Genomic DNA, 52,788 nt, shown 5'->3' with positions numbered 1-52,788 from the left:
CGCGCTCCAGCAGGTGGCCCGCGACCGCGCGGCCGGTCGACCCCTGCGGCCCGCCGGCCGCGCCCGTGACGAGGATCATCGCGGCGTCCCCTCCGGGAGTCTGACGGTGAAGAGCCCAAGCCGTTCCAGCTCGCGCAGGTACGGCTCGGCGGGGAAGGCCTCGGCCGGGCTGAGGACGCCGCCGCTCGCGGGGCCCCGGCCGTCGGCCAGGCGGACGGCGGCCTCCACGGACGCGACGGCGCTGGCCCGCCAGAGATCGTGCCCGCTGACCTGCCCGGCGCGGTTGCCGTCCGCGGTGATGGCCTGGACGGCGACGGTGAAGTCGGACCCGGCCCGGATGCCGGCGTCGACGTGCTCGCTGGTGAACGCCTGCTCCTCCTCGAAGGTGCGCGAGGTGAGCTGGGCCTCCACCTCGCGGGCGGCCACGTGCCGGGGGATGGTCACGACGTCGGAGGAGGGCAGGGGGGCGATCATCGTGCGCGGGCCGAGGGGCGGCGGGAAGGGGAAGACGACGTTGCGCGGCTCGACGTAACCGACCTGGAAGCCGCCCTGGGTGTAGGAGATCCGGCGGGTGTCGGCGAACAGCAGCTCCGCGGTCTTCCTGGCGCCGGTGGTCAGCCGCCACCCGGTCACCGCGTAGGCGACGACCAGCCGGTCGACGCCGGTCAGGCCGCCGGCCACGGCGGAGGCGAGCAGATCGCCCAGCCCGCCGTAGAAGCTCATCGCCGTGATCATGGTGATGCCCGCGCTCTCGGCCGGCTCCCGCATGGCGTCGAACATCCAGGCTGTGTGGTGCTGCTCCAGGCCGTGGTCGACGTAGTGGCAGCCGGCCTCGGCGGCGGCGCGGGCGACGGGCCGGCCGGTCTCGGTGAAGGGGCCGGCGCAGTGGACCAGCACGGCCGCCCGCGCCGCCAGGGCCCGCAGCGCCTCCGGGTCGTCCAGGGCGGCCTGGTGGGCCGGGACCCCGCCGAGCTCGTCGGCCAGCGCCTTGAGCGCTCCGCCGTCCCGACCGGCCAGGATGACGTCCCGGCCGCGGGCCCGTAACTCGGCGGCGACCAGGCGTCCGGTGTGGCCGGTGGCCCCGTAGATGGCGATGGGTGGTGATGGCACGACTCACCTCAAGGTTTCATACTGATGGTATGTAACTTGTCTCCGAAGTTACATACCGCGAGTATGCAAGTCAATGGGGGATCGATGACCCGCCGCACCCAGGCCGAGCGCTCCGACACGACCACGGCCCAGCTGATCGCCACCGCGCAGCGGCTGTTCGGCGCCGACGGTTACGCCGCCACCTCGATCGACGCGGTCGCCGCGGCGGCCGGCGTGACCAAGGGAGCCGTCTACCACCACTTCGGCGGCAAGACGGCGCTGTTCCGGGCGGCCTTCGTCCGAGAACAGGAGGAGATCGCCGCCACCGTGGAACGGGTCGCCTTCCAGCAGAGCGACGCCTGGGCCGCCCTGCGCCACGGCTGCCGCACCTTCCTGGAGCACTGCCTGGACCCCGGCTTCCGGCAGATCGTGATCCTGGACGGGCCGTCCGTGCTGGGCTGGGAGACGGTCCGGGAGATCGAGTACGGCCACACGCTGCGGGTGCTGCTCGACGGCATGCGGCTGGCCCGGGCGGACGGCCTGATCGCGGACGGGAACCTGCCGGCCCGCGCCCAGCTCGTCTTCGGCGCCCTGTGCGAAGGGGGCATGCTCCTGGCTCGTGCCGACGACCCGGTGGCCGAGCTGCCCAGCCTCGCGGCGGAGGCGGACCGCCTGCTGGGGGCGTTGCGGATCTGAAAACCAGTTCTCCGGCCACGATCATTTCAGTACACTCGCCCCGAACCGGCGCGCCGCCCGCGCGCCATGACGAGCGAGGGGAGCGAGCCGTGCGTGACATCACCGCCGCCGTTCCCCGGTCACGCTTCGAGGTGATCCTGGTGTCTTCGCCGTCCCGGTGCCCGCTGCGCGGCCGGCACCGGACGTCCCCGGCGAACGCCTGACCCCTGCCCGCGGCATGCCCCACGCGGTCGTTTCCGCGTGGGCCGAACGGGCCGTCACATCCGGGAATCGCGCTGTCCTGACCTCAGCTCGTCCTTGAAAGGGCTCCGGGCCATGCGCACCAACCCGCACCATCACCTCACCGAACCGCTGACCGGCCTCCGCAACCTGGGCATCCTCGCCCACGTCGACGCCGGCAAGACCACCGTCACCGAACGGATCCTCTACCTCACCGGCGCCACCTACAAGCGCGGCGAGGTCCACGAGGGGACGACCGTCACCGACTTCGACTCCCAGGAGCGGGATCGCGGCATCACCATCTTCGCCGCGGTCGTCAGCTGCGCCTGGGACGGCCACCGGATCAACCTCATCGACACGCCCGGCCACGTCGACTTCTCCGACGAGGTCGAGCGCTCGCTGCGGGTGCTCGACGGCGCCGTCGCGGTGTTCGACGCCGTGGCGGGCGTCGAGCCGCAGAGTGAGTCGGTGTGGCGGCGGGCCGACCGGCACGGGGTGCCCCGGATCGCCTTCGTCAACAAGCTCGACCGCGCCGGCGCCGACCTCGACACGGCCGTGGAGTCCATCCGCGAGCGGCTGCACGTGACGCCGCTGGTGGTCCAGCTCCCGATCGGCCGGGAGGACGGCTTCACCGGCGTGGTGGACCTGCTGACCATGCGGTCGCTGGTCTGGGCCGGCGACTCCATGGCCGAGGGACCGGTGCCCGGCTCGCTGCTGGAGGAGGCACGGCGGCGCCGCCGGCTGCTGGAGGAGACGGTCGCCGAGCTGCACCCGACGGCACTGGAGGAGTTCTGCGCGGAGCCGGAGATCTCCGCGCCGACGCTCACCGCCGCGCTGCGCGACCTCACCCGCACGGGCGAGGGCGTGGTGGTGCTGTGCGGCTCCGCCTACCGCGACCGCGGCATCGAGCCGCTGCTCGACGCGATCGTGGCCTACCTGCCCTCACCGCTGGACGTGCCGCCGGTACGCGGTCTCCAGGACGGCGTGGAGGTGGCTCGGGCGGCCGATCCGGAGGCGCCGTTCGCCGCGCTGGTGGTCAAGGTCAACGCCACCGCGACCGGGCGGTTGACGTACCTGCGGGTGTATTCGGGAACGGCGCGGAAGGGAGACACGGTGCTGGACGCGGGCGCGGGGCGCACCGAGCGGATCGGCCGGATCCTGCGCGTGCGGGCGGAGCGGCACACCGAGGTCGAGCGGGCGGTGGCCGGTGACATCGTCGCCGTGGTCGGGCTGAAGGCCGCCCGGCCCGGCGCCACTCTGTGCGCGCCGGCGGCGCCGCTGCTCCTCGAACCGCCGGTCGTCGCCGACCCGGTGGTGTCCGTGGCGGTCGAGGCGCGCCGGAGCACCGACGCCGAGCGGCTGGCGACGGCGCTGGCGCGGCTGGTCGAGGAGGATCCGTCGCTCGCCGTCCGCACGGACTCCGAGACCGGACAGACGGTGCTGTCGGGGATGGGCGAGCTGCACCTGGAGGTGGCGGTGGAGAAGATCCGCCGCGACCGCGGACTCGACATCGGCGTGGGGCGGCCACAGGTCGCGCTGCGGGAGACCGTGGTCCGTGGGGTGAGCGGGCTGCTGTACCGGCACGTCAAGCAGGACGGCGGAGCCGGGCAGTACGCCCATGTCGTCCTCGACGTGCGGCCGCTGGACGGAGACGGCGCGACGGGCTTCGCGTTCGGCTCCACCGTCGTCGGCGGCCGGGTGCCCCGGGAGTACGTCCGGGCGGTGGAGGCCGGATGCCGGGACGCGCTGGCCGACGGCCCGCTCGGCGGCCACCCGGTGACGGGGCTGCGCGTCACGCTGACCGACGGGGCGACCCATGCCAAGGACTCCTCGGAGCTGGCGTTCCGGACGGCCGGCCGGTTCGCGCTGCGTGAGGCGCTGCGCGCCTGCGCGATGGTGCTGCTGGAACCGGTGGTCGAGGTCACGGCCACGGTGCCGGAGGACGCCGTCGGCGGGGTGCTGGGCGACCTGGCGGCGCGGCGTGGCCGGGTGTCGGGCTCGGCCGCGCGGACCGGGCCCGGCGGCATGGTGGTGATCACCGCCACCGTGCCGCTCGCGGAGCTGTTCGGCTACGCGACCCGCCTGCGCAGCCGCACTCAGGGCCGCGGGACATTCACCACCCGGCCCGCCGGGTACGCCCCGGCGCCGAGTGGGGCGGCCGGGTAAACGCGTCGTCACTCAGCGGAGGCGCCGTCCGCCGGGCGGAAGGCGCGGCGGTAGGTCTGCGGGCTGACGCCGGTGGTGCGTTTGAAGTGGTCGCGGAAGGTGGTGAGCGAACCGAAACCCACCTGGGCGCCGACGCGCTCGACGGAGTGCCGGGTGGTCTCCAGCAGGTGCTGCGCCTGGCGGACCCGGGCCAGGTGCAGCCAGCGCAGCGGCGTCGTGCCGGTCTGCTCACGGAAGCGGCGGATCAGGGTGCGGGTGCTCATGCCCGCGCGCGCGGCGAGATCGGCCAGGGTGAGGTCGCGGGCCAGGTTCTCCCGCATCCAGGTGAGCAGTGGTTCGAGGGTGGAGCCTCGGGGGGTGGGCGGATGCCGCTGGACGATGAACTGGGCCTGGCCGCCCTCGCGCTCCAGCGGCATGACCGACAGGCGGGCCGCGTCGGCGGCGACGGCCGAGCCGTAGTCGCGGCGGATCAGGTGCAGGCACAGGTCCAGCCCGGCCGCGGCGCCGGCGGAGGTGAGGAACTGCCCGTTGTCGACGTACAGCACGTCGGGGTCGACGTCGAGGTCGGGATGGGCGGCGGCGAGCCGGTCGGCGGCGGCCCAGTGGGTGGTGGCGCGCAGGCCGGTGAGCAGCCCGGTGGCCGCCAGGACGAACGTGCCCGTGCAGATCGAGGCGATCCTGGTGCCGTGCGCGGCCGCCGCCCTGAGCGCGTCGCCGACGGCGGGTGACAGAGGGGACGTCGGGCCGGCGGTCCCCGGCACGATGATCGTGTCGGCGTCCTTGAGGCCGTCCAGGTCCCACGGCGCGCGCAGGGCGAACGCGCCGGCGTCGACCTCCGGCCGCTCGGCGCAGACGCGGACCTGGTAGCCGGGGCGGCCGTCGGGGAGCCGGGTGCGGGTGAAGACCTCGATGGGCGTGGCCAGGTCGAAGGGGATCACCTGGTCCAGCGCCAGGACGGCGACGGTGTGCATGGCGGGAATCTACCGTGCCACCGGGATCACGCCACCGGGTGGTGGCCCTACGTCAAGGTCTTCCACCTGTTCAGAGGCTGTTGGCGAGATCCCGTGGGAAGTTGTCCATCCTGCCACTAGGAGCAAGGTGTGAGCGCTGGCTAGCCTCTAGGCGGCCTTCCGGACAGGCCGCCTTCCGCACGCTGTCACCCCACTCTGAGGACGTGTCCCGACGATGACCGTCATCGCGCCGATTCTGATCGGCATCGCCTACGTGTCACTGATGTCCCTCATCCGCGAGCCGCACCGGCGTCGACTCAACGCCATCATGGTGGCCGGAGCGGGGGCGGCCTACCTCAGCAGCGGGGGCCTCGGCCTCTGGGAGTTCGCCTTCACGGCCGTCGTCACCTACTGCGCCTATCGCGGCCTGGAGTCGTGGACGTTCATCGGGATCGGCTGGCTGCTGCACACCGGCTGGGACGTGCTGCACCACCTGAAGGGCAGCCCGATCATCCCGTTCGCGGAGCACTCCTCCTTCGGCTGCGCGATCTGTGATCCGGTGATCGCCCTCTGGTGTCTCACCGGCGGCGTCTCGGTCACCGGCTACCTCCGCGCGCGACTGGCCCGCGTGCGGCCGGATCGGGCCGCCTCGTAGGGCGTCCGTTGCAAGATACCCCCCATGGGTATATGTTCTGGCTATGTCCATGAGAGGAAGCGACATGTCCGAGCACCATGGTGGCCATGCCGAGCAGCACACCATCGGCAAGGCGACGTGGGGGATGGCCGCCTCGGCGACCCTGCACTGCCTCACCGGGTGCGCCATCGGCGAGGTCCTCGGCCTGGTGATCGCGACGGCCCTGGGCTGGTCCGTCGCCCCCTCCATCGCCCTGGCCGTCGTCCTGGCCTTCATGTTCGGCTATCTGCTCACGCTGATCCCGCTGCGCAGGGCCGGGGTCGGCTGGGGCTCGGCGGTCAAGCTGGCGTTGGCCGCCGACACAGTGTCGATCATCGTGATGGAGATCGTGGACAACGGCGTGATGCTGGTCATCCCCGGCGCGATGACGGCCGGGCTGACCTCGGCCCTGTTCTGGGGGGCGCTGGCCGTCGCCTTCGCGGTGGCGTTCGTGGTCACCACCCCGGTCAACAAGTGGATCATCGGCCGGGGCAAGGGCCACGCCGTCATCCACGCCTACCACCACTGAGACGGCGGCCTACCCGCCGACGAGCCGGCACCGGCCGGACCGGCAGTCCTCCAGGCTCTCCAGCGCGCCCCGGCGGGCGCCGGTCAACTCGGCGATCCTGGCGTCGAGCCGGTCCACCACCGCCTCCAGGCGCCACCGCTCGCTGTCACAGGTGGCGTCGCCGGCGTCGTGCGCTCGCAGGGCGTCGACGACCTCCTCCAAGGTGAAGCCGAGCTCCTGCATGGCCTTGGCGGAGCGGATCCGGTCCACGGCGGACCCGTCGAAGACGCGATAACCCGACGCCCTGCGCGGCGCGGCGGGCAGCACGCCGCGCCGCTCGTAGAAGCGCACCGTGTCAACGCTCACCCCGGCCGCCCTGGCCACCTGCCCGATCTTCACGCGCCACACTCCTCTGCTCCTGAACGGATCCAGACTCGCCATATCCCTTGACCCTGGACCTGAGTCCAGACTTTAGGGTCTGGGTGCAGGCACCACAAGACCGACCAGGAGGAGACCGGCCGTGGACATCCCAGCGTCATCCACCCCCATCGCGTGCGACCTGAGCAGCGCCCTCGACACCATGCCGGAGCGACTGGCCGAGTACCGGCGGCTCTTCGACACCGCCTACGTCGGCCGGGAGCGGACCGCGCACGGCATCCGGTTCCGGCTGCGCGCCGACGAGGGCGTCGAGGCGTGGGTCCGCGACCTGACCGTCCGGGAGAAGGCCTGCTGCGCGTTCTTCGCCTTCGCCGTCACGACCGACGGCGACGAGGTGCTCTGGGACGCCGCCGTGGCCGACGACGACCTCGCCCGTGCCGTCCTGGAGGAGCTCTACCGCCTGCCCGGCGACACCACGGCGGCTCCCGAGGAGCTGGCCGAGCGCCTGACCGGCACAGGGCTGCCCGTCACGCACGGCCGGGCGGGCTGACCGGCGCTGGGTTACTGGCAGGCTGGTGGGCATGGAGTTCGGGGTTCGCCAGTTCGAGCTGGCCTTGATGCATCGGATGCGCGACCTCAACGCCGAGAGGGTGGCGGCCGGCATCGAGGCCATGGGCGCCTCGCGGGCCGAGCTGCGCGCCGCGCACACCCAGTGGACCAGGATGATCCACGTCCGCAAGGGCGCGGCCCCGCTGCGGGCCGCCCTCGGCCCGCCGGCCCACCGGGGGCCGCAGCCGTTCGGCAGCCTGACCTGCGAGGTGCTTCGCTGGGCGCTGCCGTCCTGGCCGGGGCTGGAGTACGAAGCCCTGCTCGGCCCCGATGGCGGGCTGTGGAACCAGTGGTTCGTCCGCCCCGGCGCCCCGGCCGCCGTGACCTTCGAGGAGCTGACCGCCTGGCGGTGCGTCGTCGCCGACGTCCAGGCGAGTTTCCCCGGAGCCGCCCACCGCGAAGGCCAGGCCCCGCACCACTGGGCGGTCGACTTCACGCACGAGGGCGCCGCCTACCGCGCCCGTTTCGTGTACGGCCTGTACCAGCGGCTCGACCGGGTGGGCGGCTGACGGGCTCAGACGGTCACGAAGTCCGCGATGATCACCGTGGCGTCGTCCTTCGGCTCGACGGCCGCCATCTCGTCGTACAACCTGTCCAGGCAGACGGCGGGGGAGGCCCCCGCGGCGACCAGCGCCGTCAGCCGCGGGACGCCGAGGGCCCGGATCACCCCGTCGGTGACGATCACGACGCGGTCACCCGGGCGCAGCGGCACGGTGCCGACCTGGGGCACAGCGACCTGGGGCACGGCGACCTGGGGACCGGTGCGGGCCTGGCGGCGGGTGCCGTCCTGGGGGGCGGGGCCGGACGCCGGGCCGGCCGCGTGCGGCGGCGAGCCGTCGCCGGCCCGGTGCGCCGTGGTGAGCAGCCGGGGCTCCGCGCCCTTGGCGCAGTGCCAGATGGCGCCGTCGCCGACGTGCGCGTAGCGCAGGCACGGGCGCTCGCCCGGATCGAGGATGATCAGGTCCAGGGTGCTGGCCAGGCCGGACATGGCCGGCGTGCTCATGGCGGCGGTGCGCACGGCCTGGTGCGCCGCCTCGGCGCAGTCGGTCAGGTCCTCCTCCCGCCTGCCCGGGTGCTGCGGCCGGGCGGCGACCACGGCGCCCAGCGCCAGGGCGGCGGCGCTCTGGGAGAGCTCCGCGCCGCCGACGCCGGCGGCCGCCGCGATCAGCCGCTCCTGGATGACGTACGCGTCGGAAGGGTGGCCGTGCGAGCCCTCGTACGTGCCGCCCACCGCCACCAGCCGGGGCCGCGTGGCCGGCAGGCCGGGAGGCCAGCTCCTGCGCCGGCCGTGCACCGCCATCGCGGACAGGCAGCTGGCCAGGATCGTGACCACGATGAAGGTCATGAGGTCCCCTTTCGTCGCGTCGTCACGACACTGGGCCCGTATCGCGTCGTCGCGACACGGGCCCATTGAACGCTTCCCCGGGGTGATGCGACTGACGGCCGATCGACCGTCATGCCGGGCGGCCGTCGAGGCGGCCAGGGTGTGAAATGCGGCGAATGCCGTACGAAAGACGGCCCGAGGGATACGCCATGCGCCCCATGACCCCATCCGCCGACTTGCCCGGAGCTTTCTGCCGGCTCACCCTCACCCGGTGCGCTATCGTGAGGCCCTTCCTGTGCTCTCATCACGGGCGGGCGGCACGTGACGCACCTCGGATCCACCCGATACGACTCGGCGGCCAGGCAGGTGGAGTCGGCCGTCACGCGCACCGCCACGGGCGTGCGCGGTGTGACGGGTCTGGTGGTGGCCGTCGCCGCGATCCTCGGCGCCGCCGCGCCGGTCTCCTTCCTGTGGCTGGCGCCCCTGCTGACGCTCGAACTCGGGTGGACCGCCCTGTTCCTGCGCCTGGCCTGGCGGCGGCGGCCGCTGCGCGGATGGCAGGTGGCCGGTGATGTGGTCACCACCGTCGCGCTCTGCCTCGCGCAGCGCCACCTGGTGGCGGCGGAGGCGCTCGAAGGCGGGGCGAGCTGGATCGCGGGGCTGGTCACGATGAGCATCATCCTGGCCGTGGTCGCCTGGCCGCCCAGGGTGGCGATCCCCGCCGCGCTGGCCGTCGCGGGGGCGTACCTGGTGGGGATGCGGCTCGCCTCGCCCGCGCAGGACGTCTACGGCACCCTGATGATCCATCTCGTGCAGATCGTCTCGATCGTGCTGCTGATGACGCTCCTGCGCCGCTCGGCCGCGTCCGCCGACGCCTTCCTCCACGGCAGCGCGCGCGCCCAGATCGCGCTCATGGTCGAACGGCTGCGCCGCGAGGACGAGCTGAGGCAGGTCAGCAGCGTCCATGAGACCTCGCTGCACACGCTGACGATGGTCGGCCTCGGCACCTACGACGGGCCCTCGGCGACCCTGCGCGCCCAGGCGGTCACGGACCTGTCGGCGCTGGAGCGGCTGCGCGACAGGCCGCGCGCCGACTCCGCCCCCATCGCCCTGGACGCCCTGCTGGAGGAGGTGGCCGGCCGCGCGACGGGCCTGGAGGTCCACCGGAGCCTGATCCCGGCGACGGTGCCCGGCGACGTGGCCGAGCGGTTCGCCCGCGCCGTCACCGAGGCGCTGGCGAACATCGCCCGGCACGCCGGGGTGCGCGAGGCCGAGCTGGTCTCGTGCCACCGCGCCGGCGAGATCCGCGTGGAGGTCGCCGACGAGGGCGGCGGGTTCGACCAGGACCGGTTACCGCCCGACAGGTTCGGCGTACGCGGCTCCATCCTCGGCACGATGCGCTCCCTGCCCAACGGCGGCGCGGAGATCTCCTCCGGCTGCCAGGGCACGAAAGTGAGCCTGTGGTGGCGGCCATGACCGACGACATCGAGCAGGTGGCGCGGCGCTACATCCGCTACACCGCCATCGGCGCCCTGGTGATCACCATGGCCTGGCACCTCGGCTACGACCTCACCATGACGATCACCGGCTGGCAGGACTACCGCCTGCCGGAGCTGGCGGCGCTCGCCTGGATCGTCCACACCGCGATCGCGGTGATCGCCGCGCTCTCGCTGACGCGCTCCTCCCGCGGCCCGGCGAGAGCACGCGAGCTCGTCGTCGCCGCCCTGGCCGTGGACGTCGCGGTGATCCTGGCCTGCCGTCCCGGGGATCTGCTCGGCCCGATCGACTGGGGCTGGGGATCGGTGGGCTGGCTCGGCGTCGTGCTGCTGTGGAACCGGCCGCGCTGGCGGGCCGAGGTGATCGCGTTCCTGTGCGCGAACGCGGGCATCATGCTGGCGGCGATGGCCGTGACCGGGACGCTCGACCGGGTCTCGATCGCCAAGTACCTGGTGGTGATGGCCGGCAGTGCCACCCTGCAGCTCGGCTACATGGCGGGCAGCCACACCCTGCGCTCCCGCGCGGAGGACGCCGTGCTGCTGGCCCGCAGGCTCGCCGCCGACGACGCCTGGCGCACCTCGGCGCGGACCATCCACGCCGACCGGCTGCGCCGGTACGCCGCGATCCGCGAGGTCGCGGAGTCGCTGCTGGAGCAGCTCGCCGACGGCGCCGATCCGGGCGATCCCCGCGTACGCGAGGACTGCACGGCCGGGGCCATGCGGCTGCGCCGCCTCATCACCGAGCGGGAGGACCTGCCCGACGAGCTGGTGTCGACGCTGCGCCGGCGGATCGACGCGGCCGAGCGGCGCAAGGTCCTGGTGACGGCGCCGCCGTTCGGCGCGGCCCTGCCGGCCCTGCCGGCGGGCGTGCGGGAGGATCTGCTCAGAGCGCCGATCCAGGCACTGGACGGCGCCAGGTCACGGGCCCGGGTCACCGTGTCCGCGATGTCCGCCATGGTGAGCGTGGCCGTCGTGGCCGACAGCGACGACCTGCCCATCAGCGCGGGCCCCGTGCACGAGTCCAGCGGGGTCGTCGTCACCTACCAGCGGCAGGAAGGGGAGGTATGGGTCAACAGCATCTGGCAGGGCGGGTGACGGTAGCCCTGGTGGAGGACCACCAGGTGGTGGTGGACGGGGTCAGGTCGTGGTTCCGGCAGCCGGGGCCGGTGGAGCTGGTCGCCCAGGGGCCCACCATCGAGTCCGTCCAGGGCACGGACGCCGACGTGCTGCTGCTCGACCTGAACCTGAACGGCACCATGGTCATCGACCGGATCGCCGAGCTGTGCGGGGGCGGGCAGCGGGTGGTCGTCTTCTCCGAGCACGAGGAGCCGGAGACGGTGCGCGTGGTGCTGGACGCGGGGGCCTCGGCGTTCATCGGCAAGGGGCGGGCCACGCGGGAGTCCTGCCTGGAGACGCTCCTGGAGGTGGCGGCCGACAGGCCGAGCGTGACGCCGCCGATGGCGCAGGCGATCGCGACGGACGAGAGCCCGCATCGGCCGCAGCTGTCGGACAAGGAGCGGGCCGCGCTGCTGTTCTGGTTCCAGTCGATGTCGAAGGCGTCGGTGGCGGCCCGGATGGGGATCAAGGAGCGCACGGTCCGGCAGTACATCGACCGGGCCCGGATCAAGTACGCGGCGGCGGGCCGGCCCGCGCCCACCAAGGAGAAGCTGCTCGTCTGCGCCATCCAGGACGGTCTCATCAGCCCCGACGAGGTGACCGTCTACACCTCTCTGGCCGCGGAGGTCAGGGACGAGGCCACATCGCGTTGAACCGGTCCGTCGTGGCCCGGTAGGCCCGCTCCTCCACGGGGGTGAGCACGACGTCGGCGCCCAGGCCGGCGGCGGCCAGGCGCTCGCGCAGCAGGATGGTGTCGCCGGTGTCGGCCAGGTCCAGCAGGCCGCTGATGCCGGCGGCCACGGCGACGAGCTCGGCGCCGTCCGGCTCCAGGGCCTCGCGCACCGCGCCCCCGTCGATCGGGCCCCCGTTGATCGGGCCCCTGTCGATGGGGCCCCTGTCGATCGGGCTCCCGTCGGTCCGGCCCTCGTCGGGCAGGCATCCGGCGATCAGACTTCTGCCGAGCACGGCCGCGGCGGCCGACAGCGTCGCCACGTCGATGGGGTCGATGTCGACCAGGCGTAGCGGGACGAGCTCGTCCCTGCCGGGGGAGTAGAGCCGCCCCGCGTGCCAGGCGGCCGCCGCGCGCCGGCCCTGGGTGGGAGCCAGCGCCTGCCACAGCCGCCGCAGCGCGCCCAAGGCCGCGCCGCCGGACAGGGGACCGGGCAGCACCGCCCCGTCCTCCTCGGCGGCCCGCAGGATCAGCAGCGACTCCTCCAGCCGCGCCATGGCGCGGGCCAGGTCCTCGCCCAGGTCGGGCACCAGGACGACGCGGGGGCCTGGGTCGATCATGCGCCGCTTCCGTCGCCGCGCACAGGTGAGGGCGTCACATGCGCGACCATACGCCGCACCCGGCCGCTCCTCCAGCGCTTCGGCGGCACCGCCTCCGCGCTGCCTAGCTCTGCCTAGCTCTGCGCGGGCAGGTGCTCCTCGGCCCAGGCCGAGAGCTGGTGCAGCGCCGGAATGAGGGCCCGGCCCGCCTCGGTCAGCTCGTAGGAGACCGACACCGGAGGTCCTTCGTCCACGGTCCGTGCGATCAGGCCCGCTCTGGTCAGCTCAGACAGGCGGTCCGACAGCACCGAGTCGCTCACCCCGTCGACCGCCCGGGACAGCTCGCGGAAGCCGGCGGGTCCGGGCCCGAGGGTGCCGAGCACGACGCCGCTCCAGCGCTTGCCGAGCAGGGAGAAAGCGCGCGTCAGCCCTTCCTCGGCGCGTATGCAGGCGCCTGTCTCGATCTGCGTGGCCATGGCTCTATGCTAGCCGCAGCGCTGCCACTTTGTTTTTCCTAGTAAGTAGGATTAGCCTAGCTGCGCGTTCATTACTAGCGAGGAGAAACTGATGGCGAAGCATGCTGGACACCGCCCGAGCGTCGTGGTGCTGGGCGGCGGCTACGGCGGGTTCAAGCTGGCCAAGGGGCTCGACGACGTCGCCGACGTGACGCTCGTCGACCCCTCCGAGGCCTTCATGCACAACGTCGCGGCGCTGCGTGCCCTGGTGGAGCCCGAGTGGCTCGATCGAATCTTCATGCCCTACGACCGGCTCCTGACCGAAGGGCGCTTCCTGCGCGATCGGGCCGTGGCGGTCGACGGGCTGAAGGTCACCCTGGCCTCGGGCCGCGAGCTGGAGCCCGACTACCTGATCCTGGCCACCGGGTCGTTCTATCCCTTCCCCGCCAAGACCGACGACCCGGACACCGGGACGGCCCAGGCCAAGTTCCGGGACGCACACCAGAGCATCGTGGACGCTCAGCGGGTGCTGCTGATCGGCGCCGGCCCGGTCGGGCTCGAACTCGCCGGTGAGATCAAGGCGTCCTTCCCCGGCAAGCACGTCACCATCGCCGACAGGGCGTCCGACATCCTGCCCGGCCCGTACGACCAGGCCCTGCGGGACGAGCTCCGCCGCCAGCTCGACGAGCTCGGCGTCGAGCTCAAGCTCGGCAGCGCGCTGCGCGAGCTGCCGAGCGCTCCGCCGGCCACCGCCGCTGCGATCGCGATCGCCACCGAGGGAGGCGACAAGCTGACCGCCGACGTCTGGTTCCGCTGCTTCGGCGTCAAGCCCCACACCGACTACCTGCGCGGCTCGCTCGCCGAGGCCCGCGACCCGCAGGGCTACGTCCAGGTCGACGAGCACCTGCGCGTCAAGGGCCAGGAGCGTGTGTACGCCATCGGCGACATCGCCGACGCCGACCGCAACATGGCGGCCTTCGCCGGCGCGCAGGCCGAGCTCCTCGCCGCGAACCTGCGTGCGCTGATCACCGGCGAGGGTGAGCCCACCACCTACGAGCGGTGGCCCACCCTGATCGTCGTCCCGCTCGGCCCTGAGGGCGGCGCCGGCCAGCTCCCCGGCCAGGACGCCATCGTCGGACCCGACGTCGCCGCCGAGGTCAAGGGCCGCGCCATGCTGGTCGAGGCCAGCGCCGCGCTGTTCGACGCCCCCGCGCCCGCCGGAAGGAGCTGACACCCACCACCGTCCGATCGGCCAGAGGCGGCTAGAGGAGCTGGTCGATCGTGATGGGCAGCGAGCGGATCCGCCTGCCCGTGGCGTGATGGACCGCGTTGGCGATGGCCGCCGCCATGCCGACGAGGCCGATCTCGCCGACGCCCTTCACCCCGATCGGGTTGAACCGGTCAGGCTCGCCGACGAACACCACCTCCATGTCGGGGATGTCGGCGTTCACGGGGATCAGATAGTCGCCGAACGTGGCGTTGGCGATCCGCCCGGTGTCCGCGTCGGTGACCGTCTCCTCGAACATGGCCATCCCGATGCCGCCGACCGTGCCGCCGACGATCTGGCTGGTGGCGGTCTTCTCGTTCAGGATCCGGCCCGCGTCGATCACCGACACCACTCTGGCCACCCGCAGCAGGCCGAGGTCGGGATCGACGCGGACCTCCACGAACCTGGCGCCGAACGGGCCCGCGGGCGCCAGGCCGAGCTCCTGCGGGTCGGCCGGGGTGCTGGCGCCGTCGGCGGTCAGCTCCGTCAGCCCGTGCGCGGCGAGGATGTCGGCGTAGGATTCGCCGCGCCCGGGCGTCCCGATCCGGTGGATACGGCCGCCGGAGACGGTGACCTCGTCGATGCCGCACCCCGCGAGGGGTGAGGTGGGGTCGTGGGCGACCGTTTCCAGAACCGCCCGCAGGAGGTTGCGGCAGGCCGCGTGCACGGCGCTGCCCAGCGCCGCGGTGAGGCCGGATCCGCCCGCCTGAGCCCCCGGCGGCAGGTCGGTGTCACCGAGGTCGAAGGTGACGCGTTCCAGGTCCAGGCCGAGCAGTTCGGCCGACAGCTGGGTCATCACGGTGTAGGTGCCCGTGCCGATGTCGGTCACGGCGCTGCGCACCCACGCCGTCCCGTCCTTCCGTACGGTCGCCCGCGCCTGGCAGGGCGCTTGGTACCAGAAGTAGGAGATGCCGGCGAGGCCGTAGCCGACCAGCCAGTCGCCGTCGCGCGTCGTACCCGGCCGGGGCGAGCGGCGCGACCAGCCGAACAGCTCGGCGCCCACCTCGAAGCACTCGCGCAGCGCCTTGCTCGACCACGGCAGGCCGAGCCCCGGGTGGTTCTCGGCGTAGTTGCGCAGCCGCAGGTCGAGTGGGTCGACACCGAGAGCGTAGGACAGCTCGTCCATGGCCGACTCCAGCGCGAAGTTCCCCTGCGCCTCGCCGGGCGCGCGCATCGAGTTGACCCACGGGATGTTCAGCCGCACCTGCCGGTCGCGGGTGGAGACGTGCGGGCACGCGTACGCCGTCGCTGTGCCGGCGGCGCACATTTCGAGGTTGTCGCCCTCCATCTGCAGCGTGGAGACGCTGTCGTGGTCGATCGCGACCAGCCGGCCGTCCCGGGTGGCCCCGATCGCGACGTGCTGCACTGTGGACGGACGGTGGCCGATGCCGGTGAACATCTCCGGGCGGGTCAGCACCAGCTTCACCGGCCGGTGCACCATGCGCGCGGCCAGCGCCGCCAGCATGACGTGCGGCCAGGGGCGCAGCCCGGCGCCGAAGCCGCCGCCTACGTACGGCGCGAGTACGCGTACCGCTCCCTCCGGGATCCGGAAGACCCGGGACAGGGCCGTGCGGAGCGAGGTGGGCCACTGGGTGGCGTCGTGCACGGTGAGGGTGTCGCCGTCCCAGGCGGCCACCGTGGCGAAAAGGCCCAGCGGGTTGTTGGTGTTCTCCGCCGTGGTGTAGGTCGCCTCGAAGGTGACGTCGGCGGTGGCCAGCGCGGCCCGCGCGTCGCCACGCCGGGTGTCGGCGCCCCACGGGTCGTCGATCCACTCCGCCCGGGGGTCCTCCATGTCGGTCACCGGCTCGTCCCGTTCGTACTCCGCCGAGATCAGCCCGGCCGCGGCCGTCGCCTGCTCGGCGGTGTCGGCCACCACGACCGCGAGGTACTGGCCGTAGTGCAGGATCCTGTCCCCCTGCAGGGGCGGCGGCGGCGCGGACAGGAAGGTGTCCTGGGCCGGATCGAGCGACGGCGCGTTCTCGTGCGTGATGACGGTCAGCACGCCGGGCGCGGACAAGGCCGCGCCGGTGTCCAGCCGGCGGACCCGCCCCGCGGAGATGGTGCTGCGTACGAGCGCGGCGTGCGCCAGGTTCGGGAAACCCACGTCGTTCGGATAGTGCGCGGCGCCGGTGACCTTCATCGGGCCGTCCACCCGGTTCACTCCCGCGCCGACCAGTCTGGCCCGCCCGACCATTGTCATGACGTTCCTCCTGCCGCGTCGCGCAGTGCGCGCACCAGGGTGCGCTTGGCCAGTTCGACCTTGAAGACGGTGCCGGGCACCGTGAACGGATCCCGCACCGTGGCCTCGGCCGCCGCCGCGAAGGCGTCCGGGCCGGCCGGCGCGCCGCGCAGGACCTCCTCGGCATCGAGGGCTCGCCACGGGACCGTCCCGACGCCGCCGAGCGCGACGCGTGCCTCCTGGATCACCGCGCCCTCCAGCCGCAGGGCCACCCCCGCCGACACGAGGGCGAACTCGTAGGAGGCCCGATCGCGGACCTTGAGGTAGGTGGAGCGGGTGCCGGGCGGGAGCAGCGGGATCTCCACGGCGGTGATCAGCTCGCCGTGCGCGAGCACGTTCTCCACGTCCGGGGTGTCGCCGGGCGTACGGTAGAACTCCCGCAGCGGGACGGCGCGCTCGCCCGACCGGCCGCGCAGGTGCACGACCGCGTCCAGCGCGACCAGCGGCACGGCCATGTCGGAGGCGTGCGTGGCGATGCAGTGCTCGCTCGCGCCCAGGATCGCGTGCATGCGCGCGGCCCCTGTCACCGCGGCGCAGCCGGTGCCCGGACGGCGTTTGTTGCACGCCGGGACCGTCGGGTCGCGGAAGTAGCGGCAGCGGGTGCGCTGGAGCAGGTTGCCGCCGATGGTCGCCATGTTCCGCAACTGCACGGAGGCGCCCAGCAGCAGCGCCTCACGAAGGAAGGGCAGGCGCTCCGCCACCGTCCGGTCGGCGGCCAGCTCCTCCATCGTGGTCAGCGCGCCCACCCGGAGCGTGCCGTCGGCCGCGCTGATGCCGCCCAGCGGCAGCCGGGTGATGTCGATCAGCTGGTCGGGCGCCAGCACGCCGTCCTTCATGAGATCCAGCTGGGTGGTGCCGCCCGCGAGATAGGCCGCGGCGGGATCGGCGGTCATCACCGCCACCGCCTGCCCCACCTCGTCGGCCCGGACGTAGGCGAACTCACGCATCGCCGCCACCCGCCCTCGCCGCCCCCTCGCGGATCGCCGCGCCCTGCGCCACCTCGCGGATCGCCGCGACGATGTGCGGATAGGCGCCGCACCGGCACAGGTTGCCGCTCATGAACTCGCGGATGTCGGCGTCCGACCCCGCCCGCCCCTCGGCCTGCAGGCACACCGCCGACATGATCTGCCCGGAGGTGCAGTAACCGCACTGAAAGGCGTCGTGGCGGAGGAACGCCTCCTGCATCGGATGCGGGCCGTCGCCGGTGGAGAGACCCTCGATGGTGGTGATCGAGCGGCCCGCGCACTGTGCGGCCAGGGTCAGGCACGACAAGATCCGCTTGCCGTCCGACAGCACCGTGCAGGCGCCGCAGGCGCCCTGGTCACAGCCTTTCTTGGTGCCCGTGAGAGCCAGCGTGTCGCGTAGCGCGTCCAGCAGGGTCACCCGTGAGTCGACATCGATCACATGGTCGACGCCGTTGACGGTCAACGCCACCGTGACCCGCGGTACGGAGGCCGCCCGCTCCTGATGAGCCGCCTGTCGTGAGTCAGCCATTTACCCCTCGTCTCCGGTCGCGACGCGGGGCCGCGGCCTGTCTCGGCTAACCCACGTACCCTGAAAAACCGAAGAGGAAGGCGAGGGTCAGAAAATTTCGTTCATTTCCTGACATATAGCCCTCGCCCTCCTGGCCGCCGTCACAGATCGGTGGCGATGATCTCCTCGATGTTGCGTTCGGCGAGCGCCGTGATGGTGACGAACGGGTTGACCGTGGTGTTGCCGGGGATCAGGGAGCCGTCGATGACGTACAGGCCGGGATAGCCGGCCAGCCGGCCGTAGTTGTCGGTGGCCTTGTTCAGCACCGCGCCGCCGAGCGGGTGATAGGTGAGGTGGTCGCCCCAGATCTTGTAGACGCCGAACAGGTCCGTCCGGTAGATCGTCCACTCCTTGACGTTGATCTTGTCGAAGATCGTCTTGGCCATGTCGATCGACGGCTGCTTCCAGGAGGTCTGCCAGTCCAGCTCGACCTTCCCGGTCCCGGCGTTGTAGGAGAACTGGGCCCGGTGGGGGTTGTTGGTGATCGACAGGTAGAACGAGGCGAAGGTCTCGATGCCGGTGGGCAGCGGCGCGACCTCGGCGAACGCGCCACCGGCCGCCCAGTTGTCGATGCCTGAGCAGGGAATGGCCGACTGGAGGCTGCCGGTCGGGTCCCACAGGTGGTTGGCCCGGCCGCACATGACGTTGCCGTTGTCGCCCCAGCCCTTGCCGACCTCGTTGTTCAGGCCCGGCAGCGCGCCGGTGGCCCGCAGCTTGACCAGCAGCTTGCTGGTCCCGACGCTGCCGGCGGCGAAGAACACCCGGTCCGCGGTCACGGTCTTGGTGGCCGTGGTGTCGCCGGTGGTGTTCAGCTGGCCGATGACGACCGTGTAGCCGCCGCCACTCGCCGGGGCGACCGAGGTCACCTGGTGCAGGGCCGAGATGGCCACCCTGCCGGTGGCCCTGGCCTGGGCGAGGTAGGTCCTCTGCAGGGACTTCTTGCCGTGGTTGTTGCCGTAGAGGATCTCGCCGGCCAGGGCCGACCGGGTGACGGTCCCGGCCGCCTCCTGCTCCATGTAGTCCCAGTCGTACACGTCGGGCACGAAGACGAACGGGAAGCCCGAACGCTCCGCGTGCTTACGCCCGACCCGTGAGTACTGGTAGCACTCGGTGGAGTCGAACCACGCCGGGTCGATGCCGCCGACCCCCAGCCCGGCGTTGGCGCGCGGGTAGTAGACGCGGTACATCTCCTCGGCGTCGACCGACGGCAGGACGGAGGCGAAGTTCTCCCGCTTGGGCGTGACCGCCATGCCGCCGTTGACCAGCGAGCCGCCGCCGACGCCCCGGCCCTGGTAGACCGTGATGCCGCTGAAGTCCTCGGCGTCCAGGATGCCGGTGTAGCGCGGGATGTCCCTGTCGATCGGGAAACCGAGGAAGTAGTTGAGCGGCGCCTTGGTCCTGGTGCGCAGCCAGTAGGACCGGTAGTCCGGCTCGCGCGTGTTGCAGAAGATCTTGCCGTCGGAGCCGGGCGTGTCCCAGGCCATGCCCATCTCGATCATGTGCACGTCCACGCCCGCCTGGGCGAGACGCAGGGCGGCGACGGAGCCGCCGTAACCGGTGCCGATCACCAGCGCGGCGACGTGCGCCCCGTTGGCGATCGGCGGGGCCGCGGCGGCCCTCCTGACCTGGGCGGCGGCGGGCCCCGCGAGGGCCGCCAGGCCCAGGACGGAGCCGGTTCCGGCGATGAACCCACGGCGCGAGACGGCTCTGGAGACGGGGGGCTGGTCCCTCATGGTGTTCCTCACTCTCGGCGAAGGAGAACGGGTCGTGCCTGGTGCTCGCGCCTTGGTTCACTGGTGAAGTGTCGATCGCCCGCCCCCGCCGCGGGCGCGTGCTATCGATTGACGCCGCTGGGCAGCCTGCACACCGTGTCGAGGCCCAGTACATGGTTGAGCCGGCCGAAGGCCAGCCAGGAGCCGAGGCTCATGCTCAGCTCCACGATCTCCCGCTGGGTGTAGTGCGCGGTCATCCGCGTCCAGAACTCGTCGTCGAGGCCGTGGTGGTCGAGGGCGTACCGCTCGGCGTACTCGGCGGCCAGCCGGGTGCGCTCGTCGAAGGCGTCGGTGGTGCGCCAGTGCGTCACCGCGTCGGCGAACCCCTCCTCGACCTTCCGCCCGTCCCGCTCGGTCCGCCAGTCGAGGCAGAACTCGCACCCGTTGATCTGCGCGATCCGCAGCCGCGCCGCCTCGAACTCGCGCAGCCCGAGGGTCGTGTGGGCGTACACCGACAGGGAGAACTTCGAGGCGGCGATCCCGATGCCGGGGATCATCTCGCCCCACACGTACTCGATCGCGTCCTTGCCCTCGGGGATGTCGATGTTCACGCCGGTCTCCTTCCGAGCCTGCCGGGACGCAGGGGGACGTCGAGCGCGTCGTAGAGCCCCGGTTCGGCGTCCACGAGCCAGTCGACGGCACTCACCAGCCGGGCGACCGCGGTCGCGTTCCCGCCCGCGGATCGGTTCCCGGCCTCGTCGACCGCCTCGACGGTGACCTCGATGCGCGGGTTGCCCTCGATGATCACCCGGTGCGCGCCCGCGCCGTCCGGCGGCGTCGGCCAGTCGGGGGCGCAGGAGGGGTGGATGCGAGTGACGTGCTCGATGACGATACGGGGCTCGCCCGCGACGATCCCCTGCACCTCGAACCGCACCGCGCCCTGGGTGCCCGCCTCGAACTCGCCCATCGCCGGCGTGCTCACCGTGGCGTCGAGCGGGCGCCGGTGCACGCTCTCGCGCAGCTCCTCCAGCTCCACGCCGAGCCCCCTGGCGATCAGCCGCACCTGCCCGCCCCACACCATGGTGGGCACCGTCGGCGCGATCATCGGCGGCTCGTAGTCCATCGGCTGGCCCATGCCGACCAGGTAGCGGACGGAGTTCTGCTGGTCATAGGTGCTGTAGTCGAAGATCTCCTGACAGCGGATCGCGTCCACGGTGGTGCCGAGCCCGCTGATCAGCAGGGGCAGCACGTCGTTGCCCCAGCCGGGGTCGACGCCGGAGACGAACAGCGAGCCGCCGCCGTCCGCGACGGCGGCCAGCACCGCCTCCCGCGTCTCCGGCGGGGCGTTGCGCTGGTCGTAGAGCGCGTACAGGGAAGGGGTGACGACCACGGCGCCGGCCCGGATCGCCCTGACGATGTCGGCGAGCGCGTCGTCGGGGCGGATGTCGCCGGACGCGGCGTACACGACGGCGCGCGGGCGCGTGGCCAGCACCGCGTCCACGTCGCCGGTGGCCGCGATCCCCAGATCGCGGCCGAGCTCGCCGAGCTCGCCAGCGTCGCGGCCGAGCTTGCGGGGGTCGTGGACGAGCACAGCGGCGAGTTTCAGCGCCGGGTGGGCGTCGACGGCCCGGATGGCCGCGCGGCCGATGTTGCCGGTGCCCCAGACAACCGTGGACGTCATGGGCGGAGCGTAGCAAGCGCTTGGTTAAGTGTATAGGGCCCGCACAGGACTGATCGCCGCTTGTGAGAACCGGCCGGTCGGAGGGCTGGATGCTGCCGGTAGGGTGAAAGACGATGCTCTCGTGCTGGACGAGGGCGCGGCGGTGGGGCCCGCCGTTCCCCGGCTCGCCGGGGCGAACCTCGGTCGTGCGCCGACGACGGTCCCTGCCAGATGTGTGGAGTTCATCCTGGTAGGGGGTCATATGCGGGATTCCGGGGCGGACCCGCGACCGCCGGCCGATCGGGCCGAGCCGCGGCCCAGCCCCTGGCCGGTGCTCGCGGCCGTCTCCGCCGGTGGCGTGCTCGGCTCTCTGGCCAGGTACGGGATCTCCACGGCGCTGCCATTCCCACCCGGCACGTTCGCCTGGCCGACCTTCCTGGTCAACGTGTCGGGATGCCTGCTGATCGGCGTGCTCATGGTGCTGGTCGGTGAGCTGTGGAGCGGGCGGCGGCTGCTGCGCCCGTTCCTGGGTGTGGGCGTGCTGGGCGGTTACACCACCTTCTCCACCTATGTCGTCGACATCCACCTGGCGATGGCCGCCGGCCGGGCCGGGACCGCGCTGGTCTACCTGGCCACCACGCTGCTCGCCGCGATGCTGGCGGTGTGGGCGGGAGCGGCCCTCACCGGCAGGGCCGTCGCCGTCGTCCGGGCGAGCGCGGTGCTGCGGGCCGCGGAGCAGGAGGGCGAATGACCCTGCTGCTCGTCGCTCTGGGCGCCGCGGTCGGCGCGCCGCTGCGCTATCTGACCGACCGGCTCATCCGCTCCCGTCACGACTCGGCGTTCCCGTGGGGGACGCTGGCGGTGAACGCGGCCGGGTCGCTGCTGCTGGGGTTCCTGATCGGCCTGCCCGCCGACCCCGCCCTGACCGCCCTGCTGGGCACGGGCCTGTGCGGGGCGCTCACCACCTACTCCACCTTCAGCTACGAGACCCTGCGCCTGACCCAGGAAGGCCCCCGCTTCCTCGCCGCCGTCAACGTCGTCAGCAGCATCGCCGCCGGGCTCACCGCCGCCATGATCGGCCTGGGACTGGCTCAGGTCCTCATCTGACCCGAGCCCATCGCCCGAAGGCTCAGCTCAGGACGGCGCCGACGGCCGTCATGATCGGGATGGACAGCAGCGTGGTCAGCAGGACGCTGCTGCGGGCCAGCCGCCTGCCGGTGTCGTAGGTGACCGCGTACACGTAGACGTTCTGCGCGGTGGGCAGGGCGGCGAAGAGGGTGGCGGCCAGCAGCACCGTCCCGTCGAGGCCCAGGACGAAGCGGGCGGTCACGTACGCGATCACCGGCTGGACGACGGCTTTGAGCAGCACCACGAGGGCGATCTCCCGGCTTGCGCCGGTCCCCTCGGGCGGTGCGGGCGACCGGCGGGAGCCGTACAGGCTGAGGCCGTACGCCAGCAGCGCGACGGGTACGGCCGCGCCGCCGAGCAGGTCGATCGGCCGCATGATCGCCACCGGCAGGCTCACCCCGCCGAGCGCGAACGCGAGCCCGAGCAGGGTGCCGAGGGAGAGCGGGTTGCGCAGCGCGCTCGTCAGCGCCGTCCGCACCGACCGGGAGCCCTTGTCCAGGATCAGCAGGCCGATCGGCGTCACCAGCACCAGCTGGAACAGCAGGATCGGGGCGATCAGGGCGGCGTCGCCGAGCACGTACAGCGACAGGGGCAGGCCGAGGTTGCCGGCGTTGACGTAGGAGGAGGCGAGGGCGCCGATCGTGGTCTCCCGCAGGGCTCGCCGCCAGACCAGCCTGGCCACCAGGACGAACACCAGCTGGGCACAGGCCACCGCGACCACCTGGGTCACCAGCACGGGGGAGAACAGCACGCCCAGGTCGGCCCTCGACACGGTGGCGAACATCAGCGCGGGAGCCGCGACGTAGAACGCCAGCCGTGAGAGCACCAGTTCGTCGGCGGTCCGCAGCACTCCCGCCACCCCGATGAGGTAGCCGAGAACGACCACGGACACGACAGCACCGAACGCCGCGACAACCCCCGACACGCTCCTGGCCTCCCAAATCGGACTTTCAGGAGCGTATCGGGTGGCGTTTCGCAGCCGGTGGGCCGACCGTCTACGAATGAGCACGGTAGGTGGCCTCGACGAGGCGGCGGACCCGGTCGCCGCCCCCCTCGATCAGCTCCGCCATCCGGTTGGGCACGTACGCGAAGGCGAGGCCGCTGCCGGGATCGGCGAAGGCGAAGGCCCCGGTGACGCCGGCGTGGCCGAAGGCGGCGGGGGAGTCCGCGCCGGGCCACATCGGGCCGCCCGGCAGCATGAACCCGGTGCCGTAGTAGGTGTCACAGCCGAGCACGAGATCCGTCCCGCCCGCTTCGACCGTGCCGGCGGCGGCCGTGGTCTCCGGGCGGAGCAGCCGGACGCCGCCGACCTCGCCGGCGAGCGCGGCGTAAAGGTGGGCAAGACCGGCCGCGTTCCCGGCCCCGCCGCAGGAAGGGATCTCCACCTGGCAGGCTCCGGCACTGGTCAGCAGCTCCGCCGTCAACGCCACGCTGCCGAAGGTCGAGCGGTGGAACAGGGAGGCGGGGTCGCCGATGGCCCGGTTGAGCGCCTCCAGCTGCGGGTGGCCGCGCCCTCGCAGGAGCTGGCGTTCGGTGGGCGGCACGAGCCCCGCCAGCCGCCCGTCCTTGCCGGGTGGCAGGCTGATGTGCAGGTCGAGCCCGAGCGGGCGGGCGATCTCCTCGGCGAAGAACTCCCCGACGGTCCGGCCCGTGACGCGCCGGACCACTTCGCAGACCAGCCAGCCCATGGTCAGGCAGTGATATCCGTGTCCCCGCCCCGGCTGCCAGGCCGGCCGGGCGGCGGCCAGGGCGTCCCGCACCGGGGTGCGTCGCTGGATGTCGGCCAGGGTGAGCGGCGGGTCGACGGCCACCACGCCGGACCGGTGTCCGAGCACCCAGCGCAGCGGGATCTCCGCCTTCCCCTCGGCGGCGAACTCCGGCCAGTACTCCGCGACCGGGGTGTCGAGGTCGAGCAGGCCGCGGTCGACCAGCACCATCGCCGCGGCGGCGACCAGCCCCTTGGTGGCCGAGGCCAGGAGGGCGATGGTGTCGCGCCGCCAGGCGCCGCTGCCGCCCGCCAGCCCTCCCCACAGGTCCACGACCGGTCGTCCCGCCTGGTAGACGGCCACCGACGCGCCGAGCTCCCGGCCGTCGGCGAAGTTGCGCGCGAAGGCGTCGCGGACCTCGCCGAAGCGCGGCTCGCACCACCCGTGGACCTCGCCCACACCCTCTCCCCATGCCCGGCGGGGCCGGCTTGAGGGGCGAACCGGCTGCTCCTCCTCCGGCTACCCGGTGTGGCCGGAGGAGAAACGGTCACGGCAGCAGGGCGGTCGCCTCCACCTCGATGAGCCAGCCCGGCAGGCCGAGCGTCTGCACGCCGAGCAGGGTGCTGGAGGTCCGCGGCCAGGGATCGCCGTAAGCCCGCTGGGCGGCGCCGAAGATGACCGGCACCAGCTCCGGGGTGTGGCCGACGACGTAGATGTCGTGGCGGACGAGGTCGGCGGGGGTGGCGCCGACGCCCTCCAGAGCCAGCTTGACGTTCAGGAACGCCTGCAGGGCCTGCGCGGCGTGGTCGCCAGGACCGACCAGCTCGCCGGCGGCGTCCAGCGCGATCTGCCCGGAGAGGTACGCGGTGCGCCCGGCGGGGGCGATCACCACGTGGGCGTAGAGGCCCTGCACCGGCGGGCAGAGCGCGGGCGGGTCGACCCGGTCCAGCGCGGTCATGCCGGGGCCTCCGATCGGGCGAGCAGCAGGTCCGCCAGCTCGGCAGGGCTGCTCAGCTGGGCGAAGTGGTGGGAGTCCAGCTCGGCGACGGGCAGGCCGAGGGCGCGGAACCTGCCGGCGGTCTCGGCGAACGCCTCGAAGCGCAGGCAGCGGACGAACAGGGCGGGCACGCCGCCGGGACGCCCCGGGCCGGGCAGCGGCTCCTGATGGGTGCGCAGCGGCATCGGGGTGCTGCGGGCGCGCAGCCACGCGGCGTCGTCGGGGTCGTCCACGCCCAGCCCGGCGGGGTCGAGCGGCTGGGCGAGGTCACCGCCCCCGGCCGGCTCGGTGAAGACCCCGGCCAGCCAGGGCATCAGGTCGAAGCAGGACTGGCCGGGCTCGGGCACGAAGGCGTCGAGGTAGACCAGCCGGGCCACGCGCTCGGGAGCGCGCCCCGCCACTCCGGTGATCACCATGCCGCCGTAGCTGTGGCCGACCAGCGTCACCCGCTCCAGGTTTTCGCGCCGCAGGTGGTCGAGCAGGTCGTCGACGTGCGCGGACAGGCCGATCCCGGCGCCGCGCGGGTCGCCGGCACGCTCTCCGAGGCCGGGCAGCGTGGGCGCGTGCACCTGATGGCCGGCCGCTTCGAGCAGCGGGGTCAGGCGTGACCAGATCCAGCCGCCGGCCCAGGAGCCGTGGACGAGCACGTACGTCTCAGTCGAGGACATCGGGCTCCTCCTCGAAGATCAGCGACGACAGGAGCCGGAAGTTGTTGCGAGCCATGTTGGCGCTGCCGAACTGGCGGTGCGCCACCTCGGCCTCCTCCTCGGTCATGATCCGCGGCGTGCCCGCCGCCTCGGCCAGGAGCTGCATCTCGCAGGCGCGGTTCATCGAGATGAACCACCAGGCGGCCTCCTCCACGCTGCGGCCGACGGTCAGCAGGCCGTGGTGCCGCAGGATGGCCGCCCGCGTGGAGCCGAGCCGGACGGCGATCCGCTCGCCCTCGTCGCGCTCCAGCACCAGCCCCCGGTACTCGTCGAAGAGCACGTGGTCACGCCAGAACGCGCACGCCTCCTGCACGATCGGGTCCAGCGGCCGGTCCAGCGCCGCCCAGGCCCGGCCGTGGATCGTGTGGGCGTGCGCGACGGCCACCACGTCGGGGCGGGCGTCGTGGACGGAGGAGTGGATCCAGAACGCCGCCTTGTTCGTGCGCCGGGCACCGTGCGCGATCCGGCCCTGAGCGTCGACGAGCAGCAGATCGCTCACCTTGATCTTGGAGAAGTGCACGGAGTACGGGTTCACCCAGAAGTGGTCGGTCAGCTCCGGGTCGCGGGCGGTGATGTGCCCGGCGACGCCCTCGTCGTAGCCGTATCTGGCGAAGATCCTGAAGGCGGCGGCGAGCTGGCGCTTGCGGTGCAGCCGCTGCTCCTCGACGGGAGCCGATGCGTACGTGGGGGCCTCGTCGAGATCCAGCTCAGGAGGCGGGGTGGAGATCGTCATGGTCGTTCCCTTCGACGTGTGCCCAGGATGTGACCCGGACCACCATCCCGTCAACCTCTGAGGCGAATCTGTTTGCCTCAGAGGCAACGATCATCCACTAGGATCGCCCCGTGACCACTCGTGCGCCGGCGGACCAGGACGACCCCGAGAAGCGGGTCGCGGCCCGGCTGCGCGAGCTGCGCCGCGAGCGCGGGGTGACGCTGGCCACGCTCGCCGACTGGACCGGCATCTCCGCCGCCCACCTGTCCCGGATGGAGAAGGGCGAGCGCCAGCCGTCCATCGGCTCACTGATCCAGCTCGCCCGCGCGTACGGCGTGTCGCTGGGCGAGCTGGTCGGCGACGAGCGCCCGCGCGAGCACCACGTCGTGCGCGGCGCCGCCGCGCCCGTGCACGAGGGCCCCGACGGGCCCTACGCGATGATGACCGGCCTCGGCCCCCGCTCCGCGCTGGAGGCGGTCCGGCTGGAGCTGACCGCCGACCGCCCCGAGCGCGTCGCCGTGCACGCGGGCGAGGAGTGGGTGTACGTCGTGCGCGGCCGGATCGTCGCCCGGATCGGCGAGGAGGAGGTGTCCCTGGTCGCCGGGGACGCGCTGCACTTCGACGCGGCGGCCCGGCACTCGCTGTGGTCCCGCGAGGAGCCCGCCACCGTCCTCATCATCTCCGTCGCGCCCCCGCCGGGCCGTCCGCCGCACAGCGCGGGCTCGGCCTAGCCCGACCGCCGCGTGATCAGGTCCAGCCCGAAGTCGAAGCGCTCCTCGAACGTCCCCCCGGCCAGATGGCCGAGCGCCCTGGACAGCGCCGGATGGGCCGCAGGCGTCACCGCCGCGTCCAGAACCTCGCCGACCGAGGCCGGCGCGCCCTGCTCCTCCTGCGTCAGGCCGAGCGTGAAGTAGACCGCGGTCCAGGCCGTCCACGCCGCCTCCCGCTCGTCGAGCCCGCACTCCAGCAGCGCGCTCACGATCGCCTCCCCTGTGCGCAGCGTGTTCGGCTCCGCCGCGTACGTCCCCGCCACCACCCGCGCGCCGTCGCGGAAACCCAGCAACGCTTGCCGGTAGCGGCGCAGCAGCTCGCGGAACCGGTCGGCCGGGCCGGGCGGCAGGTCCTCCAGCGACACCCGGGCGAGGATCGCGTCGGCCATCAGCTCCAGCAGCCGCCCCTTGGTCTTGACGTGCCAGGACACGGTGTTCAGCCGCACGCCCATCCGCTCGGCCACCGCGCGCAGGCTCACCCCGTCCGCGCCCTTCTCCCCGAGCAGGTCGAGCGCCGTCGTGACGATCTCGCCCTGGCGTCGCGCGTTCGCCACCGGAAACCTCCTCTTGGTTGCCGACCAAGAGTATCTGGGACACACTGTTGGTCACTGACCAAGAATGTGGAGGTCGCGATGGAAGATGTGATCGTCGTCGGAGCCGGTCCGGCGGGCCTGTGGCTGGCGGCCGAGCTGCGCCGGGCGGGCGTGCCCGTGCTCGTGCTCGAACGCGCCGAGGCGCCCAGCCCGCACTCCAAGGCGCTGACCCTGCACCCGCGCATGATCGAGGTGCTGGCCATGCGCGGCATGGCGCGGGACTTCCTGGACGAGGGCGTCATGCTGCCGAGCGGGCACTTCGGGCTGCTGGAGTCGCGACTGGACTTCCGCCCCTTGCCGACGCGGCATCCGTACACGCTGTTCTTCCCGCAGCGGCGCACCGAGGAGCTGCTGGAGCGGCGCGCGGCCGAGCTGGGCGCGCGGGTGCGGCGCGGGCACACCGTGACCGCGCTGGCGCAGGACGGCGAGGGCGTCGAGCTGACCGTGACCGGCCCCGACGGCCCCTACGAGGTCCGTGCCCGCTACGTCGCCGGCTGCGACGGGGCCGGCAGCACCGTACGCCAGGCCGCGGGCATCGGCTTCCCCGGCACCGACGCCACCGTGTACGGCTTCCTCGGGGACGTGACCCTGGACGATCCGCCGCAAGGGCCGCTGTCCGCCCACACCGCCGATGGCGGTGTGATGGTCGTCGGGATGCCCGGCGGCCACCACCGTATCGTCGGTCTCCTGCCCGGCCCGGTCGACGGCGCCGCCGAGCTCACCCTGGACGAACTGCGCGCCGACGTCGTCCGGGTGATCGGGCGCGACCTGGGCATGCGGGACCCACTCTGGCTGTCCAGGTTCGGCAACGCCTCCCGGCAGGCGGCGACGTACCGCGCGGGCCGGGTCGTGCTCGCGGGCGACGCCGCCCACATGCACTTCCCGGCCGGCGGCGTCGGCCTCAACGTGGGCGTCCAGGACGCGATGAACCTCGGCTGGCGGCTCGCCGCCGTGGTCTCGGGCCGCGCCCCGGAGAGCCTGCTCGACGACTACCACGCCGAACGCCACCCCGTGGGCGCGGACCTGCTGGAGAGCAGCCAGGCGCAGACGGCGCTGATGACGGCGTTCACCCCCGAGGGCCAGGCGCTGCGCGCCCTGCTCGGCAAGCTGATCGCCGCGCACCCGGCCCTCTCCCTGGACCTCGCCGCCCGACTGGCCGCGCTGAACGTCGCCTACCCGCCGGCCGGCCCGGCCGCCCATCCGCTCACCGGCGCCCGCGTCCCCGACCTGCCGCTGCGCGACGGCGGCACGGTCTACGAGCTCCTGTACGAGGCCCGCCACGTCCTGCTCGACCTAGGCGCGGGCCCCGGCAGCATGCCCCGCGCGGTCGCCGGCCACGCCCGCGACCTGGGCGCGACCGTACACAAGGGAGCCCTCGCCGACGACGCGGACGAGCGGTGGCGCGAGATCCGCGCGCTCCTGATCCGCCCCGACGGCCACGTGCACTGGGCCACCACGTGACCGGAGCGCTTCCTGGCCGGGAAGCCCCGAGGCCAGGAAGCGCTCGGCTGATCACCGCTCAGCCGAGGCGGGCGAGCTCCTCCTCGGTGAGCCGCAGGGTCGCGGCGCCGATGGAGTCGAGGATGGTCTCCGGGCGGCTGGCGCCGGGGATGGGGATGACCACAGGGCTGCGGGCGAGCTCCCAGGCGAGGCAGACCTGCTGCGGGGACACTCCGCGATCGGCGGCGATCTCGGTGAAGGCCGCCCGCTCCAGCAGCTCCCCGCCACGGGTGATGCCGCCGAGCGGGGACCAGGGCAGGAAGGCCAGGCCCAGCTCGGCGCAGACGTCGATCTCCGGCTCACTGGACCGGAACCGGGGAGAGTACTCGTTCTGCACGCTCACCAGCCGGTCGCCGAGGATGTCGTGGGCGAGCCGGATCTGCGCCGGGTCGGCGTTCGAGATGCCCGCCATCTCGATCTTGCCGGCGTCGTGCAGGTCCTTGAGCGCGCCCATGGTCTCCTCGTAGGGCACCTTCGGGTCGGGGCGGTGGTGCTGGTAGAGGCCGATGCTCTCCACGCCGAGGGCCTTCAGCGACCGGTCACAGGCCTGCTTGAGGTAGGACGGGCTGCCGTCGACGTCCCAGCCGCCGCCGGGCGTGCGGGTGTGCCCGCCCTTGGTGGCGACGAGCACGGTGGCGGCGTCGCCGTCCCACTGGGCCAGGGCCTGGGCGACCAGGCGTTCGTTGTGGCCGACGTCGTCATGCGAGGGCGTGTAGGCGTCAGCTGTGTCTATCAGGGTCACACCCGCGTCCAGGGCCGCGAGGAGGGTGCGGATCGACTGGTCCGCATCGGGCATGTGCCCGGCCACGGACATGGGCATGGCGCCGAGCCCGATGACGGACACCTGGCGGCTTCCGATGGCGCGTGTTGTCATGGCGTTGTGCATGAGGACAGCCTCCCCGCTGGAGCGCACTCCAGGTCAAGTCGTTCTCAGTAGCCGGGAAAGACTCCGCGCAGGTCGTCCAGGGTGAGCTTGCCGCCCGTGAGCGTGACCGTGGCCGGCGTGTGCTCGGGGGAGTGGCGTCCGGCGGCGAGCCGCACCCACCACTCGGCCGGGGCGCTGAGCACGGCGTCGGGCCGGTCGGGCTCGTCGGTGACCGCGACCGCGTCGGCCACGCCGAGCCCGAAGGAGCTGAAGTCCCCGCCCGGGGTGGCGCCGCCGTCCAGCGCGGCCTCCAGGGCGGCCAGCGAGATCTCCGCGCCGCTGCCGAGGGTGGCTGAGCACCTGCGACACGTCCCAGCCCGACGCTCCGGACCGCCGGGTCAGGTCGCCGGCTGACAGGCCGCGCACCACGGTCGCAGCCGGTCGTGGCCGCTGCGCAGCGCGTCGATGATCTGGTCGGCACGATCGATCATGTTCGTCGCCCAAAGGGGTGCGTCCGGCCTGCTGACAGCTTTCGCTTTCCGGCATGCGGGAAGCGATGTTCCGCCGGGCGGGTGACCGAGGTCACCATCGAGGTGGCAGGGCTTCCCCACCGGGGCTGTCACGAGTACGAAGGAGTCGCCTGTGTCGTCTATTCCCACCGACCAGTGGTACGTCGCGGCGTACGGGCGCGAGATCGGCCAGGAGCTGTTCAGCCGCACCATCTGCGGCGAGTCGATCCTTTTCTGGCGCACGACCGCGGGGCAGGTCACCGCCATGTCGGACCGTTGCGTGCACCGCCGCTTCCCGCTGTCCGAGGCGCCGAGCCGGCTGGTCGACGACCAGGTGGTGTGCGGCTACCACGGCTTCACCTACGGCGCCGACGGCCGTTGCGTCGCCGTCCCCGGCCAGACCCGGGTGCCGCGCACCGCCCGGCTGAAGAGCTACCCGGTCGTGGAGCAGGACTCGTTCGTCTGGGTGTGGATCGGCGACCCCGCCAAGGCCGACGCCGCCGCCGTGCCGAGGGCGCCCTGGCTGGCCGCGCCCGACTACACCACCGTGTCCGGCATGGAGCCGCTCAAGGCGCGCTTCGGGCTGCTGGTGGACAACCTGCTCGACCTGTCGCACGAGACGTACCTGCACGGCGGCTACATCGGCACCCCGGAGGTGGCCGCCACCCCGACGACCACCGAGGTCGACGACGAGGCCGGCATCGTCTACGTCAGCAGGCACATGGACGACGCCGAATGCCCGCCCTTCTACGCCAAGTCCACCGGCCTGACCGGCCGCATCATGCGCTGGCAGGACATCGAGTACACCCCGCCGTGCCTGTACAAGCTGCACTCGCGGATCGCGCCGCTCGGCGTGCTGCCCCGCCCGGACGGCAGCGACCCGGACGCCTTCCACGTCGAGGTCGTCTACGCCATCACCCCCGAGACCGAGCACAGCACGCACGACTTCTGGGCCGTCGCCCGGGACTTCGCCCTCGACGACCAGGGCGTCTCGGACTTCCTCGCCGAGCAGAACCGTACGGTCGTGCTGCAGGACGTCGCCGCGCTCGACGTGCTGGAGCAGGTGATCGCGAGCGAGCCCGCGGGCTACCAGGAGCTGTCGATCAACATCGACACCGGCGGGCTGGCCGCCCGGCGGATGCTGGCCAAGCTGGTCGAGCCGAGCACGGCCCCGGCCCGGACGGCGTGATGAACGTCGAACCCACCCGCATGCTCACCGGCCCCGGCGTGCTGCGCGTGGTGTGGCTGCCGGGCAGCGACCTGCTGCGCGGCACCTGCCACTGCGGCGCGGCGTACATCGCCGAAGGCCCCGTCGAGGTGTGGGACTGGCTGCTCGGCCACCCCGTCGGGCATGACGCCCCTGCCCTGGACGGCGCGGCGGAGCTGTCGGGCACGGGAGCCCGGCGATGAGCCTCGAACTCGTCGTGCACTCCCGCGAGTGGGCGGCCGAGGGCGTCCTGGTCCTCGTCCTCCGCGACCCGGCCGGCGGCGCGCTGCCCGCCTGGACGCCCGGCGCGCACATCGACCTGGTGCTGCCCGGCGACGTGGTCCGCCAGTACTCGCTGTGCGGCGATCCGGCCGAGCGCACGGCCTGGCGGATCGCCGTCCTGCGCGAGCCCGGCGGCCGGGGCGGCTCGGCGCTCGTGCACGAGCTCATCCCGGGGACGACGGTCACGGTCCGCGGGCCGCGCAACCACTTCCCCCTCCAGCCGGCGCCCCGCTATCTGTTCATCGCGGGCGGCATCGGGATCACCCCCATCCTGCCGATGATCGCCGCCGCCGACGCCGCCGGCGCCGAATGGCGGCTGCTGTACGGAGGCCGCACGGCGGCGTCGATGGCCTTCACCCGCGAGCTGCGCGCCGCCCACGGCGACCGGGTCGACCTGCGCCCCCAGGACGAACACGGCCTGCTCGACCTGGAGAGTCTCCTGGCGGAGGGGACACCGGACACCCTCGTCTACTGTTGCGGACCCGCCCCGCTGCTGGACGCCGTCGAGAAACACTGCGCCGGACGGCCCCCCGGCACCCTGCACGTCGAGCGGTTCACCCCCAAGGACGCGGGCGACCCCCTGCTGACGGGGTCCTTCGAGGTCGAGCTCGCCGGCACCGGGCTCACCTGCACCGTGCCACCCGACCGGTCGATCCTCGAAGTCCTGGAAGAGGCGGGCGTCCAGGTCCTCACCTCCTGCCGCGAAGGGACCTGCGGCACCTGCGAGACGGGCGTACTCGCAGGTACCGTGGACCATCGGGACTCCCTCCTCACCCCCGAGGAGCAGGCGGTGGGCGACACCATGCTCATCTGCGTCTCCCGAGCCGCCTGCCCCAAGCTGGTCCTCGACCTCTGACCCCGCCCCAGGAGCCGCCCATGCAGGTGCCCGCGCCCCGGCACCCGGCCGAACGCACCGGCCCGGTCGTCGCACGCGCGCTGCAGCTCCTCGGCGCGTTCACGCCCGACCGGCGCTCGCTCACCCTCAGCGAGCTGTCCCGCCACTCCCACCTGCCCGTCTCCACCGCGCACCGGCTGGCCTCGGAGCTGGTCGCCTGGGGCGCGCTCGAACGTGACGTCTCCGGCTGCTACCACATCGGCCTGCGCCTGTGGGAGATCGGCTCGCTCGCCCCGCGCGGCCAGGGCCTGCGCGAATGCGCCCTGCCCTTCCTGGAGGACCTGTCCCAGGTGACCCGCGAGAACGTGCAGATGGCCGTACGGGAAGGGCCCGAGGTCGTCTTCGTCGAGCGCATCGCCGGCAGCAAGGCCGTGCCGGTGCTCACCCGCGTCGGCGGCCGCTTCGCGCTCACCGCCACCGGCGTCGGGCTCGTCCTGCTCGCCTACGCCCCCGCCGACGTGCTGGAGCAGGTCCTGGCCCGGCCCATCAAGCGCTACACGGACCGCACGCTGACCACGCCCCACCAGCTGCGCGCCACGCTCGCCGACACCCGCGCCCGCGGTTACGCGATCAGCGACCGGCAGGTCACCACGGACGCCCTCTCGGTCGCCGCGCCCATCCAGAACGCCCAGGGCGAGGTGGTCGCCGCCGTGTCCCTCGTCGTGCACCACGGCAGCGCCTCACCCCACGCGCTCGCCCCGCTGGTGCTCACCAGCGCCCGCGCCATCTCCCGCGCGCTGCCGCCGTTCATCTGATCGTTGTGACCTTCTCCTCGCCAACGCTTTAACTTAAAGTGATACTAGGAACGCTTTCCGTTATCGCTATACGAGGAGCGTGACCCTCTGGACGAGAACCAGGCGATGCCGGCCGCACCCGCCACCGGGGTGCCCCGGCCCCACCGCGACCTCCGGGTGCCGGCCGACCTGATCGCGACGGCCGAGCGCGGCCTCGGCCCCGGCGGACGCCCGCGCAAGCGCGTGCTGATCATCGGAGCCGGGATGGCCGGCCTGGTCGCCGCCTACGAGCTGATGCGCCAGGGCCACGACCCCGTCGTCCTGGAGGCCCAGCAGCGGGTCGGCGGGCGGGTGCTCACCCTGCGCGACTTCGCCCCCGGCCTGTACGCCGAGGCGGGCGCCATGCGCATCCCCCGCGTGCACGACCTCACCCTCGCCTACTGCGCGCGGTTCGGGCTGAAGCTGCGCCCCTTCGTCATGGGCAACCCCAGGACGCTGGCGTACATCCAGGGCGTCAGGACCACGATCGGCACTCTCAACGCCGACCCGCAGATCATCGACTTCGAGCTGGCCGAGCACGAGCGCGGCCGCTCCTACGAAGACCTGTGGCGCGCCGCCACCCAGGAGATCCACGACCTGTACGCCCAGGAAGGCGAGAACGCGCTCGACCGCATCTGCGCCGAATACGACCGCTACTCCATCCGCAGCTTCCTGCGTGAGCGAGGGTTCTCCGAAGGGGCCATCGAGCTCTACGGCGTCATGAGCTTCCGGGAGTCCAACCTCAACGCCGCCGTCATCGAGCAGTTCCGCGAGATCATCGGGCGGGCCTTCGAGGACATGCAGGAAATCGAGGGCGGCTCCGACCTGCTGCCCACCGCCTTCTACCACGAGCTCAGGCGGCACATCCGGTTCGGTCACGAGGTCACGGCCATCGAACAGGGCGACCACACGGTCAGCCTGCACGTCAGGACGGGCTCCGGCCGGACGACGATCACCGGCGACTACGCCATCTGCACCATCCCGTTCTCGGTGCTGCGCGACGTCGAGACCAGGCCCGCCTTCTCCCGGCGCAAGCAGCGTGCCATCCGCGAGCTCAACTACAACGCCTCCACCAAGATCCTCCTGCAGGTACGGCGGGCGTTCTGGGAGCAGACCGACGGCATCGTCGGCGGCACCACGGTCACCGACCTGCCGATCCGGCGCATCTGCTACCCCTCGCACCCCGCCGCCGGAGACGAGCGCTCGATCCTGCTGGCCAGCTACACCTGGGGGCAGGACGCGCTGCGGTGGGGGGCGATGTCCGCGCAGAAGCGGATCGAGCAGGCGCTGGAGGACGTCGCCAAGATCCACCCCGAGATCCACGACCACTTCGAGATCGGCGTCACCCACGCCTGGTACAACGACCCCTATGCGGCCGGGGCCTTCGCCCTGTTCGAGCCACACCAGCAGAGCAACCTGCACGACGCGATCATCGCCCCGGAGGGCCGGGTGCACTTCGCCGGCGAGCACTGCTCACTGTGGCACGCCTGGATAGAGGGCGCCCTGGAATCCGGCCTGAGCGCCGCCCGCGCCGTACACCAAGCAAACTGAATAGGGGGAAACCCGTGCGGCGGTAAGGCTGGGCGGTCCGCCGTCCAGCCCCTCATTGCTCAAGCTCCCCGCCGTCCAGCCCCTCATTGCTCAAGCTCCCCGCCGTTCAGCCCCTCAGGGCTGTGCGGCGGGGCGAGGGGCGTTGCTGTAGTGGTGCAGGCGGGCCGCCGCCGCGCTCAGGTCGTCGGCGGCGGCGGTGCAGGCGGCGCGGTGGGCGCTCACCGATGCGCGTAGCCAGGACGGGGCGATGCCGCTGGCCGCCAGGCCGGCTTCGATCTCCCGGAGGCGGTCGGCGCAGGCGGTGAGGGCGTCGGCGTCCGCGCGGAGGGCTTCGGCGTGGGCGGCGATCGCCGCGAGGTCGGCTGACATCACGCCTCCGGGCAGTGGGCGGACACCGGGACGGCGGCGTCGCGGAGCGCCTGACGACGGGTGGACGCCAGGCACAGCAGGGGCCGGGCGCCGTCGAGCCCCAGCTCGCGCAGCCGGTCGGCCAGCGGGTGCGCGGACTCCGGGTCGACGGTAAGCCGCAGCAGCGGCATGGGGTGCAACCGGGCCGGCCCACGCGTCCGTACGGACGAGCGCAGCGTGGCGTCGGCGCCGCCTGCGTAGCCGACCAGGTCGCGGTCCGGCACGGGCAGCCAGGGACCGAGCCGCCCTCGCAGGGTGAACACGTGGTCGCCGGGAGACCCGACGGTGACGCGCGCGCACCGCCTGGTCAGCCTGAACTCCAGCGGCGTCTGGTGCGGCTCGCCGCCCCACAGCCGGGGCGCGACCGCGAGGGCGGCGGCCGTGTCGACCACCGAGCCGACCAGATGGCTGCCCGAGCGCCGCCGGCCCGCGCCGCGCAGCAGGTCGGGCCAGGTCAGGAAGGACCGCCGGAGCCTGCCGCCGACCGGCCCCGGCACGACGACGCCGAGGTGCAGCTCGCGGTAGCCGCCCGCGCTGGTGCGCCGGTTCCAGGCGGCGTGCACGGCGACCAGGGCGCGGCCCCCGACCCGCAGCGCGGAGCCCGTGCCGGTGCCCTCCAGCAGCCGGCCCGCCGCCGCCGGATCCACGGTGAAGTACGCCGTGAGCGCGCTGCCGTCCCGGCACCTGATCGGCAGCTCGACCGCTCCAGCCGGGCCGTCCACCGAGTAGGTCGGCACGGTCAGGAAGGGGAAACCCGACAGGTCGGGGACGCGGTCGAACAGCTGGTAGGCCTGTGAGCGCACGACCGGCCCGGCGAAGGACGCGAGCCGCTGGTCGAGGTGCGCGCGGGCGTCGGGCAGGTCGTCGGTGAGGTTGGCCAGGTAGTGCTCGACGCTGTGGCAGAGCGGGAACAGGTGGGTGGCGTCGAAGTAGTCGACGACGTACCAGTCGGGATGCAGGTCGAAGCAGCCGCCCGCGCCCTGCCCGTCGAGGGTGGGGATGATGTCGTGCTGGTTGGTGACGCTGGCGACGAAGGTGCGCGGGTCGGCGGGCCGCTTGAAGTCGACGGGCGAGCCGATGGCGATGGCGTGGGTGACCGTGTAGCGGGCGCAGAACTCGGCGTCCTGCGCCAGGTTCATGATCGCCGCGCCGCCCGCGCTGTGTCCCACGAGCGCGAGCTCGGCGCCGTCCGGCAGCCCGTAGTCGGCGACGGCCCCGGCCAGCGCCCGGCTGAAGGGGCTGCTGTCCAGCACGGCGCTGCTGAACGCGCCGAGCAGGTCCTGGGGCGAGTCGCTGCTGGGCCGTCCGGCCCGCATGCCCGGCGCCTGGAGGACGTGGCGGACCACTCCGTCAGGACCCTCGACGCTCTGGATGAGGATCCGGCCCGTGGTGCCGACCGTGCTGATGTTGCGCAGGAAGCCGAGCAGCGACCCCCGCCGGCTCAGCCGCGCGGCTTCGGCGCCGGTCAGCTCGGTCCGGCGCGCGGCGCCCTCGCCCGTGTCGAGGACGGCCACGGCCCTGTTGCTCAGGCCGGTGAGGGGGTCGGCGGTGGCGTAGCCCTTCCCGGTGGCGATGAGCCAGGCGGCGGCGTCGTTGAGCGGGTTCTCGTCCAGCAGCGCGCGCAGGGCCAGCACCTCGCCGAAGACCGGGGCGAGCTGGCTGAGCGCGTGCACCGCGCCACGGTCCTTGAGCAGGGCGCGCAGCGCGCGGACGGCCTCCAGGTCACGGTCGGCGGCGGCCGCGTCGATGAGCCGGGCCAGCATGCGATCGTCGGCCAGCTCGGGATGGTCGACGGCGACGGCGGCGATGCGCAGCCGCAGCGAGGTGGCCAGCACGCGCACCGCCAGGCTCTCCGCCCCGGCCACGGCGCCGGCCTTGGCCGCGACGGTGGCCAGCCGGCCGCCGGTGAACGCGTACCCGAGCCCCTGGTCGTTGGTGGTCGCCCGCAGCAGCGCGCGGTAGGCCGGATGGCCCGCGGCCGGGGTGCGCGGCAGGGCGCGCAGCAGCGCGCCGTCGGTGAGCGCGGCCGTCGCGTGCGCCGCCGCCTCCTGAACCGTGACCGCGACGTCGACCAGCTCACGTGCCGCCGCACGCAACGCCCCGGCGGCGGGATCGCCCTTCGCGCTCATGGCCGCGACCGCCGGGACATGCTGACGTAGCGGGGGCTCGGGTCCTCCGGCGTGTTGCGGTGCAGCACGTCCGAGAGCGTGCGGGTGGTCGTGATGATCCGCATGCCGTACGGGGAGAAGGTGGCGGCGTTGAACACCCGTGGCGCCAGCAGGGGGTTGGTGAGCGCCTGGGAGAAGGCGTCGATGGCGATGATCTTGGTGAGCAGCGGTGGCAGGATCGCGCCGGGGGATCCGGGCTCCTCGGCGAACAGCCCGACGTACAGGTCGAGGTCGTCGACGCCGTGGTAGAGCTCGCGCAGCGCGCCGGTGACCCGCTCGTCGCCGGAGATCTGCGCGAACGTGCGCACCCTGGGGAAGCGGCAGTGCTCGCGGTAGCTGTTGTACGGGGCCAGGCCGAGCGTGCGGGAGTCGGCGATGCTGGCCACGTCGACCTCCCGCAGCAGGGGATCGGTGTTGAACAGGCAGAGGCGGCCGGCCCGCTGGAGCGAGGCGTCCTCGAAGAGCCTGCCGAGCCCGGGGCCGGGGATGAGCGAGCCGCCGAGCAGGGTCCGCGCCATCGGCAGGTCGCTCCCGCCCACCGACAGGTGCGACGGGATCAGGCTGTGCCAGCGGTAGACGAGGTTGAACTCCACCGAGGCCCAGTTCTGCCGGTGCCAGGGCGCGCCGGCCAGCATCGCCGACAGCCGCCGGTCCAGGGTGAACCGGAAATGGTAGGGGGTGATGTGATTGATGTACTCCTCGACCACCAGCTTGATCAGCAGCACGATGAGGATGTTGCGCGTCGTCTGGAACAGCCGCTCGTCGTCCCAGCGCGGATAGTGCCGGGCGAGCAGCCGGGCGACCCGGTTGTGCTCGCGCAGGAACAGCACCGTGAGCATGGTGAAGCCGAGCTGGATGTTGCCCCGGTCGCTCCCGGTGGCGAAGAGCGTGTCGCGCTGCGCGTCGGTGAGCTCGTCGAAGCGGATGACGCTCAGCGGGTCGAACTCCGGCTTGATCTTGCCGTTCTCGCACAGGTAGGGCGGGAACTCCCCGCCGTTGATGAGCTGGCTCTTCAGCAGCCCGCCGTCGAACGCGCGCAGCGCCGCCGTCGCCGCCCCGTCGAGGCCGTACAGCTGGTTGAGGTCGATGTGGTGGTTGGAGCTGTTCTTACGCGGGTCGCGCGGGATGTTGGTGTCGCCGCGCAGGAACCCGTCGGTGAACCACTGGGCGAAGTAGGCGAACAGCACCGTGGAGCGCGGGCAGAGGATCGTCTCGCCACGGGTGAACAGGTCGGCGGCGCGCTCAGGGGTGGGCCGGCTCCCCTCGGGGGCCGTGACGGGGGGCAGGTGCCTGCCGCTGTAGGTGCGGTCGGTCAGCGAGGCCCACGAGGTGTAGGCGGCCATCGTGCTCAGCGGCTCCGGCCGTGGCGGCATCTCGCGGACCGCGTGGTCGATCAGCGAGGCGTTGACCCGGCGCCGGACCGGCTCGATCGTCTGCACGAGGTCCCAGAACGGCCGGCCGTTGATCAGGGCCAGGAACCTGAGCCGGTTGACGAGCCCGTCCGTGGCGATGCCGCGCGCTCTGCTCGCCGCCATCGTCAGCTCTCCCGCCTTTCGACGCCGAGCCCGAGGACGAACCGGTCGGGGAAGATCCCCTGGGTGCGCTCGATCCGCCCCTCGGGCGGCGGCAGCAGGCGCACCCCGGGACGCAGCAGCAGACGGCGTACGGTCTCGGCGACCACCACCCTGGCCGGATGGACGCCGAGACAGGCGTGATGGCCGTAGCCGAAGAACAGCTGATGGTGGCCCGGCCGGTCGAGCCGGAACTCCTCGGGCTCCGGCACCACGTCCGCGTCGAACATGGCCGACGCCGGTGACGCCAGCACGAACGTGCCCGCCGGGATCACCGTGCTGCGCGCGGTGCCGGCGGCCAGGACGTGGTCGCGCTCGCAGAGCCGGGGGAGCAGCTTGAAGAACGGGTTGAACCGCAGCGCCTCCCAGACATAGCGGTCGAAGCGCTCCGGGTCGCCGGCGGAGGCGGTGGCCTGGGCCAGCGTCTCGGGGCGGAGCAGAAGCTGCTCGACCGCCTCGACCATGGCGCCGGGCGCGCTCTCCACGAAGCCCAGGGGCAGGCCGGCCATGTTGATCACGATGCGGTCGTCGGGCAGGTCGGAGCGGGCCAGCCGGGCGAAGACGTCGTCGGGCCGGTCGCGCCCCGCCCGGTATTCGGCGAGCCGGTCGCGCAGGTAGCCGATCATCTCCGTGCCCGCGCGGACCGACGCGGCCTGGATGTCCGGGTCTCCCAGGAAGTTGGCGAAGCCGTCGGTGACGACGGCCCGCGTCCAGCGCGACAGCGTCTGCTGGTCGGGGCCGGGAAAGCCGAAGTAACGTGCGCACACGCCCAGGGCGACGGGCCGGAACAGCTCGTGGACCGTCTCCACGCGCCCGTCGGGCCAGGCGATGTCCAGCAGCTCGTCGGCGAGGCTCCCGGCCAGCTCGCGCACGTCGGCCACGTCACGCGGGTCGAGCATGACCTGCATCAGGCCCTTCTCCCGCCAGTTCATCGCCGTGGCGTCCCTGCCCAGCATGAACGGGCCGCCCAGCGCGGCGTCCAGACGCGGCCCGAAGGCGCGCACGGAGAAGACCTCCTCACGGGAGAGCACCTCGGTGACGTCGGCGTAGCGGGTCACGACCGTGAAGGCGGGGGTGACGAAGACGGGCCGTCGCTCCCGGAGCTCGGCGAACAGGGCCCGCCACTCGGTGCGCATCCACTCCCGGACCAGGCCGAACGCGGCCAGAGGATCACGGGCGAGCGCCTCCTCGTATCTCTCCAGATGGCCACCCGTGGTCGCTTGGCCGACAGCACCCATGCCGTGGCACCCCTTCCGCCTGATTTCGGAGCGAACAGCGATGATCACGCTGTGCAACCACAATCTAGGGACGTGTCAGGTATTTCTTCATGGCTACGGAGCGCATTGTTTTGCTTCCAGTGAGTGACGAAGTCGTCACCGCCAGGTCATAGCCGCATGGCGGGGATCCGGCCATTGAATAGGTGCCCCATCGTCTGGCTCCTGAGGAGGCAGTGTGACCTCGTCATCCACGCCCCGGCCGGGCTCGGGCCTGGTGGAGACGGTGGCGGTCACCACCGGCCGCCGCGCCGTCTACCTGGTCGTCCTGGTCGTGCTGCCCGTGCTGCTGCTGGCCCTCGCGGTGCCCGCCGCCTGGGGGTGGGGCGTCGGGCCGCGCGACCTGGTCATCGCGCTGGTGATGTACCTGGTCAGCATCTTCGGGATCGCCATCGGCTACCACCGGCTCTTCACCCATCGGGCCTTCAAGTGCCGCCGGGGGCTGCGGATCGCGCTCATGCTGGCCGGCGGGATGGCCGTCGAGGGGCCGGTCATGCTGTGGGCCGCCGAGCACCGCAGGCACCACAAGTACGCCGACCGTGAGGGCGACCCGCACTCGCCGTGGCGCTACGGCGACAGCGGCCTGGCGTTGCTGCGCGGCATGCTGCACGCCCACGTCGGCTGGTTCTACACCGCCCGCCGCCGCTCCAACGCCCAGCACTGGGTGCCGGATCTGCTGGCCGATCCGGACGTCCGGCGGTTCGACGCGGCCTATCCGGCGGTCGTGTTCGCGTCGTTCGCGCTGCCCGCCGCGGTCGGCGGGCTGTGGTCGATGTCGTGGGCGGGCATGTGGGGCGCGCTCTTCTGGGGCGGCCTGGTCCGTTACGCCGTGGTCCACCACGTCACCTGGTCGGTCAACTCCATCGCGCACACCTTCGGCGACCGCCCGTTCCGCACCCGGGACCGCTCCTCGAACGTGTGGTGGGTGGCGATGCTGACGCTCGGCGAGGGCTGGCACAACTGGCACCACGTGGAGCCGACCTGCGCCCGTCACGGCGTGCTCAAGGGCCAGTTCGACGCCAGCGCCCGGCTGATCCGCTGGTTCGAGCGGGCGGGCTGGGCCTACGCGGTGCGCTGGCCGAGCCCGTCCCGCCTCGCCGCACACCGGCACGATCGGCCCCGGTGACGGCCGCCGGCCGATCATCCGCCGTTACGCCGCGGAATTCTCTTCGATCATCCGCCGGACGCGCCGCGAAACCACTCGTCAAGACGCTCTTGCATGGTCATGCAGTCCTGTGTATATACTTCTGCTCGTGTCCAAGGTACTCACCTCTCTGCCAGTCGGCGAGCGTGTCGGGATCGCCTTCTCCGGCGGCCTCGACACCTCCGTAGCGGTCGCGTGGATGCGCGAGAAGGGCGCGGTCCCGTGCACCTACACCGCTGACATCGGCCAGTACGACGAGCCCGACATCGCCTCCGTCCCCGGCCGGGCCACGGCCTACGGCGCGGAAGTCGCCCGGCTGGTCGACTGCCGGGCGGCTCTGGTGGAGGAGGGGCTCGCGGCGTTGGCCTGCGGGGCCTTCCACATCCGCTCCGGCGGCCGCACCTACTTCAACACCACCCCGCTCGGCCGGGCCGTCACAGGCACCCTGCTGGTGCGCGCCATGCTCGAGGACGGCGTGCAGATCTGGGGAGACGGCTCCACCTTCAAGGGCAACGACATCGAGCGGTTCTACCGTTACGGCCTGCTCGCCAACCCCTCGCTGCGGATCTACAAGCCGTGGCTGGACGCCGACTTCGTCAGCGAGCTCGGCGGCCGCAGGGAGATGTCGGAGTGGCTGCTCGACCGCGACCTGCCCTACCGCGACAGCACCGAGAAGGCCTACTCCACCGACGCGAACATCTGGGGCGCGACCCACGAGGCCAAGGCGCTGGAGCACCTCGACGCGGGCATCGAGATCGTCAACCCCATCATGGGCGTGCGGTTCTGGGATCCCGACGTCGAGATCGCCGCCGAGGACGTCACCGTCGGCTTCGAGCAGGGCCGGCCGGTGACCATCAACGGCAAGGAGTTCGCCTCCGACGTCGACCTGGTGCTGGAGGCCAACGCCATCGGCGGCCGGCACGGCATGGGCATGTCCGACCAGATCGAGAACCGGATCATCGAGGCCAAGAGCCGGGGCATCTACGAGGCGCCCGGCATGGCGCTGCTGCACGCCGCCTACGAGCGGCTGGTCAACGCGATCCACAACGAGGACACGCTCGCCAGCTACCACAACGACGGGCGGCGGCTGGGCAGGCTGCTGTACGAAGGCCGCTGGCTGGACCCGCAGGCGCTGATGGTCCGCGAGGCGCTGCAGCGCTGGGTCGGGACGGCGGTCACCGGCGAGGTGACGCTGCGGCTGCGGCGTGGCGAGGACTACTCCATCCTGGACACCTCCGGCACGGCGTTCAGCTACCACCCGGACAAGCTGTCCATGGAGCGCACCGAGGACTCCGCCTTCGGCCCGGTGGACCGCATCGGCCAGCTGACCATGCGCAACCTGGACATCGCCGACTCCCGCTCCAGGCTTGAGCAGTACGCGAGGCTCGGGCTGGTCGGCAGCGCGCACCCGGCGTTGATCGGCGCCGCGCAGCCGGCCCCGACCGAGCTGATCGGCGAGATGCCCGAGGGCGGAGCCGAGGCGATCGCCTCCCGTGGCGAGGTCCCCGAGGACGAGGCGCTGCTCGACCTGGCCGCGATGGAGTCCGGCACCGACTAGCGGGCCTGGCGGGCGCGGGTTCTCCGCGCCCGCACGGGTGAGTGCGTATTTATCCACATTCCAATGGTTGAACCCCTGACGGTAGGGAGCCGTACCACGGCGAGAGAGAACCGAAGGGGTAATCATGAACATGCGCACCCTCACCGTCCCTGGCCTGTCCGTTGCCGCCGTCATGCTCGTCACCTCGCTCAGCCCGATCTCGGCGCAGGCCAGCACGCCCATCTATCTGGCCGCAGGACTCAAAGGCGCGAACGAGGTGTCCCCCCAAGGGGCCAAGGCGGGTGATCTGGACGGCAGCGCGCTCGCCGTGTTCCGCATCCATGGCCACCGCGTCGACTACGCCGTCCGGTGGGCCAAGATCGCCGCGCCCAGCGGGTTCCACATCCACCGGGGCCGATCAGGTGAGAACGGCGACGTCAAGGTCCCGTTCTTCGGCGCGGCGCTGCCCAGCTCGCTGCACGCCGTCAAGGGCACCGTCCTGGTCAAGGACCTCGACCTGCTCCGCCGCATCATCACCAACCCCGGCAACTGGTACGCCAACCTGCACAACGCCGAGTTCGTCCCCGGCGCCGTACGGGCTCAGCTGTACCGGATCCGCCCGGTACATCTGGACACGGTGCTGTCACACGGGTTCGGCACCACGCTGACCACGCAGGCCGACGGGCGGCAGGAGGTGCCCGCGCCCGGCGTCAAGGTCGGCGACGACAACGGCCGCGCCGGATGGCTGGTGCAGCCGGAGGGCGACCGGGTGTGGTTCGCCAGCGCGTGGAAGCGGGTCGGCGCGCCGGTCGCCGCGCACATCCACCGCGCCCGCAAGGGCAAGAACGGTCCGGTGACGGTGCCCTTCTTCGAGGCGAAGAAGGGCCTGCCGCCGGGCGTCAACGGCCTCGCCGGCAGCGTGAAGACCAACGAAGCGCTGGCCCGCCGCATCTGGACCACCCCGAAGAACTGGTACGTGAACCTGCACACCGCCCAGTTCCCCGGCGGCGCGGTCCGTGGCCAGCTCTACAAGGGCGACTGGTAACCAGCCCGGCGGCCTGGATCACGCGTCGTACAGGCCCGTGCTCGTGCGGCGCGTCCCTCCGTGCGGCGGGTCCTTCGTGCGGCGGGTCCTTCGTGCGGCGGGTCCTTCGTGCGGCGGGTCCTTCGTGCGGCGCGTCTCTCGTGCGGCGGGTCGTTGCGGGGACCTGTCACCGGTTCGCGAGCGTGTCCTCGATCGCCGACACGGCGTGGGCGATGCCGTCCTCGGTGGCCATGCGACCGGCCAGCGCTCGCGCCTCGGCGGCCGAGTCCGAGGCGGCGGTGATGGCCGTGGCCAGCCGGGCGGTGGTGAGGCGGCCGGTGAGCGGCGCGGGTGCGACGCCCAGGCGGTGCAGGCGGTCGGCCCAGAACGGCTGGTCGCCCACGAACGGGCGGACGACCTGCGGGACGCCCGCGCGCAGGGCCGCCGCGACCGTGCCCACGCCGCCGTGGTGCACCACCGCCGCCATCCGGGGCAGCAGCCAGTCGTGCGGCGCCTCGTCGATCACCAGCACCCCCTCGGCCTGCGGGTCCGGCCGCAGGCCGCCCCAGCCGGTGGCCAGCAGCGCCCGCCGACCGGCCGCGCGGACCGCGTCGACCACGGTACGGGTCAGGGCGGCGGGGTCACCGGGGACCATGCTGCCGAAGCCGACGTAGACCGGCGGATCGCCCGCCTCCAGGAACGCGACCAGCCGGTCGGGCGGAGTCCAGGCGTCGCCGGCGGGCAGCGTCCAGAAGCCGGTGGGCCGGGCGGTGGCGGGCCAGTCGGCGGGCGCCGGCAGGAGGTGCCGGCTCCAGCCGTGCAGCACCCTGCCCGCCTTGACCAGGTCGGCCACGGGACGGAACCCGGCTCGCAGGCCGAGGGCTTCCGCGCGCCACCTGCGCACGGTCCCCCGGTAGGGCGCCTCCACCGCCGCCGCGATCCGCCAGCCGGCCCGGTTGAGCGCGCGCGGGAGCCGTACGGGAACGATGGGGGAGGTGAACTCGTCCGTCGGCACGTAGAGGGGGAGGAGCAGGCCGGCGAGGGCCGGCACGCCGAGCTTCTCGGCGATGTACGGCCCGCCGAGGGACTTCGGGTGATAAATGACCACGTCGGGATGTTGGTCGACCAGCGTGGCCTGGTCGTCGAGCAGGCGGCGGAGCATCGGCTTGACCGAGCGGGCGGCGGTGACGGCCGCCCTGACCCCGCCTTTGGCCGCGTCCTGCAGGTCGAGCATCTCGTCGTTGAGCGGCACGTAGTCGATCCCGTGCCGCGCGGCCAGGGAGCCGAAGCGGCGCGGGGCCGCCACGAGCGGCCGGTGCCCGGCGGCGCGCAGGCCGGCGGCCAGCGCGAGGTACGGCTGCACGTCCCCACGGCTGCCCACCGTGATGAGCAACGGCCTCATCGCTCGTCCTTCAGGTGGTCCCAGTCGTCCAGGAGGATGGGGAAGCGCTCCATCATGAACGCGTACATGTCGCGCATCAGCTCCAGCCGCCTTCTGCGGCCCGGGTCGTCGCCGACCGCGCGCAGGCCCTGGTCGGCCAGCTTGCGGAAGCTCTCGAACTCGGCCATCTTCGCGCGGAAGGCGCGGGTGAAGACGTCCTCGGCCAGGCGGTAGCGGTCCCGCCGCTCGCCCCGCACCCGGAAGCGCTCGACCATGCCCGCCTGCTCCAGCTGGCGCAGGGCGATGCTCATGCTGCTCTTGGCCACCGCCAGCGCCTCGGCGAGCTGGGGCGCGTCCGCGCTGTCGGCGTCGGCGGTGAGCAGCCAGCCCATGACCCGCCCGGACGTGCGGCTCAGGCCGAGCCGCTCGTAGAAGAGCCCGGCGTCCTCCACGAAGTGATCGATGCTCATGCGTCGAATCTATCGCATTGTTCGGATGAATCCGAACAATAAAATCTCGCGCATCTCTTATTTCATCTAGGTACTGTAAGAGCATGGCGGGTCTCGAACGCATAACGCAGCCCACGCTGGACGTGCTCGAGGTGTTGGTGCGCGCCTTCGGGGAGGACGCACGGGTCCACGGCTGGGCGATCATGAAATTGACGGGCCGGGCCGGGCCGACCGTCTACAAGGTGCTCGACCGGCTGGAGAAGGCCGGCTGGATCACCGGCGAATGGGAGCAGCTCGCCCCCGATCAGGCCGGGCCCCGGCGCCGCTTCTACCGGCTGACCGGTGAAGGCGCTCCGGCGGCTCAGGCCCTTCTGGCACGACGTCGGCCCGCCGCACTCAAGGCACGCCCCGCGCTCGGCTTCGGCCGGTTGCCGCGTGAGGCCCGATGAGCGGCTGGGAGATCGTCCTCGGCGTCGTCGCTGGTCTGGTCGTCAATGAGATGACCGAGATGTCTCCCTGGCTGGCGCGCAGGCTCGTCACCTGGTCCGCGCATCACCGGTACGAGGACCCGGAGCGAGCGGCCTACCTGGGCTGCGGAGCCCTCGGGCTGTTCACCGCCGGCCTGTGGGCGACCTTCGGCCCCTACTCCCTGGTGCTGCTCCTGGCGCCGTCCATGGTGATCCCTCTCGTTCATCGGACGCCCCGTCGCGTCGGCTCCGGCGGCTGAGGACGCCGGGCGCGAAACTGCCGCAAAAGCGGTCTCCTCTTGAACGGGGCATTACGTCATCCCGGGTAGCAACACACCAGGTCAACGCCGGCCCGGAGGCTTACGGCGATGACCGGGCGACCGCTCGCTTATCGGGGGGTTGGCGAGCGGACGCCGGATGATGATGGCGGGCCGGGTGGCACGGGGCCACCCGGCCCCACGGGCGTGCCGGGCCCCCTACCGCGTGATCGCGACGTCGAAGATGTGCATGACGCCCCGGTCGCCGCCCCGCGGCAGAACCACCGCCGTCACCGTCTTGGCCGCGCCCCCTGGTCCTAGCCGGTGCTGCCGAACACGTCCATCTCCGACACCACGACCTGCTGCGATCGATAACGGAACACCGATGGTTGATCAGGGGAACTCAGCTCTCCAGCAGCGGCATGCGCAGCACGAACCGCGCGCCGACGTCGGAATCCTCGATGGTGAGCGTGCCTCCGTGGTTTTCTGCGATCTCGCGGGCGATGGTGAGCCCGAGCCCGGTGCCCCCGGCGTCGATGTTGCGTGAGGCGTCGAGGCGGGCGAAGCGCTGGAACACCGTTTCCCGCTGGTCGGGCGCGATGCCGGCGCCGTCGTCGAGGACCTCCAGCACGGCCCGGTCGTCCTGCCGCCGCACGGTCACCGTGATCTGCGACTCGGCGTGCCGCTCGGCGTTGTCCAGCAGGTTCGTCAGGAGCCGGGCCAGGCGCAGCCGGTCGCCCATGACGACCACGCCCGTGTGCACCCGGGTGACGATGTGCTTGGTGCCCGGCCGGTGGGTCTCGGCGGCGACCAGCTCGCCCAGGTTCACGGGCTCACGGTGGGACGGGGCGCCCGTGTCCAGTTTGGTCAGCGTGAGCAGGTCGGTGACGATGGCCTGGAGCCGGTCCAGGCTGGCCATCAGCGCGGTGGCGGTCGCCGGCCAGTCGGCTTGGTCGGGGTGGAGCACGGCCTCCTCGACCTGGGTGCGCATCGCCGTGATGGGGCTGCGCAGGTCGTGCGAGGCGTCCCCGGCGAACCTGCGCTGCTGCTCCATCGCCGCCTCCTGCTTCGTCCTCGCGGCTTCCAGCCGCTCCAGGGTCTGGTTGGCGGTCTCGGCCAGGGTTCTGATCTCGTCGTCCAGGTTCTCCGGGACGGGCAGGCGCATCCCGCCTCCGTCCGCGGTGATCTCGGCCAGGTGCCTGGTGATGCTGTTGACGGGCGCGAGGGTCTCGGCCACCACATGCGACACCCCGAACCAGGTCAGGGCGATCAGCGCCGCCGTCACGCCGATCTGGAACGTCAGCACCTCGGGGCTGACGTACCAGGGCACGTCCGGAGCGAGGGCGTAGACGAGCCAGGTGCCGTCGGGCTGGTACGCCGTCATGGCGGTCACGACGTGACACCGGCCGGGAAGTCCGGGCAGGTCGCAGAGCTCGGCGACTCCGTTGGCCTGACCCGGGAGGGGGATCGCCGAGGTCAGCCGGGGCAGGCCCGCGAGGCTCGGCGTCGAGGCGGCCACCCGCCCGGAGGCGTCCACCACCTGGATGCCGTCGAGGCCGCGGGCGTCCAGCACCTTGGGCAACCGGTCACGCTTGATCGTGAGGAGCACCGGCACGGCCTTGCCGAACGATTCGTGCGCCCGGATGCTGATGGCCTGGTTGTGGATGCTGTACAGCACGATGGCATTGACCACGATGCTCAGCAGCAGCATGGCGATGCTGGCGAACAGTGCCAGCCGCACCCTCAGCGACCGGCCCACCCGTCTGGACATGCACACCCCGGAATCCAGAGGATCACGCCGGGATGCGTTCACCATAATTCAGGGAGATTCCCGTACGAATCCGCATATGCACCGAGTGCGGCAGTGTGGGGGGGGGGGGGGGGGGGGGGGGGGGGGCGGGGGGGGGGGGGGGGGGGGGGGGGGGGGGGGGGGGGGGGCGGGGCGCCCCCCCCCCCCCCCCCCCCCCCCCCCCCCCCCACCGGGTGTCCGGAGTGTCCGGGTGGGGTTCGCCGAGGTCAGCCCGCGCTGCAGGAGACCGTCGGCCAGGTCCAGTTGCCGTTGTGCTCGATCGTCACGCCCCAGTTGTTGCCGTTGCCGTTGGGCCTGGCGGTCAGCACCTGCGAGCTGGGATAGCTGGCGCTGATGTTCCACGTGGACAGGACCCGCGCCGGGGACGGCACGTTCATCGTCACGGTCCAGTTGCTGGAACCGCTCACCGAGACGTTCAGGTTGTACCGGTCGCTCCACTGCGAACCCGCGGACAGGGAGGCGGTGCAGCCACCACCGGGGTTCCCCGGGTTGCCGGGGTCGCCGCCGCCGGGGGTGCCGCCCACCGTGATGTTGGAGTTCCCGCTGCTCTGGTAACCCTCGGTGGCGAGGATCATGTAGTCATGGTTGCCGAGATTCATGCCATTTCTGGCCCACGCGTCGAAATGGTTGCCGGACGTTATCGTGCCGCCCGTTTTCTTTGACTGGCGGACGCTCCAGAACTGGGGGAATGTCCGGGTGCCTTCGATGGAGGGGGCGTCGTACCGCATCGTCTGGTAGATGTCGTACGTGCCGCCGTCGCTGGTGACCGTGCCCTTGTACGTGCCGGTGGGACGATAGGTGCCCCAGTTGTCGACGATGTAATACTCGACGAGCGGGTTGCGTGTCCATCCGTAGAGGGTCAGATACGCGTTGCCGGACGGGTTGAAGCTGCCCGAGTAATTCACCGACCGGCGTCCGCCGGTGCTCCAGCCTTTACCGGCGACGAAATTCCCGGTGTTCCTCCATGAGGTGCTGTAGTTGCCTCCGGACCCCAGTTCCATGGAGACCGTGCCCTGGCTGTCGGTCCAGAACGAGTAGAAGTAGCCGTTGTTGGTGCCGGTCTGGTTCGTGGTGATGGCCGCGTGCGCGATGCCGGGCAGCATCGCGATGGCGGCGGCCAGTGCCACGACGCAGGCACGGGCGAAGAACAGCCACGTGCGGCCGCGTCTGCGACTCCTCGGGTGGGCGGGGTTCATGTGCGTGCTTCCTCCTCGGTGAAGGCTGGCGGGCCAGGAAGCGGGATACGACCCGGTTCGACAGTGGGTGGGGCTGTCGATGGCGCCAGTGTTCGTCCGGCTCTGACAGGCTGTCAACGACGCCCGTGCGAACGCGAAGATCTTCTGTGTGAGAAATTTTCGGCTTCGCTGTCCGACCTGGTCGGCGCACTGACCGGATCGATCTGGGCGGGCAATGCGGATGAAACTTTCAATCCTTCACCGAAACATTCGGCCCCGTTCCGGAGGTCCGCGTTGACATTATGCAGGCAAATGCCTGCATAATGAGGCCGTGGCCGCAGACACGGACAAGGTCTTCAAGGCGCTGGCCGACCGGACCCGGCGCCACCTCCTGGACAGACTGCACGAGCGCAACGGGCAGACGCTGGGCGAGTTGTGCGCGCACGTGGACATGGCGCGCCAATCGGTGACCCAGCATGTGGCCGTCCTGGAGGCCGCCAACCTGATCAGCACGCTCCGGCGGGGGCGGGAGAAGCTGCACTACCTCAATCCCGTCCCCCTGCACGAGATCCAGGAACGCTGGATCGACAAGTACGAGACGCCGCGTCTACGGGCGCTGAGCGACCTGAAGCGACGAGCAGAGGAGCAGAACATGGCCGACAAGCCGACTTTCGTGTACGTCACCTATATCGAGAGCACCCCGGAGAAGGTCTGGCACGCGCTGACCGACGCCGACCTCTCCGCCGAATACTGGGGCCACAGCAACGTCTCGGACTGGCAGGTCGGCTCCACCTGGCAGCACCTGCGCACCGACGGCTCGGGGATCGCCGACGTCGTCGGCACGGTCCTGGAGACCGTGCCGCCCAAGCGGCTGGTGATCACCTTCGGCGAGCCGTCCCAGGTCACCTTCGACATCGAGCCCTACGGTCAGATCGTCAGGCTCACCGTCACCCACGAGAATCTCGCCACCCAGGAGGACTACGACGTGATCTCCGCCGGATGGCCGGCCATCCTGGCCAATCTCAAGTCCCTCCTGGAGACCGGCCACGTCCTCCCGCAGGCGCCGTGGGAGATGCACGCGGAGCTCAGGGCCGAGCAGATGGCCGCCAACGACCCCCAGTGAGACACCGGTCGCCCCCTCCCAGGCGATGGGAGGGGGCGACAGGCTCACCCTGGGGTGGCGTCACCGCCACGCCACCCCGGGCGCTCAGGTGAAGGAGATCCGGCCCGATCCGGTCACCTGGGTGAAACCGGAGGGCGCGGTGCACTGCCGCAGGTCGGACGTCAGGGTCCCGGTGCCGCTGAACTGGCGGCCGTTGAGCCGGCCGGAGACGACGTCGCCCTGCAGCAGGTTGTCGGCCAGGGTGGCGCTGCCCGCGTGCTGGGCGGAGAGGTTGGAGGTGCCGACCACCTGGCCCTGCGCGTTGCGCCAGGTGATCGTGGCGCTGGCCTTCAGGTCGGCGACACTCCGGCAGCTGGCCAGGGCCGTGCCGCTGACCTCCGCCCTGCCCGAGGCGATGTCGGTGATCGCCCCGTTGGGCGAGGTGCAGTTCTCCAGCAGGATGACCCCCTGCCCCTTGGTCTGCTGCGGCGCCGCGTCGCGCAGCGCCGGGGTGAGGGTGATGGGGTGGTTGGGGGCGGTGCGCGCGGCGCAGGTCAGCCTGGCCGGAGCCGGCGCCGGGGCGACGAACGCCGACACCGCTGCCGTCGCGCCGGGCGTGGCCTGAGCAGAGCCCGTGGACGCCAGGAACGGCACCGCGAGAGCGGCCGTCACGGCGGCGAGGGCGAGCCCACGGGTGCGGCTGAGACATGACTGACGAATCATCGAGTCCTCCGAGGAGCGATTACCATGGGTCAGCGGTTGGCGACTCTTTGTAACATGATTGCCTGACCTTTGAACAGGAGGCGGCCGCATGACGCTGTCATCGCGCACGTCGGCCGGCGGGCTGCGGCCACTTCCCGGCGCGGGCCGCCGCCCCCTCTGGTGGCGCCTCGGTGACCTGGCCGCGCGCCGTCATCGGGCGGTCCTCGCCGTGTGGCTGGCGCTGGCGGCCGGATCGGCCGTCTTGATTCCCGGCCTGGTCGAGCGCGCCATCGCCCCTGCCGTACGGGTCGAGGGCGCCACCTCCCTCGCGGGGGCACGACTGGTGGAGCAGGGGTTCCCGCAGCTGGGCGCCGAGCAGATGATGATGATCTTCGCCTCGGCGACGCTCTCCGACGCCGACGAGCCCTACCAGCGAGCGCTCCACGACACGGTGCGGGCCGCGTCCGCCGTGCCTCAGGTGGGCGGCGTGCGGCTGCTGCCCGTCCTGCCGGGCCAGGACCGGCGGCACGCGTACGCGATCGTGGGGGTCAACGGCGACCAGCGGGCCCGTCAGGCGACGCTGCCGCTGCTGCTCAGCGCCGCGAAGCAGGCCGCGAGCCGGGCGTCAGGCTCGCGCGTGGACGTCCATCTGGTCGGCGAGAGCGCCCTGCTGGCCGAGGAGAAGCGCACCGACCTGGCCGACCTGCGCCGCGCCGAGCTCCTGGCCGTCCCCCTGTCCCTGCTGGTGCTGCTGGTCGGGCTCAG

At 72.3% G+C, this 52,788-nt stretch carries 56 protein-coding genes (2 of these 56 running past the window's edge); 26 read left to right on the top strand and 30 right to left on the bottom strand.

The window, feature by feature from the left end:
* Nucleotides 1–79, bottom strand: the 5' portion of a protein-coding gene (locus ACIBQX_RS45745; protein ID WP_397016187.1) for an NAD(P)H-binding protein. 776 nt of this gene lie to the left of the window's left edge; only the first 79 of its 855 coding nucleotides appear in the window; its start codon is at nucleotides 77–79; the stop codon falls past the left edge of the window.
* On the bottom strand, nucleotides 76–1,110 hold the full coding sequence (locus ACIBQX_RS45740; RefSeq protein WP_397016185.1) for a saccharopine dehydrogenase NADP-binding domain-containing protein: 1,035 nt from the start codon (nucleotides 1,108–1,110) through the stop codon (nucleotides 76–78). Before ACIBQX_RS45740 ends, ACIBQX_RS45745 begins: the two co-directional genes overlap by 4 nt.
* A gap of 84 nt (nucleotides 1,111–1,194) precedes the next feature.
* On the opposite strand from ACIBQX_RS45740, the gene ACIBQX_RS45735 reads away from it, so the two are divergent.
* Together ACIBQX_RS45735 and fusA are read left to right on the top strand one after the other, a co-directional pair.
* A complete protein-coding gene (locus ACIBQX_RS45735) occupies nucleotides 1,195–1,785 on the top strand; it encodes a TetR/AcrR family transcriptional regulator (protein ID WP_397016183.1) in 591 nt (196 codons plus the stop codon).
* A gap of 315 nt (nucleotides 1,786–2,100) precedes the next feature.
* On the top strand, nucleotides 2,101–4,170 hold the full coding sequence (fusA, locus tag ACIBQX_RS45730) for an elongation factor G (RefSeq protein WP_397016181.1): 2,070 nt from the start codon (nucleotides 2,101–2,103) through the stop codon (nucleotides 4,168–4,170).
* Between the two features lie 8 nt (nucleotides 4,171–4,178).
* Here the strand turns inward: fusA and ACIBQX_RS45725 are convergent, their stop codons facing one another.
* Nucleotides 4,179–5,141 (bottom strand): GlxA family transcriptional regulator, encoded by a 963-nt coding sequence (locus ACIBQX_RS45725; RefSeq protein WP_397016179.1) that lies wholly within the window; start codon nucleotides 5,139–5,141, stop codon nucleotides 4,179–4,181.
* 214 nt (nucleotides 5,142–5,355) lie between these two features.
* On the opposite strand from ACIBQX_RS45725, the gene ACIBQX_RS45720 reads away from it, so the two are divergent.
* Nucleotides 5,356–5,775 (top strand): DUF6010 family protein, encoded by a 420-nt coding sequence (locus ACIBQX_RS45720; protein WP_397016177.1) that lies wholly within the window; start codon nucleotides 5,356–5,358, stop codon nucleotides 5,773–5,775.
* Between the two features lie 64 nt (nucleotides 5,776–5,839).
* Complete coding sequence (locus ACIBQX_RS45715; RefSeq protein WP_397016175.1) at nucleotides 5,840–6,322, top strand: DUF4396 domain-containing protein; 483 nt, start codon at nucleotides 5,840–5,842, stop codon at nucleotides 6,320–6,322.
* Between the two features lie 9 nt (nucleotides 6,323–6,331).
* Here the strand turns inward: ACIBQX_RS45715 and ACIBQX_RS45710 are convergent, their stop codons facing one another.
* The gene (locus tag ACIBQX_RS45710; RefSeq protein WP_397016173.1) at nucleotides 6,332–6,700 is read right to left on the bottom strand and encodes a MerR family transcriptional regulator; all 369 of its coding nucleotides are present in this window, start codon (nucleotides 6,698–6,700) and stop codon (nucleotides 6,332–6,334) included.
* A 121-nt stretch (nucleotides 6,701–6,821) separates the two neighbouring features.
* Here ACIBQX_RS45710 and ACIBQX_RS45705 point away from each other — a divergent pair, with 121 nt between their 5' ends.
* Together ACIBQX_RS45705 and ACIBQX_RS45700 are read left to right on the top strand one after the other, a co-directional pair.
* On the top strand, nucleotides 6,822–7,229 hold the full coding sequence (locus ACIBQX_RS45705) for a hypothetical protein (protein WP_397016171.1): 408 nt from the start codon (nucleotides 6,822–6,824) through the stop codon (nucleotides 7,227–7,229).
* A 31-nt stretch (nucleotides 7,230–7,260) separates the two neighbouring features.
* Nucleotides 7,261–7,797 carry a hypothetical protein gene (locus ACIBQX_RS45700; RefSeq protein WP_397016170.1) on the top strand — a complete coding sequence of 179 codons (537 nt, stop codon included), beginning with the start codon at nucleotides 7,261–7,263 and terminating at the stop codon, nucleotides 7,795–7,797.
* A gap of 5 nt (nucleotides 7,798–7,802) precedes the next feature.
* On the opposite strand, the gene ACIBQX_RS45695 is transcribed toward ACIBQX_RS45700, so the two are convergent.
* Nucleotides 7,803–8,633 (bottom strand): PP2C family protein-serine/threonine phosphatase, encoded by an 831-nt coding sequence (locus tag ACIBQX_RS45695; protein ID WP_397016168.1) that lies wholly within the window; start codon nucleotides 8,631–8,633, stop codon nucleotides 7,803–7,805.
* A 300-nt stretch (nucleotides 8,634–8,933) separates the two neighbouring features.
* Here ACIBQX_RS45695 and ACIBQX_RS45690 point away from each other — a divergent pair, with 300 nt between their 5' ends.
* From ACIBQX_RS45690 to ACIBQX_RS45680, 3 genes are read left to right on the top strand one after another with little or no spacing between them, the layout of a single operon-like run.
* Entirely contained in the window at nucleotides 8,934–10,088 is a 1,155-nt protein-coding gene (locus tag ACIBQX_RS45690) for a sensor histidine kinase (RefSeq protein WP_397016166.1), read from the top strand.
* A complete protein-coding gene (locus ACIBQX_RS45685) occupies nucleotides 10,085–11,203 on the top strand; it encodes a hypothetical protein (RefSeq protein WP_397016164.1) in 1,119 nt (372 codons plus the stop codon). Before ACIBQX_RS45690 ends, ACIBQX_RS45685 begins: the two co-directional genes overlap by 4 nt.
* On the top strand, nucleotides 11,173–11,877 hold the full coding sequence (locus tag ACIBQX_RS45680; RefSeq protein WP_397016162.1) for a DNA-binding response regulator: 705 nt from the start codon (nucleotides 11,173–11,175) through the stop codon (nucleotides 11,875–11,877). Before ACIBQX_RS45685 ends, ACIBQX_RS45680 begins: the two co-directional genes overlap by 31 nt.
* On the opposite strand, the gene ACIBQX_RS45675 is transcribed toward ACIBQX_RS45680, so the two are convergent.
* Together ACIBQX_RS45675 and ACIBQX_RS45670 are read right to left on the bottom strand one after the other, a co-directional pair.
* Nucleotides 11,852–12,514, bottom strand: coding sequence for a hypothetical protein (locus ACIBQX_RS45675; RefSeq protein WP_397016160.1), 663 nt, complete (start codon nucleotides 12,512–12,514; stop codon nucleotides 11,852–11,854). The two genes, ACIBQX_RS45680 and ACIBQX_RS45675, sit on opposite strands and share 26 nt — an antisense overlap.
* 113 nt (nucleotides 12,515–12,627) lie before the next feature.
* The gene (locus tag ACIBQX_RS45670) at nucleotides 12,628–12,969 is read right to left on the bottom strand and encodes a winged helix-turn-helix transcriptional regulator (RefSeq protein WP_397016158.1); all 342 of its coding nucleotides are present in this window, start codon (nucleotides 12,967–12,969) and stop codon (nucleotides 12,628–12,630) included.
* Between the two features lie 91 nt (nucleotides 12,970–13,060).
* On the opposite strand from ACIBQX_RS45670, the gene ACIBQX_RS45665 reads away from it, so the two are divergent.
* Nucleotides 13,061–14,179: an NAD(P)/FAD-dependent oxidoreductase gene (locus tag ACIBQX_RS45665; protein ID WP_397016156.1), complete on the top strand. Its 1,119-nt coding sequence runs from the start codon at nucleotides 13,061–13,063 to the stop codon at nucleotides 14,177–14,179.
* Between the two features lie 31 nt (nucleotides 14,180–14,210).
* Here ACIBQX_RS45665 and ACIBQX_RS45660 read toward each other — a convergent pair whose 3' ends face one another.
* The 6 genes from ACIBQX_RS45660 to ACIBQX_RS45635 form a co-directional block, all read right to left on the bottom strand.
* Nucleotides 14,211–16,415 (bottom strand): xanthine dehydrogenase family protein molybdopterin-binding subunit, encoded by a 2,205-nt coding sequence (locus tag ACIBQX_RS45660; protein ID WP_397016154.1) that lies wholly within the window; start codon nucleotides 16,413–16,415, stop codon nucleotides 14,211–14,213.
* A complete protein-coding gene (locus tag ACIBQX_RS45655) occupies nucleotides 16,412–17,401 on the bottom strand; it encodes an FAD binding domain-containing protein (RefSeq protein ID WP_397016152.1) in 990 nt (329 codons plus the stop codon). Before ACIBQX_RS45655 ends, ACIBQX_RS45660 begins: the two co-directional genes overlap by 4 nt.
* Complete coding sequence (locus ACIBQX_RS45650) at nucleotides 17,394–17,948, bottom strand: (2Fe-2S)-binding protein (protein WP_397016150.1); 555 nt, start codon at nucleotides 17,946–17,948, stop codon at nucleotides 17,394–17,396. The genes ACIBQX_RS45655 and ACIBQX_RS45650 overlap by 8 nt, the downstream gene beginning before the upstream one ends.
* A 140-nt stretch (nucleotides 17,949–18,088) precedes the next feature.
* Nucleotides 18,089–19,720: a GMC oxidoreductase gene (locus tag ACIBQX_RS45645; protein ID WP_397016148.1), complete on the bottom strand. Its 1,632-nt coding sequence runs from the start codon at nucleotides 19,718–19,720 to the stop codon at nucleotides 18,089–18,091.
* 101 nt (nucleotides 19,721–19,821) lie between these two features.
* Nucleotides 19,822–20,310 carry a carboxymuconolactone decarboxylase family protein gene (locus ACIBQX_RS45640; RefSeq protein ID WP_397016146.1) on the bottom strand — a complete coding sequence of 163 codons (489 nt, stop codon included), beginning with the start codon at nucleotides 20,308–20,310 and terminating at the stop codon, nucleotides 19,822–19,824.
* A complete protein-coding gene (locus tag ACIBQX_RS45635) occupies nucleotides 20,307–21,380 on the bottom strand; it encodes a dihydrodipicolinate reductase (RefSeq protein WP_397016144.1) in 1,074 nt (357 codons plus the stop codon). Before ACIBQX_RS45635 ends, ACIBQX_RS45640 begins: the two co-directional genes overlap by 4 nt.
* A gap of 103 nt (nucleotides 21,381–21,483) precedes the next feature.
* Between ACIBQX_RS45635 and ACIBQX_RS45630 the strand changes: the two genes are divergently transcribed.
* Both ACIBQX_RS45630 and crcB read left to right on the top strand, forming a co-directional pair.
* A complete protein-coding gene (locus ACIBQX_RS45630; RefSeq protein ID WP_397016142.1) occupies nucleotides 21,484–22,110 on the top strand; it encodes a fluoride efflux transporter FluC in 627 nt (208 codons plus the stop codon).
* On the top strand, nucleotides 22,107–22,466 hold the full coding sequence (gene crcB, locus ACIBQX_RS45625) for a fluoride efflux transporter CrcB (RefSeq protein WP_397016140.1): 360 nt from the start codon (nucleotides 22,107–22,109) through the stop codon (nucleotides 22,464–22,466). The genes ACIBQX_RS45630 and crcB overlap by 4 nt, the downstream gene beginning before the upstream one ends.
* A gap of 22 nt (nucleotides 22,467–22,488) precedes the next feature.
* On the opposite strand, the gene ACIBQX_RS45620 is transcribed toward crcB, so the two are convergent.
* The 5 genes from ACIBQX_RS45620 to ACIBQX_RS45600 all read right to left on the bottom strand — a co-directional run bounded on the left by ACIBQX_RS45620 (nucleotide 22,489) and on the right by ACIBQX_RS45600 (nucleotide 26,630).
* A complete protein-coding gene (locus ACIBQX_RS45620) occupies nucleotides 22,489–23,379 on the bottom strand; it encodes an AEC family transporter (protein WP_397016139.1) in 891 nt (296 codons plus the stop codon).
* 103 nt (nucleotides 23,380–23,482) lie between these two features.
* Nucleotides 23,483–24,652 (bottom strand): serine hydrolase domain-containing protein, encoded by a 1,170-nt coding sequence (locus tag ACIBQX_RS45615; RefSeq protein ID WP_397016137.1) that lies wholly within the window; start codon nucleotides 24,650–24,652, stop codon nucleotides 23,483–23,485.
* Nucleotides 24,653–24,740: 88 nt separating this feature from the next.
* Nucleotides 24,741–25,151 (bottom strand): RidA family protein, encoded by a 411-nt coding sequence (locus ACIBQX_RS45610; RefSeq protein WP_397016135.1) that lies wholly within the window; start codon nucleotides 25,149–25,151, stop codon nucleotides 24,741–24,743.
* Nucleotides 25,148–25,858 (bottom strand): alpha/beta fold hydrolase, encoded by a 711-nt coding sequence (locus ACIBQX_RS45605; protein WP_397016133.1) that lies wholly within the window; start codon nucleotides 25,856–25,858, stop codon nucleotides 25,148–25,150. The genes ACIBQX_RS45610 and ACIBQX_RS45605 overlap by 4 nt, the downstream gene beginning before the upstream one ends.
* Nucleotides 25,845–26,630, bottom strand: a complete 786-nt coding sequence (locus tag ACIBQX_RS45600) for a class II aldolase/adducin family protein (protein WP_397016131.1) — start codon at nucleotides 26,628–26,630, stop codon at nucleotides 25,845–25,847. The genes ACIBQX_RS45605 and ACIBQX_RS45600 overlap by 14 nt, the downstream gene beginning before the upstream one ends.
* A gap of 110 nt (nucleotides 26,631–26,740) precedes the next feature.
* On the opposite strand from ACIBQX_RS45600, the gene ACIBQX_RS45595 reads away from it, so the two are divergent.
* A complete protein-coding gene (locus ACIBQX_RS45595; RefSeq protein WP_397016129.1) occupies nucleotides 26,741–27,340 on the top strand; it encodes a helix-turn-helix domain-containing protein in 600 nt (199 codons plus the stop codon).
* On the opposite strand, the gene ACIBQX_RS45590 is transcribed toward ACIBQX_RS45595, so the two are convergent.
* Nucleotides 27,337–27,933: a TetR/AcrR family transcriptional regulator C-terminal domain-containing protein gene (locus ACIBQX_RS45590; RefSeq protein WP_397016127.1), complete on the bottom strand. Its 597-nt coding sequence runs from the start codon at nucleotides 27,931–27,933 to the stop codon at nucleotides 27,337–27,339. The two genes, ACIBQX_RS45595 and ACIBQX_RS45590, sit on opposite strands and share 4 nt — an antisense overlap.
* Nucleotides 27,934–28,011: 78 nt before the next feature.
* On the opposite strand from ACIBQX_RS45590, the gene ACIBQX_RS45585 reads away from it, so the two are divergent.
* The gene (locus tag ACIBQX_RS45585; RefSeq protein ID WP_397016125.1) at nucleotides 28,012–29,433 is read left to right on the top strand and encodes an FAD-dependent monooxygenase; all 1,422 of its coding nucleotides are present in this window, start codon (nucleotides 28,012–28,014) and stop codon (nucleotides 29,431–29,433) included.
* Nucleotides 29,434–29,491: 58 nt separating this feature from the next.
* Here ACIBQX_RS45585 and ACIBQX_RS45580 read toward each other — a convergent pair whose 3' ends face one another.
* Together ACIBQX_RS45580 and ACIBQX_RS45575 are read right to left on the bottom strand one after the other, a co-directional pair.
* On the bottom strand, nucleotides 29,492–30,346 hold the full coding sequence (locus ACIBQX_RS45580; RefSeq protein ID WP_397016123.1) for an aldo/keto reductase: 855 nt from the start codon (nucleotides 30,344–30,346) through the stop codon (nucleotides 29,492–29,494).
* Nucleotides 30,347–30,402: 56 nt separating this feature from the next.
* A complete protein-coding gene (locus tag ACIBQX_RS45575; protein WP_397016121.1) occupies nucleotides 30,403–30,588 on the bottom strand; it encodes a hypothetical protein in 186 nt (61 codons plus the stop codon).
* A gap of 391 nt (nucleotides 30,589–30,979) precedes the next feature.
* Between ACIBQX_RS45575 and ACIBQX_RS45570 the strand changes: the two genes are divergently transcribed.
* From ACIBQX_RS45570 to ACIBQX_RS45550, 5 genes are all read left to right on the top strand, one after another.
* On the top strand, nucleotides 30,980–32,035 hold the full coding sequence (locus ACIBQX_RS45570; RefSeq protein WP_397016119.1) for a Rieske 2Fe-2S domain-containing protein: 1,056 nt from the start codon (nucleotides 30,980–30,982) through the stop codon (nucleotides 32,033–32,035).
* Nucleotides 32,035–32,256: a hypothetical protein gene (locus tag ACIBQX_RS45565; protein ID WP_397016118.1), complete on the top strand. Its 222-nt coding sequence runs from the start codon at nucleotides 32,035–32,037 to the stop codon at nucleotides 32,254–32,256. Before ACIBQX_RS45570 ends, ACIBQX_RS45565 begins: the two co-directional genes overlap by 1 nt.
* On the top strand, nucleotides 32,253–33,191 hold the full coding sequence (locus tag ACIBQX_RS45560; protein WP_397016116.1) for a PDR/VanB family oxidoreductase: 939 nt from the start codon (nucleotides 32,253–32,255) through the stop codon (nucleotides 33,189–33,191). Before ACIBQX_RS45565 ends, ACIBQX_RS45560 begins: the two co-directional genes overlap by 4 nt.
* 20 nt (nucleotides 33,192–33,211) lie before the next feature.
* Nucleotides 33,212–33,985, top strand: a complete 774-nt coding sequence (locus ACIBQX_RS45555; protein WP_397016114.1) for an IclR family transcriptional regulator — start codon at nucleotides 33,212–33,214, stop codon at nucleotides 33,983–33,985.
* Between the two features lie 105 nt (nucleotides 33,986–34,090).
* Complete coding sequence (locus tag ACIBQX_RS45550) at nucleotides 34,091–35,554, top strand: flavin monoamine oxidase family protein (protein WP_397016112.1); 1,464 nt, start codon at nucleotides 34,091–34,093, stop codon at nucleotides 35,552–35,554.
* A 114-nt stretch (nucleotides 35,555–35,668) separates the two neighbouring features.
* On the opposite strand, the gene ACIBQX_RS45545 is transcribed toward ACIBQX_RS45550, so the two are convergent.
* From ACIBQX_RS45545 to ACIBQX_RS45530, 4 genes are read right to left on the bottom strand one after another with little or no spacing between them, the layout of a single operon-like run.
* Nucleotides 35,669–35,923: a hypothetical protein gene (locus ACIBQX_RS45545; RefSeq protein ID WP_397016110.1), complete on the bottom strand. Its 255-nt coding sequence runs from the start codon at nucleotides 35,921–35,923 to the stop codon at nucleotides 35,669–35,671.
* Nucleotides 35,923–38,091, bottom strand: a complete 2,169-nt coding sequence (locus ACIBQX_RS45540) for a hypothetical protein (RefSeq protein ID WP_397016108.1) — start codon at nucleotides 38,089–38,091, stop codon at nucleotides 35,923–35,925. Before ACIBQX_RS45540 ends, ACIBQX_RS45545 begins: the two co-directional genes overlap by 1 nt.
* On the bottom strand, nucleotides 38,088–39,665 hold the full coding sequence (locus ACIBQX_RS45535; protein WP_397016106.1) for a peroxidase family protein: 1,578 nt from the start codon (nucleotides 39,663–39,665) through the stop codon (nucleotides 38,088–38,090). Before ACIBQX_RS45535 ends, ACIBQX_RS45540 begins: the two co-directional genes overlap by 4 nt.
* 2 nt (nucleotides 39,666–39,667) lie before the next feature.
* Entirely contained in the window at nucleotides 39,668–40,939 is a 1,272-nt protein-coding gene (locus ACIBQX_RS45530; protein ID WP_397016104.1) for a cytochrome P450, read from the bottom strand.
* 214 nt (nucleotides 40,940–41,153) lie between these two features.
* On the opposite strand from ACIBQX_RS45530, the gene ACIBQX_RS45525 reads away from it, so the two are divergent.
* The 3 genes from ACIBQX_RS45525 to ACIBQX_RS45515 all read left to right on the top strand — a co-directional run bounded on the left by ACIBQX_RS45525 (nucleotide 41,154) and on the right by ACIBQX_RS45515 (nucleotide 44,701).
* A complete protein-coding gene (locus ACIBQX_RS45525; RefSeq protein ID WP_397016102.1) occupies nucleotides 41,154–42,101 on the top strand; it encodes an acyl-CoA desaturase in 948 nt (315 codons plus the stop codon).
* A gap of 127 nt (nucleotides 42,102–42,228) precedes the next feature.
* On the top strand, nucleotides 42,229–43,677 hold the full coding sequence (argG, locus tag ACIBQX_RS45520) for an argininosuccinate synthase (RefSeq protein ID WP_397016100.1): 1,449 nt from the start codon (nucleotides 42,229–42,231) through the stop codon (nucleotides 43,675–43,677).
* A 124-nt stretch (nucleotides 43,678–43,801) separates the two neighbouring features.
* Nucleotides 43,802–44,701: a CHRD domain-containing protein gene (locus ACIBQX_RS45515; RefSeq protein ID WP_397016098.1), complete on the top strand. Its 900-nt coding sequence runs from the start codon at nucleotides 43,802–43,804 to the stop codon at nucleotides 44,699–44,701.
* A gap of 166 nt (nucleotides 44,702–44,867) precedes the next feature.
* Here the strand turns inward: ACIBQX_RS45515 and ACIBQX_RS45510 are convergent, their stop codons facing one another.
* Together ACIBQX_RS45510 and ACIBQX_RS45505 are read right to left on the bottom strand one after the other, a co-directional pair.
* The gene (locus ACIBQX_RS45510) at nucleotides 44,868–46,082 is read right to left on the bottom strand and encodes a glycosyltransferase (RefSeq protein WP_397016096.1); all 1,215 of its coding nucleotides are present in this window, start codon (nucleotides 46,080–46,082) and stop codon (nucleotides 44,868–44,870) included.
* Nucleotides 46,079–46,531, bottom strand: a complete 453-nt coding sequence (locus ACIBQX_RS45505; protein ID WP_397016094.1) for a GbsR/MarR family transcriptional regulator — start codon at nucleotides 46,529–46,531, stop codon at nucleotides 46,079–46,081. The genes ACIBQX_RS45510 and ACIBQX_RS45505 overlap by 4 nt, the downstream gene beginning before the upstream one ends.
* An 83-nt stretch (nucleotides 46,532–46,614) precedes the next feature.
* Here ACIBQX_RS45505 and ACIBQX_RS45500 point away from each other — a divergent pair, with 83 nt between their 5' ends.
* The gene (locus tag ACIBQX_RS45500) at nucleotides 46,615–46,959 is read left to right on the top strand and encodes a PadR family transcriptional regulator (protein WP_397016092.1); all 345 of its coding nucleotides are present in this window, start codon (nucleotides 46,615–46,617) and stop codon (nucleotides 46,957–46,959) included.
* On the top strand, nucleotides 46,956–47,237 hold the full coding sequence (locus ACIBQX_RS45495) for a hypothetical protein (protein ID WP_397016090.1): 282 nt from the start codon (nucleotides 46,956–46,958) through the stop codon (nucleotides 47,235–47,237). Before ACIBQX_RS45500 ends, ACIBQX_RS45495 begins: the two co-directional genes overlap by 4 nt.
* A 400-nt stretch (nucleotides 47,238–47,637) precedes the next feature.
* Here ACIBQX_RS45495 and ACIBQX_RS45490 read toward each other — a convergent pair whose 3' ends face one another.
* Both ACIBQX_RS45490 and ACIBQX_RS45485 read right to left on the bottom strand, forming a co-directional pair.
* On the bottom strand, nucleotides 47,638–49,005 hold the full coding sequence (locus ACIBQX_RS45490) for a sensor histidine kinase (protein WP_397016088.1): 1,368 nt from the start codon (nucleotides 49,003–49,005) through the stop codon (nucleotides 47,638–47,640).
* Between the two features lie 245 nt (nucleotides 49,006–49,250).
* Nucleotides 49,251–50,240, bottom strand: a complete 990-nt coding sequence (locus tag ACIBQX_RS45485) for a glycoside hydrolase family 11 protein (protein ID WP_397016086.1) — start codon at nucleotides 50,238–50,240, stop codon at nucleotides 49,251–49,253.
* 310 nt (nucleotides 50,241–50,550) lie between these two features.
* Between ACIBQX_RS45485 and ACIBQX_RS45480 the strand changes: the two genes are divergently transcribed.
* Nucleotides 50,551–51,342: an ArsR/SmtB family transcription factor gene (locus ACIBQX_RS45480; RefSeq protein ID WP_397016084.1), complete on the top strand. Its 792-nt coding sequence runs from the start codon at nucleotides 50,551–50,553 to the stop codon at nucleotides 51,340–51,342.
* A gap of 84 nt (nucleotides 51,343–51,426) precedes the next feature.
* On the opposite strand, the gene ACIBQX_RS45475 is transcribed toward ACIBQX_RS45480, so the two are convergent.
* Complete coding sequence (locus ACIBQX_RS45475) at nucleotides 51,427–52,044, bottom strand: hypothetical protein (RefSeq protein ID WP_397016082.1); 618 nt, start codon at nucleotides 52,042–52,044, stop codon at nucleotides 51,427–51,429.
* Between the two features lie 88 nt (nucleotides 52,045–52,132).
* Between ACIBQX_RS45475 and ACIBQX_RS45470 the strand changes: the two genes are divergently transcribed.
* Nucleotides 52,133–52,788 carry the 5' portion of an MMPL family transporter gene (locus ACIBQX_RS45470; RefSeq protein ID WP_397016080.1) on the top strand. It continues 1,588 nt past the right edge of the window, so the window shows 656 of its 2,244 coding nt (coding positions 1–656); the start codon lies at nucleotides 52,133–52,135; the stop codon falls past the right edge of the window.

Origin of the sequence: Nonomuraea sp. NPDC049714, from assembly GCF_044465295.1 — a bacterium.
Classification (GTDB): Bacteria; Actinomycetota; Actinomycetes; order Streptosporangiales; family Streptosporangiaceae; genus Nonomuraea.
This window is presented reverse-complemented; position numbering and strand designations above follow the sequence as displayed.

Bases quoted from the DNA above. Each gene is read 5' to 3' on its own strand.
- ACIBQX_RS45735 (WP_397016183.1), top strand. From the start codon at position 1,195: ATGACCCGCCGCACCCAGGCCGAGCGCTCCGACACGACCACGGCCCAG.
- fusA (WP_397016181.1), top strand. From the start codon at position 2,101: ATGCGCACCAACCCGCACCATCACCTCACCGAACCGCTGACCGGCCTC.
- ACIBQX_RS45725 (WP_397016179.1), bottom strand. From the start codon at position 5,141: ATGCACACCGTCGCCGTCCTGGCGCTGGACCAGGTGATCCCCTTCGAC.
- ACIBQX_RS45720 (WP_397016177.1), top strand. From the start codon at position 5,356: ATGACCGTCATCGCGCCGATTCTGATCGGCATCGCCTACGTGTCACTG.
- ACIBQX_RS45715 (WP_397016175.1), top strand. From the start codon at position 5,840: ATGTCCGAGCACCATGGTGGCCATGCCGAGCAGCACACCATCGGCAAG.
- ACIBQX_RS45700 (WP_397016170.1), top strand. From the start codon at position 7,261: ATGGAGTTCGGGGTTCGCCAGTTCGAGCTGGCCTTGATGCATCGGATG.
- ACIBQX_RS45695 (WP_397016168.1), bottom strand. From the start codon at position 8,633: ATGACCTTCATCGTGGTCACGATCCTGGCCAGCTGCCTGTCCGCGATG.
- ACIBQX_RS45685 (WP_397016164.1), top strand. From the start codon at position 10,085: ATGACCGACGACATCGAGCAGGTGGCGCGGCGCTACATCCGCTACACC.
- ACIBQX_RS45680 (WP_397016162.1), top strand. From the start codon at position 11,173: ATGGGTCAACAGCATCTGGCAGGGCGGGTGACGGTAGCCCTGGTGGAG.
- ACIBQX_RS45675 (WP_397016160.1), bottom strand. From the start codon at position 12,514: ATGATCGACCCAGGCCCCCGCGTCGTCCTGGTGCCCGACCTGGGCGAG.
- ACIBQX_RS45670 (WP_397016158.1), bottom strand. From the start codon at position 12,969: ATGGCCACGCAGATCGAGACAGGCGCCTGCATACGCGCCGAGGAAGGG.
- ACIBQX_RS45665 (WP_397016156.1), top strand. From the start codon at position 13,061: ATGGCGAAGCATGCTGGACACCGCCCGAGCGTCGTGGTGCTGGGCGGC.
- ACIBQX_RS45660 (WP_397016154.1), bottom strand. From the start codon at position 16,415: ATGACAATGGTCGGGCGGGCCAGACTGGTCGGCGCGGGAGTGAACCGG.
- ACIBQX_RS45655 (WP_397016152.1), bottom strand. From the start codon at position 17,401: ATGCGTGAGTTCGCCTACGTCCGGGCCGACGAGGTGGGGCAGGCGGTG.
- ACIBQX_RS45650 (WP_397016150.1), bottom strand. From the start codon at position 17,948: ATGGCTGACTCACGACAGGCGGCTCATCAGGAGCGGGCGGCCTCCGTA.
- ACIBQX_RS45645 (WP_397016148.1), bottom strand. From the start codon at position 19,720: ATGAGGGACCAGCCCCCCGTCTCCAGAGCCGTCTCGCGCCGTGGGTTC.
- ACIBQX_RS45635 (WP_397016144.1), bottom strand. From the start codon at position 21,380: ATGACGTCCACGGTTGTCTGGGGCACCGGCAACATCGGCCGCGCGGCC.
- crcB (WP_397016140.1), top strand. From the start codon at position 22,107: ATGACCCTGCTGCTCGTCGCTCTGGGCGCCGCGGTCGGCGCGCCGCTG.
- ACIBQX_RS45610 (WP_397016135.1), bottom strand. From the start codon at position 25,151: ATGACCGCGCTGGACCGGGTCGACCCGCCCGCGCTCTGCCCGCCGGTG.
- ACIBQX_RS45605 (WP_397016133.1), bottom strand. From the start codon at position 25,858: ATGTCCTCGACTGAGACGTACGTGCTCGTCCACGGCTCCTGGGCCGGC.
- ACIBQX_RS45600 (WP_397016131.1), bottom strand. From the start codon at position 26,630: ATGACGATCTCCACCCCGCCTCCTGAGCTGGATCTCGACGAGGCCCCC.
- ACIBQX_RS45585 (WP_397016125.1), top strand. From the start codon at position 28,012: ATGGAAGATGTGATCGTCGTCGGAGCCGGTCCGGCGGGCCTGTGGCTG.
- ACIBQX_RS45580 (WP_397016123.1), bottom strand. From the start codon at position 30,346: ATGACAACACGCGCCATCGGAAGCCGCCAGGTGTCCGTCATCGGGCTC.
- ACIBQX_RS45565 (WP_397016118.1), top strand. From the start codon at position 32,035: ATGAACGTCGAACCCACCCGCATGCTCACCGGCCCCGGCGTGCTGCGC.
- ACIBQX_RS45560 (WP_397016116.1), top strand. From the start codon at position 32,253: ATGAGCCTCGAACTCGTCGTGCACTCCCGCGAGTGGGCGGCCGAGGGC.
- ACIBQX_RS45555 (WP_397016114.1), top strand. From the start codon at position 33,212: ATGCAGGTGCCCGCGCCCCGGCACCCGGCCGAACGCACCGGCCCGGTC.
- ACIBQX_RS45550 (WP_397016112.1), top strand. From the start codon at position 34,091: ATGCCGGCCGCACCCGCCACCGGGGTGCCCCGGCCCCACCGCGACCTC.
- ACIBQX_RS45545 (WP_397016110.1), bottom strand. From the start codon at position 35,923: ATGTCAGCCGACCTCGCGGCGATCGCCGCCCACGCCGAAGCCCTCCGC.
- ACIBQX_RS45540 (WP_397016108.1), bottom strand. From the start codon at position 38,091: ATGAGCGCGAAGGGCGATCCCGCCGCCGGGGCGTTGCGTGCGGCGGCA.
- ACIBQX_RS45535 (WP_397016106.1), bottom strand. From the start codon at position 39,665: ATGGCGGCGAGCAGAGCGCGCGGCATCGCCACGGACGGGCTCGTCAAC.
- ACIBQX_RS45530 (WP_397016104.1), bottom strand. From the start codon at position 40,939: ATGGGTGCTGTCGGCCAAGCGACCACGGGTGGCCATCTGGAGAGATAC.
- ACIBQX_RS45515 (WP_397016098.1), top strand. From the start codon at position 43,802: ATGAACATGCGCACCCTCACCGTCCCTGGCCTGTCCGTTGCCGCCGTC.
- ACIBQX_RS45510 (WP_397016096.1), bottom strand. From the start codon at position 46,082: ATGAGGCCGTTGCTCATCACGGTGGGCAGCCGTGGGGACGTGCAGCCG.
- ACIBQX_RS45505 (WP_397016094.1), bottom strand. From the start codon at position 46,531: ATGAGCATCGATCACTTCGTGGAGGACGCCGGGCTCTTCTACGAGCGG.
- ACIBQX_RS45500 (WP_397016092.1), top strand. From the start codon at position 46,615: ATGGCGGGTCTCGAACGCATAACGCAGCCCACGCTGGACGTGCTCGAG.
- ACIBQX_RS45495 (WP_397016090.1), top strand. From the start codon at position 46,956: ATGAGCGGCTGGGAGATCGTCCTCGGCGTCGTCGCTGGTCTGGTCGTC.
- ACIBQX_RS45490 (WP_397016088.1), bottom strand. From the start codon at position 49,005: ATGTCCAGACGGGTGGGCCGGTCGCTGAGGGTGCGGCTGGCACTGTTC.
- ACIBQX_RS45485 (WP_397016086.1), bottom strand. From the start codon at position 50,240: ATGAACCCCGCCCACCCGAGGAGTCGCAGACGCGGCCGCACGTGGCTG.
- ACIBQX_RS45475 (WP_397016082.1), bottom strand. From the start codon at position 52,044: ATGATTCGTCAGTCATGTCTCAGCCGCACCCGTGGGCTCGCCCTCGCC.